A 54640-nucleotide genomic window follows, 5' to 3' on the forward strand; every position below is an offset into this window, starting at 1 on the left:
ACTTTACGGTTGGGTGCTGTTTATCAGTAAGAGCAACTTGAGCCCCAGGGTGAAGTTTTTTAGCAGCTAGCATTGATGCTAATCCATCAAAGTCTAAATTTACGTGTGAAACAATAACATCCATAGTTTTCCTCCTTTCTAAAGTATTTCTTATATTTTAACAAATTTGCTCATTATTTGATAAGTGATGAGAAGATGTAGATGTTATCCCTCTTCTTCAATGATTAAGCCTTTTAATTCAATTGGAGAACCTTCATAATAATCGAGATATAATGATTTTTTTGTCCTTGCTAATGATTGGTGTTCATTCATGATTAAAGTCTTAAAGCTTTTTACTTGTTGAAGGGTTGTTGTCTTTGATTTAGCTAAATGAATGAGAAATTGTGCTGGAACAAACGATAGGAATGGAGAAGAATGTTGCACTGTTATCCCAATCGTTTTTAAGTCGCTTTTATGCTTTAAAACTAAATCTTCTATTGAAGAGAGATAGGTTGTTCCAGACAGCTTATCAAAGGATTCAAGGGCCGTCATTGCTTGGTTATATTTTTGGACGAGTTTCTCTATATGTGTTAGGATTTCTTTACTTGTTTCGTCTAAATCAGTCGCTATGTTATATAGTTCCTTTTCATGCCTATAAAATTGTCTAAAGGCATCTCTTATATGTTGTTTCGTCTGAAAATATCGCTCATATGAAAGCAAATGGTTTTCAGTTGGATGGCTCGTGTGATTTTTTGTTAGTTCTGTTCGCTCGATTGGTTGAATAGGATCCACACTATGCACTTCAGTCATACGATTTACATATGCAGCTTGAACTCGTTCGGCTTTTGTACGAGAAGTTCGAGAGATTCGAGTCAACAGGATCACCATCCTTTCTTGAAAATATACTACTAGTTTTATTCCTTGTTTAGGTGGAAAGTACCTGTTTTTTAGTGAAAATAATGATTATTAATGAATAGAAAGGGTGCTTCATTTGCAAATAAGAAAGTTAGAAATTAAAGATGCGTCCCTCTTTAAACAGCTTAGATTGCAAGCGTTGACACAAGTACCAGAAGCCTTTGCTGCAAGCTATGAAGAAGAAGCAGGGGAAACCATTGGTTTTTTTGAATCGAAATTAACGAACGCGGAAGCATTTTATGGATTGTTCAAAAATGAGGACCAGCTTGTAGGCATCATAAGTCTTTCGCGTTCAAAGCTATTAAAAATGCAACACAAGGCTGCAATTGGAAGTGTTTTTATAGCTGAAGAGGCAAGAGGACAGGGATTAGGGAAAGAACTATTTACTTATGTGATGGAGGAGGCGCAAGCTCAAGGAATCGAGCAGTTACAACTTGTCGTTGCAGCACAAAATGAAAAAGCTAAACAACTTTATGAATCTTTAGGATTCCAAGTATATGGGTTTGAGAGAAGAGCTCTTAAGATTAACGAAGAGTACGTAGATGAAGAATATATGATGAAGATTTTATAATACCCAAAGAGGTTGAACCGGTGCGGTTCAACCTCTTACAATACTACCTTTTATTTTGAAAATACATGATTACCAATACGAATCGTTTCTGTTCTTGTAGCATTCCAATGATTTGTTGCAATCGTTGGATTGTAGAAAAATAGTGAGCCTGAACCTTGTCCACGGAACGCTAAAGCCTCGTTAACAGCACGAATAGATTCACTGTCAGCAGCGCGGTTAATACGACCGTTCTGTACAGGCGAGAACGCGTAGTAGCCATTTGAGACCTCATTAATGACTCCTGTTACTGTGTTTGGAAAATCCTTGTGAGCAACACGGTTCAACACAACGGTTGCTACCGCTACTTTCCCTGCAAAAGGTTCACCTTCTGCTTCTGCAAGGACTAAACGTGCTAAAAGGTCTTTTTCTGCTGCTGAGATAGATGCAGGAATTGTTAATTTTTCTCCAACCATAATCATAGAAGAAGATTTGTTATTTACTTTTTGAATATCAGTAGCTGAAACGCCATATTGCTGACCTAATTTATAAAGGGTATCTCCTGCAACAACCGAGTGTGTAACTGATTGTGCATGTGTGTCATTCCCTCCAATAAAGAAAATGGATGCTGCCGCGCAAATAGTAAAAATCATTTTTTTCATAAGTTAAAGCCCTCCTCGGTAAATCGTACTCTACTAAACTAGCATAAAATTTGGGTAGATGAAGTAGTTAACTTTTTCCAGTCACAAATACAGAGTACAACATGCCATGGAGCAGTAAGGAGCACCCTCTTATTTTACAGTTATGTAACGAAATGTGGGGAAATCTATACCTTTCTGGATAGGAATGAATGGTGATATGTACAAGAATGGATGAAAAGTCAGTACTAATAAGGGGTTTCGTTGTTATTTTAGATATATAGTAAATCAGATAATTTGGAAATTAAACCTGAGTAGGCAACCTTTTCCATTATCTTTTTGAAAAGGCTGTTTCCGTAAAGATTGTTGCTGTGAAGAAACGTTTTTCTCGTAGTGAAATGGAGCGGAAGTCACTCGACTCCTGCGGGATGCAGAGGTAGGGCGAGACCCCGCAGGCGCACAGCCGAGGAGGCTCGGCACCTCCCCGCGGAAAGCGAGTGGCTAGAGCGCAATGGAACGAACAGGTGGTGAACACGTTACAACAAAGTATGCGAAAACAGCCTTTGAAAAAGAATCACTGGTATCTGTAATATTGGTGTTAACGAGTTGTAATATGTTTAAGTTATACTAGTCTTTGTGATTATTACGGATTGGAGGGATGATGTGAAACTAACATCTATTAAGACAAGCATCCTTTGTATTGTTGTCATCCTAATTCAACTCATTCAAGGACCCCAAACAATAGAAGCTGCGAACGAGACATTGTCATTATATAGCGAAACAGCGATTCTTATGGACGCTGAAACGGGAGAAATATTGTTTAATCAAGAGATGAACCAAAAGATGTACCCAGCAAGTATTACAAAAATAGTAACGGCAATGGTTGCGATAGAAGAAGGGAACCTTGATGATATCGTTACGGTAAGTGAAGAAGCTGTAAATGTAATAGGAACACGCGTTTATTTACTAGAAGATGAACAAGTTTCTTTGCTAAAGCTTGTACAGGGGCTACTGATTAATTCTGGAAATGATGCGGGAACAGCCATCGCAGAGCATATGTCAGGAAGCGAAGAGCTTTTTTCTAGGAAGATGAATCGTTTTATTGAGGAGAAGGTTGGAGTGCAAGACACGAATTTCACAAATCCTCATGGCCTTTATGATGAGGAGCATAAAACAACAGCTTATGACATGGCTAAGATCACACAATATGCTATGCAAAATGAAACCTTTCGAGAGATTGTTGGTACAAAAGAGATGGAATGGATTGGAGAAGGGTGGGAAACAGTCATTTATAATCATAATCGTCTGTTATGGCATTATGATGGTGTCACGGGTGTGAAAAATGGTTTTGTGCGAAAGTCGGGTTATACTCTTGTTACAACCGCAAAGCGGAATGGAATGGAGTTAATTGCAGTTACATTAAATGCACCCTCTAGTGATCATGCTTATAGTGATATGATTACATTATTTGATTATGGATTTGGGCATTTTCAGACGAATGTTTTGTTTAGTAATAAGATCTTTACTTCCGAGTCAGGAGATCGTTTTGAACTTGAAGAAGATCTATATTTTCTTTCTAACCGAAATGAGGAGATCTCTGTAGACGTTAATCCCCTTGGTCGCTTGTGGGTAAGAGGCGAAGGGGATCGAATTATTAAAACAACATTGTTAAATCCAGAAGATAAGCCTGATGAGAAGGATGATAGAAAAAGATTAGAAGAAACAGAAACACAACCTTCATTTATCTATCAGGTATTATCCCAATTACGATCGATACTCTCGATTTAAAAGCATGTAGAGAGGGAGGATGCCTCCTTCTCTACATTTTTTTTAAATGAACTTCTTCAACACGATGGCCTGCCCCTTTTTTCAAAATGAGGTCGGCTCTATGGCGGGTTGGTCGAATATTCTTTTCAAGATTGATACCGTTGATCGTAGTCCAAATGCTTTTGGCGACATCGTAAGCTTCAGAATCACTTAAATGACGAAAACGGTGAAAGAAGGATTCAGATTGCTGGAAAGCAGTATTTCTAAGCAGTTTAAATCGCTCAATATACCATGAGCGAATGTCCTCTTCATCTGCATCTACATAAATAGAAAAATCAAAAAAATCAGAGACAAACACTTGAGGAATACGTCGGTCTTTTTTATTTACTTGTAAGACATTAATTCCTTCAACAATGACAACATCAGGTTCGATTATTTTTTGAACAGTATCTTCTAAAATATCGTATGTTAAATGCGAATACATAGGCGCTTCAATGTAAGCGTGACCAGATTTTAGTTCATATAGAAAACGAATTAATCGCCCAATGTCGTAGCTTTCAGGAAACCCTTTTCGTTTCATTAACCCACGCTCTTCAAGTACCGCATTGGGGTATAGAAAGCCATCTGTAGTTATTAGGTCAACTTTAGGGTTATTGGGCCAGCGTGAAGCTAATGCTTGTATTAACCGTGCAGTGGTACTCTTTCCTACCGAAACGCTACCCGCTACCCCGATAACAAATGGAACTTTCTTCGTTTTTTTCTGCAAAAAACTACTAACATTTTCATGTAAAGTAACAGAGTGAGTCATGTGCATATATAGTAATTGTGATAGTGGAAGATAGATATCAGTAACCTCATCTGCAGAAATTGTCTCATTGATACTTCCTAGCTTTTCACGTTCATGGGCAGACAAAATCTCAGTAGTTAATTTTGACAATTTTGCCCATTCAGCACGGCTAAATTGGGTATAGGCAGATAAAGGAACAGACTTATTTAAAGTAAGCATAATTTTCTCCTTTTATTTATGATAATTAAAAGGTGATGCAAGCTTCTTTATTTGCAAAAAAAGCTTAAGCAAAAAATGTTTAACAATTGTAAATAATTGATGAAAAGTATCTTTTTGTATAGTAACACTATTTTGGATGGAAAGGGGAATTTTTCACTCATTATTTCTATAATGAGTTATAATTGATCAAAAGTAGTGTGGCGAAAGGATAGAAAATGGGATGAAAGTTATTATCGCAGAGAAGCCAGATCAAGGAGCGAAGTTAGCTGCGCCATATCAATCAGTAAAAAAGGCAGGGTATATTGAAATTAAAAAAACGGCTCAATTCCCAAAAGGCGCCTACATCACGTGGGCTGTTGGGCATTTATGTGAGCTAGTTCCACCTGAGGTTTACGATCCAAAATGGAGGACATGGAAGTTAGAGACATTGCCAATTTTGCCTTCACGGTTTCAACATCAAATCTCAAAAGGAAAAGGGAAACAGTTTCAAGTGGTAAAAAAATTGGTACAACAGTCGAATGTGACTGAAATCATCATGGCAGGCGATGCTGGACGTGAAGGGGAATTGATCGTGCGTTTAATTATTGAACAATGTAACGTTCAAAAACCTTTAAAACGGCTGTGGCTTTCTTCTCTTACCAGAAAAGCAGTAGAGGAAGGGTTTCGCTCACTAAAAGCTGAGGAACAAACAAGACCTCTATACTATGAAGCATTAAGTAGATCATGTGCGGATTGGCTCGTTGGTATGAATGCATCAAGGGTATATACTCTTCTTTTACAAAAAAAAGGAATCTCAGATGTCTTTTCAACTGGTAGAGTTCAAACCCCAACGCTAGCCCTTATTGTGAAGAGGGAACAAGAGATTGAAGATTTTAAACCTGAACCGTTTTGGGAAGTAACGGCTACTTTTATTGTCGAAGGAAAAGAATTCAAAGGCGTTTGGCACAAAGATGGTGGTAAGCGTATAAAAACTGCAGAATTGGCAAATAAAATTGCGATCTTTTGTAAAGGGAAACAAGCAACGATTGTTGATGTGAAAAAGGAAGAAAAACGATTTAAGCCGCCTTTTTTGTATACTCTTTCTAGTCTACAAACAGTAGCAAATCAACGCTATCGTTATTCACCGAAAAAAACACTCGATATCGCACAAAAGCTCTATGTAAAAGGCTTTATCTCATATCCGAGAACGGACTCTCCTTTTGTTACAAAGGGAGAAGCATTCACGTTTCCAACCATTCTTGATACTTTATCAAGGAAACCGGAATATGCATCGTATTTTCCTCTCCCTGTTTCAACTTTAATTGGTAACCCACGTTTTGTGAATGATCAAAAAGTAACCGACCATTATGCCATTATTCCAACTGAACAAGTACCTGATCTAGAGAAGCTCATAACAGAAGAAAAAAACATTTATGATCTAGTTGTTCGTTCTCTCCTTGCTGCACATGAAGAAGATGCAATTGTTGACACGACCAAAATTGAAACACTCGTTGATGATCGAGCTACATTCCAATCAAAAGGGAAAGTAGTGAAGCAATTAGGATGGAGAAAAATCATTCAGACAAATAAACGAGACAAAGATCAAGAGCTCCCTACCCTTGAAGTTGGAGATAATGGGCAAGTTAAACAAATAGAGCCGAAAGAATCTGTTACACAGCCCCCTAAAAGGTATACAGAGGGCCAGCTTATCAATGTCATGAAAACAGCTGGGAAACAAGTAACGGACCTAGAACTTGAGAAAATATTGATGGAATCACAAGGACTTGGAACAGAAGCAACGAGAGCAGGGATTATAACGATTTTAAAAGACAGGGGATATATGACAGTAACGAAAAACATCGTTTATCCAACTGAAAAAGGTCGGATATTGATTGAGGCATTAGGTTCAAGTCTTCTGACTTCTGCAGAGATGACGGCTAAGTGGGAGCAGCGACTACGTGAGATTGGAAAAGGAGAGGCATCACCTGCACTTTTTATGGATCAAACGAAGAAGCTTGTTACTCATTTACTTGATGAAGCAAGTAGACAGGCTTTATCATGGGACTTTTCAAATTTTGACACGTCGTCGATGCAAAAGAAACCAAAACGGGGCAAAAAGCGCTCTACTTCAGTAGGGAAGTGTCCGGGCTGTGGTGGATCAATTCTAGATAAAGGTACATTCTATGGATGTAGCCAATTTCAATCACATCAATGTAAGTTCACGATTTCTAAAGTTATTCTTGAAAAAAAAATCAGGCAAAAAGATGTGAAAGCTTTACTAAAAGATGGGAAGACAGAAACGATCGAGGGATTTATAAAAGATGAAAAAACATTTAAAGCGGCTCTTGTTTGGAACAAAGAACAAAAAAAAATTACATTTCTAGTATAATGAAAAAGATAGCCAGGGTTATTATGAAAATCGCCCTAGCTATCTGTTTTTATACTTTCCTCATTTTCTAATGCTTATTTGAAAATGTGTAAGAGGGCACTGAAAAAGTCGATTTTTCTTTTTCAGTGCCCTCAGTACGTAAGAAGATGATTTTTTGTAGAAAAGGCAGAAGTTGGTTCATTTTAGACAAACTCTTCATATAGTGGAAATAAGGAGGGTGTCATCAAAATGGGGGTTGTAAGAACGGACAAGTGGTTATATCACTACAACAATAAGTGGAATAAAGCAAAGACAATTGAAGAAAAAGTGGAATGTCAGCGTGATTTAATCATTGAGCCACTATGTGAAATCTTTTCAACTAATGATGTAATAGGTCTTCACCAATATCTCATTCAGATGGGACTGTTTCTACCAGATCAATCAATTAATTTAGAATATGAAAAATGGAGCGAGACGCTACCATGGTTTATTATCCAAAAACAGCTTTTAAAATTACAACACAAATGGAATGGTCCAGATGTAAAGATATATATATTGCCAATGAATCATTGTGATCAATTTTTAAAAAAGGAACTGGGCGGTAAAACAGGACTTTCATTAGACCGTGGCATCGTTCTTTTTATCCATTCATCTACAACAAAAGAAGATTTATTAGCATTAATTACTCATGAATACCACCATATATGTCGCTTGCAAGCAATGAATCAAGCCGAGGAAACAGTGACATTTCTTGAATCGATGGTGATGGAAGGTTTAGCTGAATTTGCAGTGAAAGAAGAATGTGGGGTTCGGGCATGTGCTAGTTGGACAACGCGTTATGATCATGTTTGGACGAATCAGTGGTTTGAAAGATGGATTCGCCCCAATTTAAAGAAAAAAGGGAGAAAGCATTATCTTTCACTTCTTTACGGAAACAAAGAGTTAGGGATTCCATTATGGTTAGGATATTATACCGGCTATAAGATCATCGAATCAGCTACGAATGACTCAGACACGACGTTACGTTTATTACCTTTATCTGCTGACACGTTTCTTGATCGATCTTTGTTCAAAACATGAGGAGTGAGAAAAAATGGTAATCGTTTGTTGTGATAGCTCATGATTAGATTGTTTTTTGTGCTTATAGGTTTCACGTTTGCAGTAATAGGTGGAGTAACGATCTTAGCATACTTGAATTTGTTAATCACTGGTTATACTTCGTCAATGTATTTACAGTTTTTATTGCACAGGGTAGAGTTTTATTTCTTTATTATTGGGATCGTGATTATCATTGTATCAATGACGTATCCAATGAAAAGAAAGAAAAAACAAAAAAAATCATAGAACAATTGGAATGAATTGAGAGAGTGTGGAATAAACTGGTTCTCCCCTGCCTATACTGTTGATACAAAACGATTTCAGTAAGGGGGGTTTTTTATGGTCCATATCCGGGACGTATGGGTCAATTGGTTCGAAGGGGAGGAAAATGGATACAACGTATGTAATTTTCATGAATGGCGCAGTGATGACAGAATTGAAGTATTGGATCAAGCCATTTTGGTATATGTTACTCCGAACCTATTCCATTATATTGAAAATGACCTATCTGATTTACCAGAAGATTTGTTATCGGAAGTTCACCAACAGAGTTACCTCAGGAAAAATATGTCACGTATCCAATTAGATTATTGTTTTGTTGCAACTGATGGCGAAAGAATAATTGCAATTGATACAATGGGGTACAAAACTCCTATAAGAAAAAGCCGACTAACCCCAAGACAAGAACAAATGGTATATGAGCAATTAAAACAAAATGAATTGAAACTGTTTGAGTTAACTTTAGATGTCCAGAAAGATTATCATATCCTTTCGCCAAGCCCAGAAGATCTTTGGGGACTGACAAGAAAAGAGCGTCAATTAAAACAGCTTTTATATATGGCACTAGATCAACTCTATTCAACGGGTACTGATGCTGAAGTGCGGTATTGGTATACCGAATGGAGCCCAAATGATTATGTTCGAATTCAAATGCTTAATCGGGATGAAGCATGGGAACAGCTTTATTCAGAAATACGTCAAGGGTGGACCGAAAGACACCATCAATTATGTGAAGCTTTAGTGAGAGGACAAGCTTTCTTTGAGAAACTTTGGGAGCTTGAACATGGGACAAGCGTTAAATAATGAACGGTTTGTGAACAAGTATAGAGCGAAGTGTAAAAAGCATACTAATGTCTAAGAAATAGCCTAACCGGCTTTTTCTTAGGCATTTACAATGTATCTGAACTCTCCTATAATTAATAACGAAATGTTAAAAGGCATGAGGAGGGGAAAAATGGATAACTTCGCATATACAGTCATGCAAATCTTTACGGTTGTATTACTTGTTGGAACTCTTGGACTTTCATTTTTTGTTGGTAAAATCATGAAGAAAAATAGTGGTTATTAAATAACCAGGAGGACAGAATTTTCCTGTCCATTAGAAAAAGGGCGGGGGTGTCTCAAAAGGTCAAAAACAGACTTTTGAGACACCTCTTTTTTATTATTTCCTTTTCTTACGTCCTAACCCCATTGCTCGCTCGGCTTTTTCCATCATGCGTAAAGCAACATCATTCGCTTTATTTGCTCCGTGATCGAGAATGTCGTCAAGTTCTTCTGAGTCGATTAGTTCATAGTAGCGTTGTTGAATCGGGCGTAATGTTTCGACAACGACTTCAGCTAACTCAGACTTGAAATCACCATAACCTTTTCCTACATAACGTTCTTCAATGGTTTCAATGGATTCACCTGAACATAGGGAATAAATAGAAAGTAAATTTGATACTGCCGGTTTCTCATCGCGATCAAAACGGATGCTACCTTCCGTATCTGTAACGGCGCTTTTGATTTTTTTCGTAATGGTTTTCTCATCATCAAGCATTGAGATGTAACTTTTCGGATTCGGATTGGATTTACTCATTTTCTTGGATGGATCATTTAAAGACATAATTCGTGCACCTACCTTAGGAATCCGAACTTCTGGAATCGTAAAAATATCATTGTATTTTTTATTAAAACGTTCTGCTAAGTCACGGGTAAGTTCAAGATGCTGCTTCTGGTCTTCTCCAACAGGGACGATATCCGTTTTATATAGAAGAATATCTGCAGCCATTAATGGTGGGTATGTAAGCAAGGCCGATGAGACGGCTTCTTTGCCATCCGACTTATCTTTAAATTGCGTCATACGCTCAAGCTCACCTATGTAAGAAACACATTGCATCAACCATCCAAGCTGAGCATGAGCAGGAACTTCTGATTGAATAAAAAGTGTTGCCCTCTCGTGATCAATTCCAACAGCTAAGTATAGGGCAGCAAGGCTGCGTATATTTTCACGTAGTTTTAGTCGATCTTGTGGAACTGTGATCGCATGTTGATCAACAATACAAAAGTAACAATTATAATCATTTTGCATGTCAACAAAATGCTTCATTGCTCCTAAATAATTTCCCAGTGTAAGCGTACCACTTGGTTGAATTCCAGAAAATACGGTTTTCATATTTGTCATTCCTTCCATTAACAATTGTTATACATCAAATCATATCAGATTGCTTTCAAAAAACATAGGTACATACTTTATATGAAAAGACAACTTTTTTTCATATGCTGGATGTGAATGTTCTACAAGAAAAAGTAAACACTAACTTTATCGTATTAGTACCTGGTTCAAGGAAGTGAGGTTCGCTTATGAGTCAAATTACAATCTTTTCGGCATCTATCGGAAATGGTCATAACGAAGCTTCTAAAGCCTTGAAAGAACAATTGGAGCAACAAGGCGAAACAGTGACGATTATTGATACATTTCACTCCATTCATCCGTTATTACACAAAACTTTTTTAGAGTTATATTTACGGATGATCGAGAAGACCCCGAGGCTTTGGGAAAGGCTTTACCGATATAGTGAAGAATACTCATGGTTTTTAGTATTAGATCAATTAGGTACATTCTTCTGTGAAAAGTTAAATTCAATCATTACGAAACAAAGAACCAGTGTCATGATATCAACACACCCGTTTGTTACCGCTTTTTTAGCGAGATTAAAGAAAAAGAAAAATTTAAACATGCCGTTATATACAGTAATTACTGATTTATATTTACATCCTGCTTATGTAAGGCCTGAAATAGACGGGTATTTTACAGCTTCACCACATATTAATCATTTTGCCCAAGAGCATAATTTGCCTTTAGACCAATTATTTTGTACAGGAATTCCGATAAAGGAAATTCCGGATATCAACATACCTAGATGGAAGTTACGAAATGATTTAAAGCTGCAGCCAGATGAAAAAACGATTCTTATATCTGGTGGGGGCTTAGGTTTGGGCAAGTATGAAGAGATCATTCGAACCTTAGAAGAACTACAGCAGAACATTCAAATATTATGTATGACGGGAACAAATAAAGAGTTAGAAGAGAAGATCCGCCAGTGTAGAAGCAAACATCGGCTACACATAATTTCATATACTAATCAATTCACAAATTATTTACGGGCAAGTGATCTCGTTATTTCAAAAGCAGGTGGATTAACTGTATCAGAAGCTCTAGCTTGTGAGACCCCAATTTTGATTTATCAGCCAGTTCCAGGACATGAAGAAGATAACGCCCAATTTTTAGTTGAGTTTGGCACCGCTGTGAAAGCAGAACGAATTGAAGACATATCTAGTCACATAGAAGAAATGGTGTTTAATGAAGAGACGTATCATCAATTAGTTTCAAACGCAAGAAAGTTAAAGAAGCCAGATGCGGCAAGGCATATTGCTTATGTTATAAAACAGTTAGTTCGAACAAAGCAAGTCTTATAAAAGGATGACAAAACTGACCCATGTGGCCTTAGGGTCAGTTGTTAGTCATCCTTTTATTTTGTGTTAAGACATGGGTACTTGGCGTTGTATCTTGCCTTCAATTCGATTAAAGATATTTTCAAGAGAAGGACCTGTGATTGTAAGCCCGTGATTTTTTAATCCGATAATGGTCTCTGCTGGGTTATCAGACTCACGGATAAGAGAGGCAACGGTTTCTGCGAGTTCAAGCGTTCCACAAGGATAGTTAATTTCAGTAGCTTGAATTCCATCCATCCAAGCATGGATATGAACAATAGCACCAACATCAGGATGTTCTTTATAAATCATCCAGTGTTCAATTGCATCCACAGAAGCTCGCTTTGGACTAACGTTCGGTGGAATACTAACTTCTATGTGATTTTCCTTATCATTGTAACCTTTTATATATAATATATCTCGCCCGATTTCTTTCATGTTCGCTTTGTTAATCCCACTAGCACTCATCCAAAAATGGTCTTCATCACTTCTAGCACTTAAATTTCCATAACTTAATCCGCCAAGCCCATAAAGTTTATTTAAATGACGCATGTCTCTTTCGCTTAAATACTTGTCCAGAGGAAAAGGAGCTGGAAGTAAGTCCATCTCATCAAGTTTTTTGCCTGATTGACTTAATTCAGTCGTTACACGATCCCCTTTCCAAAGTTGTTTTGGAAGATCTTCAGAGAATTGATTATCAATGACCAGTCTTGAACAAGTAAGAGGTTGCAGACGCTCGTATATTTTTTCTAGAAACTGCTGTTTATCATCCCCTTCATGATATGAAATGGAATAACAACCCTGTTCAGGTGTTAAGAAATGAACATCTGTTTTACCTGAGCGATGGTTAATATACATAAAGTGGTTCGCTAATGAACGGATGAGAAAAGGATATACTTCTGTAAATAAATCATAAGGTTGACCTGAACTTTCTAGTACAGCAACGACAAATGTTGCTTGTGCTTTTCTCCTAAAAGGCTTGATATCAGCTTCTGTGACAAAATGAAAGACGAGTTGAAGAGGGGCGTTTGGGTTATCAGTATACGTAAAACCATTTCTTGAAAATGTTGAAACGAGCCCATCAGCTAGGCTTTGTAAAAATGGACTTGTAGGGTTTGAACTAAGCATAAAATTTTTCATGTCTAACCTCCAACAGTAGTTTGATCATGATTGAAGACAACTTTCAATGCATTTTCTCGCTTTCTTTTCGTGATGGTGTTGAAAGCTACCTTATAGTCGTGTAGAGGGTATTGATGTGTAATAAGAGGTGATAGATCTACTTTTCCTCTTTTCATTAGTTCAATTGCAATTTGAAGAGTATTCATCCTTTGTCCCTCAAACTCGTTTGTACTATAAGCAAAACACCCTTTAATCGTTAATTCATTGAGCCATACTGTCGTCCAATCAACTTGTTTCATAATACTAGCCAAACCAAGGAGGACGACTTTCCCTCCACTTTCAGTAAAACGAAGTGCATCTGTTACACTTTTCTTTTTGCCTACACATTCATAGACAATGTTTGCTCCTCCTTGGACAATTTCAGGTCCGAGTAACGGTTTTAGTGTTTCGGCACCAAGAGCACTAGCTGTATTTTCTACATATGAGCCATTTAAATAAATAACATCATCTGCCCCAAACGCTTTGGCCATCTCACCTTGAAAGGCATGTTTGACCAAGATTGTGACCTTGCATGAATAGTTAAGTGCTTTAATTGCTGCAACAACAGAAAGTCCTATTACACCTGCACCAATGACTAATACGTGATCACTTTCCTTTGGAGGATTCCTTAAGACGGCGTGAAGAGCACAACTAAATGGTTCTACTAATACCCCGTTTAAATCATCGACTTCATCAGGGAGTGGGAGGATTTGACTTTTATGTGCAACAAAATATGGACTCCAGCTCCCGCCTGTGTCTTTACAAGCGCCTATAAGCAATCCGGATTCGATAGAACCTTTCGTTTTTTGTTCACACAAACTTTCATCTCCACGCTCGCAAGCTGGACATGGATCTAAATCTCGACTTTCACAAGAGAGTACTGGGTTCACAACAACTCTTTGCCCTTTTGAAAAATGAGTAATGTTTTTCCCTAGCTCAGCTATTTGTCCAACCGCTTCATGTCCAATCGTAAATGGAAATGAAACGTAAGGAGAAGTTGAAGGACTATCATGGAGGAAGAGCAAGTTCATATCACTTCCACAAATCCCTCCATACTTTACTTTAATTTTCGCCCAATCATCATTGGGCAAAGTCGGCTCTTCAGTTTCTCCCCATCGCAGACATGAAAGACGAGAGTTCCAATGAATAGAAGGAAAAAAGCGTCCAACGGTTTTTGTGAATACATATTTTGGAATGGTAAAATTAAATTGCAATGCGTTCATTATCTATCACCTCCCTCAATATATATGGAAGAACATACCTATTTACTAGTAATGTGTGCAAAATAAAGTATTTTATTCATTTTTTTCCTTTATAATTGGAATTATTCACTTTGTATATAAAGAGTCATTATGGGAAAACTACGTCTAAAAAGGGGGAGCATGAAGCTTATGTATTACTTTCTAGTGAATCGAACATCAGGAAAAGGGCGTTCAGTAAAAGTGTGGGATGAAATAGAAACGATACTAATAGAGAAAAATGTAGAGTATCAAGTCATTATTACAGAGACGAAAGATGAGGGTCTTGCGTTTATAAATAATCTACTAACTTTGAATCAGGACATTTCTGGAATCATTGCACTAGGAGGAGATGGAACGATTCATGAGATTATGAATCGTTTGATTGGGACGAATGTCCCGTTCAGTGTGATACCAACTGGTTCTGGAAACGACTATGCCAGAGCTAGGGGAATTTCTAAAGATTACGTAAAAGAAATAGAAAAGTTGCTGCAGAACGACAAAAAGAAAATAGATCTATTAGAAATTGGTGATAGGCATTGTATGACCGTAGTAGGGATTGGGTTTGATGCAAAAGTGGCAGATGAAGCGAATAAAATGAAGTGGAAAAAGTGGTTCGGTGGGCTAGCCTATTTATTGACGATATTAAAGGTGCTAGTAACGTATAAGCCTTCGTCCATAACGTTGACATTAAATAAAGAGGAGAGGGTGTTTGAGAAAGTTTGGTTAATTGCAATAGCTAACCATGCTTATTATGGTGGAGGAATAAAGATCTGTCCAAATGCTCTAAGTGATGATGGGAAATTAGATATTTGTATTATTCACAGCCTCCCAAAATGGCGACTACTTTTCATATTAGCCAATGTGTTTAAAGGAAAACATATCATGATGAAAGGTGTCGATTACCTTCAAGTTGAGTCTATACAAGTAGACAGTGATGACCCCCTTTTTGTTACAGCTGACGGAGAAATGATGGGGCAGACACCTACATCCGTTTCTGTAAAAAAAGAAGCGTTCCATGTTATGTTATAAAAAATAGATTACCCCAAAGAGGGCACTGGAAGGTTGTACCTTTTCAGTGCCCTCTAAGCAATGTGAGGAGCAAATGCTCCTTTTAAATCATTGAATCGAATTAGAATCAGATACGGGTTTACGATCGATCGAATTTTTCTGCCCGGGATGTTCATTGTCTATATGTTCATATTCCAAAGTAAAGAGGAGATCTAAAAAATGGTAGCCAAACTCTTTCATGTTTGCTAACAATTGCTTCATACATATGCCTCCTTAAATAGATAAAGCTGTACAAATAATATGCACAAATATGTATGAAAAAATGTAAGAGATTGAACAAAAAGGTTGATTTTTACCTTTTTGTTCAATCTCGAAGTACTGAGCGAAGCCGCTGCCAAGGTTTTAAGCCTTAAGGAGCGATTTTCTCCTTAAGGCGCGCAGCGAGTGAAGCCAGTGCAAACATGTTTGCACGTTTAAGGAGAAAAAGGTTGATTTTTACCTTTTTGTTCAATCTCGAAGTACTGAGCGAAGCCGCTGCCAAGGTTTTAAGCCTTAAGGAGCGATTTTCTCCTTAAGGCGCGCAGCGAGTGAAGCCAGTGCAAACATCTTCGCAAGTTTAAGGAGAAAAAGGTTGGTTTTTACCTTTTTGTTCAATCTCGCCTACTCTGCTTGATCTTTTTTTCTGCGCTCAACTAATCGTAAAATCCATAAGATAACATTAACAATAACAATTAAATAGAAGATCCAAGTAATTGTCGAGTCGTTTTGATAGGACATGTACACAAACATAACTAAGACGACAACGGCAAATATTTGCATAAGTTGAATTTTGGACAAAGCATTACCCTCATTTCGCATGATTTCGTTGAATTGGACATACGCTACATTATAGCAATCTTGAAATAGAACGAAAAGAGGCGTGATTCATGAAAACAAAGCAAGCATTTTACAGAAGTGTTTTAATTGTCCTATTATGCGGTGTTGGTTTCATGTATAGTCAATCTGAAAGTGTCTACCAACAAGTTGAAGAGTCAGTTGCTGCAACGGTTCAAAAAGGGGTTCAAGTCGGACAAGAAGCTCTTCCATTTGAACTAACTACACTAAATGGTGAGCAAGTTGCTTTGGGTGATTACCTTGGGCAACCAGTAGTTATGAATTTCTTTGCAACGTGGTGTCATCCTTGCCAAGAAGAAATGCCAATCATTTTGGAAATGGAAAAAAGGTTAAAAGAGAATGGCGCCGCTTTTTTAGCGATTAACATGACAAGTCAAGAAAGAGGTAAAGAAGAGATAAGACCATTTCTTCAACACTACCGAGCTACTTTTGATCCACTGCTAGATGTAAAAGGAGAGGTAATGAAAAAATATCAAATTATTGGAATCCCAACAACTATTGTAATTGACGAACAAGGAATGATTGTTCAAAGAATCAATGGTGGGTTAACTTATGACTTAATGGAAGACCTTGTAATTCTGCGGTGATAAGATATAAAGCAATGAAAGAAAGGTTACACAAAATCTGTGTAACCTTTCTTTTATTGAATGAATATTAAATAAGATGAGATAAAGTAAAGAATCACTAGGATAACTGAAGGCATTGCATAACGTATAGTCGACTCTCGCGGTTTACGAACGAGAGCATATAAAATGACAACGGATAATATACCGACAGCTGCCGCAGTTATTTGATGAACATCTGATACAGCTGCAATAATGGAACCTTGGCGGTAAAAGACATCAGAAGCTCCTAGTATTAAAATATTAAATAAATTACTTCCTAAAATTGAACCAATGGCTAGGTTATAATTTCGTAGTTGTAGGGCAACTAAAACGGCAATCGCTTCTGGTAAAGAGGTTGTTGCTGCGATCAGAAAGCTCCCAACAAAACTAGCACCTAACCCAGTAATAACAGCAATCTGATCCCCAGTAACGGTTAAAAGAGTTCCTGCTCCCATTATGAAGAGAGCAGCAATGACAAAACCGATAATTGCTCTTTTAAGTGGAATTGCTGATAAATTATATTCTTCAGGTTCTGCTACTGGTTCTTCAGGGTACTTTTTAGATAAGTAAGAAATCAACCAAATACCTAAACCGTAAATGGACATAAGGACCCAAACGTCTACACCAATTCCAAGAATCGAATAATCAATTTTTAAAGAAATAGCGAGTAAGGCAACAGTGGCTAAGAGAAGGCCGATGCTTGCAGTGTAAATATGTGATTTTCCAGCATTTTTAAATATTTGTTGTCTACGAAAGTATAAATCAAAACTTGCAATGATTAATAAGTTAAACATGTTACTACCAAACACATTTCCTACAGCGATGTCGGGACTATCTAACACAATAGCAGATACACTTGTTGTAACTTCAGGAAGTGAAGTTGCTCCTGCGAGAAAAATCGTACCAACAACCATGCCTCCAAGAGATGTCTTCTCTCCAATCGTATCAGCATAAGTAGACAATTTAATAGCAGCAAAAACGGTTATAAAGGCTGCAAAAATGAATCCCAAAAAGACCATAATAATAATTCCCCCTAAAAATTTTGACACAAAAAAGACCCTTTTATGAGAGTCTGCCCGAAAATTCAGCCTCTCATAAAAAGGTCTTGCGTACTTTGAAAGCATAACAAAAGGATGCTTTCGAAGCTCAATGAACCGAGTGAATGTATCACTGTCATGACGACTCATTGACCATAATTGGTCGCTACTCCCCTTTTTAGGGTATATAATTGTGATGGATTTAATGTAGCATGAAGCTGTTGCTTCGTCAATCAATTTTTGTGTCGAATGTTTGTTAACTCCTAATGGAACTTGTATATATCTAAAAAATAATAAAGGAGGTCCATTTTAACAGCCTAAATTTGGGAGAGAAAAGTTGACTCAATTCCTTTACACGACCAAATCATGAACAGTCATTAGAAAGAGTCAACATTCCTTACATTGAACGTTCAATATAGTCTTTGTTTGAATGGGCTTCGACTTTCTTATCAAGAAGGCCTAACATACGCCTTGCGCGTCGATCAGATATCGTGCGGTAGTGATGCTCTCCGCCAGGTTCTTCATCTGCTTCATCTGCCAAGGAAACCACATGCTGAAGGGGGTTGAGTTCAAGATATCCATTTGGTAAATAAGAATCAGTATGGAGCAAAATGGCTAAAGCAATTTCTTTTGCGGTACGTGGGTGCTCGCCAAGTCGAATAAGAAGCTTGTGCGCGCGTTCAGAACCTTTTATAGCATGTATGTCATATTCTTTGTATAAATTATAATCCCATTGACCATCGCGATACCAAGTATAGTGTCCAATATCATGAAGGAATGCAGCCTTTGTTGCACGGTCGGGATCAACTTCGTGCTTTATTGCTAAATGAAAGGCATGATAAGCACAGGCTACCGCATGAGCCATCCCTGACCTTTTAACATATTTTTGTGTGATCGGATGATCGAACAATTGAACTAATGTGACATGTCTCACGTAACATTCCTCCTATTCTTAGTTGTGTTAACAATTCTGTCAATAAAAAAGTGTATTTCAACTATTATATAGAGTTCCAATAGAAAGTGCAACATGATTTCTTGAAAAAGGGTAGTATTGTCATTGGTAAAAGGTGTATAATGCAGGGTAAGGAAGTTTGAAAGGAGTTTGAAATGGCAACAACACACACATTTTCAAAAGGTGAAGAAATAGCAAACGCAATTACACATGGAATTGGAGCGTTACTTAGCGTAGCTGCGTTAGTATTACTCATTGTTTTCTCAAGCTTATACGGTTCTGTTATGCACATTGTAAGTTTTACCATTTACGGCGTAACGATGCTTTTACTATATTTTTCTTCAACTATGGTTCATGCCTTGCCGCAAGGAAGAGTAAAAGATCTGTTTGAAGTCTTTGACCATGCGTCTATATATTTATTCATTGCTGGGAGTTACACTCCAATATTGTTTATCGTTGTTCAAGGCACTCTTGGTTGGACATTGTTTGGAATTGTATGGGGGATTGCTACGGTTGGGGTCGTGTTTAAATTTTTCTTTGTGAAGAAGTTTTTATTTTTATCAACGGTTTTTTATATTGGAATGGGATGGCTTGCTATTTTTGCCATTAAGCCAATCGTTGAAACACTCCCACCTGCTGGTATAGTATTCCTTTTTATTGGCGGAATTTGTTATACAATAGGAACGATTTTTTATGTGTGGAGAGGGTTTAAATATCATCATGCAATTTGGCATATGTTTGTTCTAGCGGGAACAATCTTTCACTTTTTCTTAATTATTCTTTATGTATTACCTATTTAGCTTTAGTCAGTGGCATTGGCCCCTGGCTTTTTCTTTTGTGCTTAGGATGACAATTCTTTAAACCAGAAAGTATAATTGGGGGAGGAGGGATTAAATATGTATGTAACCATTTCAGAATTAGCAGCTTATTTGGATTTACCTGAGGAATATGTTGCTAAGCAGGTTAAGCTTGGTCATGTGAAGACTGTATTTGATGGAGAGAAGCATTTAATAAATCGTGAGCAGTTTCTTTGGCACAAAGAGCAGCTTGACATAAAAAGAAAGCAGCATGCACAAGAAGCAGAAGAACCACTTCCTGAAGATTGGGATGCTAAAGACGAGGATTAGTACATACACTATAATTGTGAACACAAAAACCAAAAGAGAAGGTTGTGAGACACAATGGGGAAACATTTGGTGTTTGTGCTCATGCTTTGTATTTTTGGCTTAGTTATGGGTACATTTTCTGTACAAGCAGAACAAGCGGAGTCAAGCAAAGCAAGAGACCATCAGCTAAAGTTAATGACAAAGACAAATTTAGATTTGCCTGAACAAATGGTCCGATTTGAATATGACTCAGGTTATTCGTTTGCTTATCCAAAAGACGGTGTACGAGGCATATATGTAACAGGTAATTCCGCCGGTGGACAGCGCTTTTTGTCACTCCTCGATTTAATGGATACGACTGAGTTAAATTCAATGGTCATCGATATTAAAGACGATCATGGCTACTTAACATATCGACCAGAGGAAGACTCGCCGTTTTATAACATTTCTCAAAATTTCATTGGAGATACTGACCAGTTAATGGAAACTCTTGAAGAGAAAGAAATATATCCAATTGCTCGGATCGTCGTGTTTAAAGATACCGTACTAGCGGAGAAAAAGCCCGAGCTATCGTTTTCAGAGAATGGAAAAGTGTGGAAAAATAGCCGAGGAGAGGCATTTGTGAATCCATTCTTACAAGAGGTGTGGGATTACAATATTGCCATTGCTGAAAAAGCAGCAAAAATCGGCTTTAAAGAAATTCAATTTGATTACGTTCGTTTTCCTGAAGGCTTTGAACGCCGTGATGAAATATTGGAGTATGGTTTAGGAGAATATGAAGATGGGGACGATAACGTTCAAAAAAGGGTGCAAGCTGTGACAGACTTTGTCGCTTATGCAAGAGAACGATTAGCCGGTTATAATGTCGACGTTTCTGTTGATATTTTTGGTTATGCAGCGACAATTTCAGAAGCACCTGGAATTGGCCAAAATTTTTCGAAAATATCGGAAAACGTTGATGTTATTTCATCGATGATCTATCCAAGTCACTGGACGCCTTATTTTGGAATTGATAAGCCTGATTTGTATCCGTACGAATTAACAAAAGAATATGCAAAAGTGGAGAACGAAGTATTAGCTGCTTTAGATGACCCGCCTGTATCGAGACCTTGGATTCAAGATTTCACTGCTTCTTGGTTAGGTGCAGGTAACTACAAAAGTTATGGAAAAGAAGAAGTGGAAGCTCAAATCCGTGCATTAAATGAGCAAGGAATCAATGAGTTTCTCTTATGGAATGCGACAAACCGATATACACAAGGAGTGAATTACAAGCCTTTGGACTAATGATGGAGCTGTTACGAAAAGTAACAGCTCTTGTTGCGTTAAAGCAGTAAAGAGGGGTCTGACCCCTCTTTAGCATAGTACAGTAATGCAGTGTGCTGAGACTTGATGGAACATGGTGCAATTGTATGAATACGTTATGTATCGTCACAACATTGGGGGTGGAGGTAAATCTTCCCAATATATGCTGAAATGAGGCAGTTTAAGCATGTGCGAAAGAGGAATATACTAAAGTTATCAAAGGTAATGGAGGTACGGCAATGAACTGGTATGAGAAGCTCAATCAATACTTTCCAATTGAGGAAATGAAATCAAAAGAGCATATTGAGTTACTTTTAAAAGAAAAAGCGGATATTTACCATAAGGATGAAGGGCCAAATCATGTTATGATGTATGTAGAAACGGACGACTTCGTCTTTGTCGACTACCTTTTTGTCTCAACGAACGCAAGAGGGCAAGGGTTAGGAAAAAAAATACTAAACAGGTTGAAGCAAAAGAACAAGCCGATTATTCTTGAAGTAGAGCCAGTGGATTATGATGAAACGGATACAAAGAAGCGCCAACGCTTCTATAGTCGAGAAGGATTTAAGCATGCACAGTCAGTTGGCTACAGGAGGCGTTCACTTGCAACAAATGAGGTGAATGAATTAGAAATTCTATACTGGTCCCCGACAGATGAATCAGAAAGAAGCATTTTCGAAAAAATGAAGCACACGTATGAAAATATTCATACTTATAAAGATAAGGAACTTTATGGTGCATCATACGAAGATGTTGATCAGGTTCTAACTTATGAGGAAGAAAAGGATCAGGCGACTATGTAGCAAAATTTCTTCATGAAAGATGAGGGTGATGAAAATGAAAAGGAAAGATGTAAGACGCCGTAACAACAAAAAGAAGAGAGAAATGTTAAAAGACTTTCTTAAGAAAAATATGAGAGGATGGAAGGCTGGTTCAAGACGTAGCCCAATGCCGACTCCATCAAGACGCACAACCGCATAGATTAAGAAGGTGTTTCAGGCAGCCCGTTGAAACACCTTCTTTTTTTATGTTGCTGAGTCAGCATAAAGTAGGTCCTATTAAACCTCAAGGTGAGGTGTTTTATTTTTCTTCCTTAAATTATCGGTAATCCGATAAATGACAGGAATTAAAACCAACGTAATAAATGTTGAAACAATCAACCCGAAAACAATAACTATTGCCATGGGCTGCTGTACCTCAGTCCCTTCACCAAACCCTAATGTAAGAGGAATTAATCCTAAAATTGTGGTTAAGGCAGTCATGAGAATGGGCCGCAGTCTTGTAGGTCCTGCTTTAACGATAGCATCGTACGTGTCATGGCCTTCTTCTTTTAATGTATTAATATAATCTATGAGAACAATCGCATTATTAACGACAATTCCAGTTAATATTAACATTCCAATTAACGAGCCTACGCCAACAGGTTGATTCGTAAGCAATAACCCAAAAATCACCCCTATAGCCGTAACAGGTACAGAAAACATGATAATGAACGGATAGAAAAACGATTCAAATCTCCCAGCCATTACCATATAAACTAATACAATGGCTAAAGCGATCGCTCCGCTCAGTTTGAAAAAGGCATCATTCATCTGTTCATTTTGTCCACCAAAAGTGATTCGATATCCACTTGGAAGGGTGGGGCGGACTTCTTCTTTCAAAGCGGTTTCAATGTCCGCTACGATACTTCCTAAATCTCTTCCAAGTATATCAGCTCGTACGGTGATTTCTCGGAGCCGGTCCGCTCTGCGAATGGAACTAGGTCCTTGTCCACGTTCTACTGTTGCCACGGCTGCTAGGGGAATCCGCTCTCCAGTTGGAGTATCAATAAGAAGCTGCTCTAAATGATCAATAGATTCTGTATAATGATCCTCTACTTGAAGGCGAACATCTAGTTCTTCGCCATTACGAGTTAGTTTTGTAGCAGCAAGTCCTTTTGTTGCATTTCTAATTTTACTAGCAATTTGTGCACTGCCAATCCCATAAGAGGCGGCTTCTGAACGATTGATTGAGATGATAACTTCTGAATTTCCTTCGGTAAAATTAGAAGAAGGTTCACGCACTCCTTCTACTTTGGAAATCGTATGAATCATTTCATCAGATATTCGTTTAAGCGTTTGTAAATCTGGCCCTCTTACTGTAATTGAGATAGGGTTTTCTGAGAAGCCTGTATCGCTAGCTGAAACAGCAATGTCAGCATTAGGTATCTCAGCAAGAAGCTGGCGAATATCTTCAGCAATGACCAAGTCTGATCGGGTGCGTTTAGTTACATCTGTTAGCAAAATGGTATATGATGCGCGGTTAACTTGAGAGCCGGCACCGACTGTGAAATTATCAGTTCCACCAATAGTAACGTAAGAAAGGTCAATCTCAGGTATAGAAAGTAACTGTTGGTCAATTTCCTCAGTAAGCTCAGTTGTTGCTTGTAAGTTGTTTCCTACGGGTAAACGTACATCAATGCTGATGAAGCTTTGGTCTTGTGCTGGTAAAAATTCCGTACCAAGGAAGGGTATACTAGCAAGGGATGAGCCGAGTATTACTAGAGTTGAAAAAATAACTGTTTTTGGTTTAGTTAATGCCCACTCTAAAATACGCTGATAAAGAGCCTTTGTACGCTCGAAGCCGTGCTGGAATGCCGAAGTATCTTCATTGATTTTCAAAAAAGTCGATGATAGCAATGGAACGATAATTAAAGCCGTAATTAACGAAGCAAGTAAAGAAAATGCAACGGTAATCGCCAATGGTTTAAACAATTGAGCAGCTAACCCTTCCACAAATACAATTGGAAGAAAAACAACAACAGTTGTTAATGTCGACGCGATAATGGCGCCGCCGATTTCGTTTGTTCCATTAATCGCAGACTCTTTCTTACCTTCTCCTAATTGACGCTTACGGTATATATTCTCCAAAATGACGATTGCATTATCGACCATCATTCCAACCCCGAGTGCTAAGCCACCAAGGGTTAAAATATTTAACGTCTCCCCGTAAAAATACAGGAAAAGAAACGTTGTCATAATTGAAATAGGAATTGAGAATCCAATAATGAGAGTACTCCGGATATTTCGTAAAAATAAGTAAAGGACAAATGCGGCTAACAAACCACCAATGATAATATTCCATCCAACAGCACGAATTGATTGTTCAATAAAACGGCTTTGATCAAAAATAGAGCGAATTTCAGTGCCCTGCGGTAGCAGTTCTTTTAATTGTTTGATTTCCTTATTGACATTTCTTGCAATTGCAACTGTGTTCGTGCCAGAACCTTTAAGGATGGAAATACCAACTGCAGGTTGACCATTTAAATAGCTTTTCTGTAGAACAGGGGCTGTTGTCTCTCGAATTGAGACTAGTTTCCCAAGAGGGATGACTCCTTCAGTAGTAGGAATAGGTAATATTTCTAGGTCATAAATCGATCTAAACGCTCCTGTAATACGAGTAGGCAAACTTTGATTGGCGTCGGTCACCTGCCCGCCAGGAATATTTAAATTTTCACTACTTATAAGCTGCTGTAAATCTGTTAAGCTCAGTCCAAAATTGGCTAAATGGTCAGGGTCAACCTCAAGAAGAATTTCTTGATCAGCACCACCTTCAATTTGAACGGCTGCAACTCCCTCGACGGAATCTAGTCTAGGTTGGATTTCATTTTCAATTAACTTTTTCACTTCAGCTATATTGGCGTTTGGCTCCGTAACCGCTAATTGAACGATTGGTAACATACTTGGATCAAATCTCATGACCTGAGGTGCCGTTACACCTAAAGGCAAACTATCACGAATTTGGTCAATTCGCTCGCGCATCGTAAGTGTGGCAAAGTCTAGATCTGTTCCCCAATCAAATGATACAAGAATAAGTGCACCACCTGTTCGGGAGGTCGATGATACAGATTCTACATTAGGGACACTTGACATCATTTCCTCAATAGGGCGAGTGATCAAGTTCTCAACTTCTTCGGGACCTGCACCTTCATAAGATGCAGTTACAGCAACGACCGGATAATTTAATTCAGGAAAAAGGTCAACAGGAAGATTTAGAAGTGATATCGTACCTAACAAGATTAAAAGAACAATACACATGGCCATTGCAACTGGTCGTAATACAGATAATTTTGCTATGTTCATTCCATTCACTCACTTCTAATTGTAATTTCCGCCCCATCTGTTAATCGTTCTTTACCTGTTGTCACTACTTGTTCTTCCTCTTCCACACCTGAGATCACTTCAAATAGATCTCCATCTCTTGAGCCTAGTTCAAGTGCTTGTCGTCTTACGATTTGATTGTCAACAACAAATGTGTAGGGCTCTCCATCTTGATACAAGATTGCATTAGCAGGTATAACAATAGCGTCATCAATGGTATCTAAATCGACGATGGCACTAGTTCTCATTCCACCTTTTAATGTTAAAGACTCATTGCTGACAGGTATTTGAACAGTAAACATATTTGTTTGCGGATTGACAACAGGAGAAACAATTGCAATCTTACTAAGCAGTGTTTCGTTAACACCAGAAACAAACAGTTCCACTTCTAAGCCGGGTTGAAGTTTCGCTACTTGAAAGTTATTGACTGAAAATGTTGCATTCATTTCTTTTAGATCAACAACTGTTAAAAGTGGCATATTCGGTAGTGCAGTTTGGCCCTTGGCAACATCTAATTGGGAGACAAGCCCTGTAATAGGAGCAGTTAATTTGGTTGCCTGCAGTGCTGACTCTGCTTGGTGTACAGCTTCTTCTGCTTGAGAGATCTGTAGTTCTAATTCCAATGTATTAACAGGTGTGTACGAACTAGCAGTACCGGCTACTTGGAGGAGTTCTGCTTGTCTGATGGAAACGTCTAAAGAAGATTGTAATAACTCAACGATTGAACCCTCAAAATTTGTCGGGTCTAACTCTTTCATAAGAGTTCGTGACCGATTGATCGATTGCTGTAACTCAGTTTCTAGTTCTTTCATGTTAGCAGCATTTGTTTCAATAGATCGATTAAGTTTTTTCACCTGATCCAAGCTTCGTTGTAACTCGTCCACTGCACTACGGGCTTGACTGACTTGACGTTTTGCTTCTTCATCATCTAGTGTTAGGAGAAGGTCACCTCGTTCAACGGATTGTCCAACATTTACATGAACTTCAGTTACTTCAAGCGGCATAGTCGTGAATAGGGGGACTTGGTTTTTCGGTAGCAGCTGTCCGGATAGCTCAAGGGTTTGTTGAATAGCACTCCGATCGAGGCTTTCCACTTCAACGATAAGCCGCTGTCGATCTGTTTGATCACTTGTTATATCATCTGTTCCACAGGCAGTTAAAAAGAAAAGAAGTAAAAAAACTCTTATACAAACTTTCAAAGAATGTTCAACTCCTACAACTTTATGTAAATATTTCAAATGAAGGAAAAAGGTGAAAAAATAGCAAAGTTTTGTTGTTCTTAAGGTGTGACAAACATGTGACAAGTATGAGTCCAAAAAATAAAAGTTACAAAACACTAAATAAACATATTTGTTTAGAAAAGATTTTTTTGTATAATAGGTTTATAATGTCATGATTGAGGGTAATTAAACTCTGTATGTTTATTTAGTTGTATGCAACGTTCAAAAATGTATATAAAAAAGCTTTGATTTGTATATACAAAAATTGAACAAGTTTGTATAATAGTTATGTAATCAACGAAATTGACATTAAAACATCTAAGTTCGTCATAGATCTCAAACTTGAAAGGAGAGGTCCGCCATATGGTTACATTATTAACATCACCTAGTTGTACATCATGCCGAAAAGCGAAAGCGTGGCTAGAGGAACATAATATCCCATTTGAGGAACGAAATATTTTTGCATCTCCACTAACTGTTGAAGAGGTTAAAGAGGTGGTTCGGATGACTGAGGATGGAACGGATGAAATTATTTCAACGCGTTCGAAGGTTTTCCAAGAACTAAATGTCGAGTTAGAATCACTACCTTTGCAAACATTGTTTCAAATCATTAGTGAAAACCCTGGCTTGCTTCGTCGTCCTATCATTTTCGATGAGAAGCGTTTACAAGTAGGTTATAATGACGCTGAAATCCGTCGTTTCTTACCTCGTAAAGTTAGAACTTTCCAGCTTCAAGAGGCACAACGACTAGTCAATTAATAAAAAACCCTTCTACTTATTCACTGTAGAAGGGTTTTGTTTTTGTGAATGCTTCACATTATGAAAAGCTCTTACTTGATTTAATACGATACGAACCAGCTAAGATGACTCCAATAATCACAACAATTTGGAAACATAAAGTGAAAACGGGATGGTGATAAAACAGTGGGGCTAACATTTCTTCATGGGTTATCATTCGACTTGCAGTAAAAGCTAAAATTCCCGCACCGATATACACAATTATAGGAAAACGGTCAAAAGCTTTTAATATTAATTTGCTTCCCCAAATGATAATTGGAACAGAAACAAGTAAGCCAATCAATACGAGTGTATGATCACCATGTGCTGCACCGGCTACAGCGATGACATTATCAAATCCCATCACTAAATCTGCAATAATAATGGCCTTAATAGCACTCCAAAGACTTGTTCCACCCTCTATTTCGCGATCATCTGCTTGTTCTGTTAATAAACTATAAGCAATATAAACTAACAGGGCACCACTAATCGCCAGCAAAAATGGAATTTCTAGAAGTTGTACGGCTACAACGGTAAGGGACATCCTTGTTACAAGTGCCAAACAAATGCCAAGAATAATGGCTCGGTTTCGAATTTCTTGTGGTAAATTTCGACAAGCAAGGGCAACAACAATGGCATTGTCTCCACCTAAAATAATATCGATGCCAATAATAGTTAAGAGAGATATTAGAAAATCAGTATCCATAGTTTGCATCATCCTTTGGCAAAAGCACTTTATTTGTTTCATAATGGTTAGAAATATGTCATACATTTAGCAGTGACGTAAGTGATATATATGTAGCTTGTCTAACCGTCTACTAAGAACATATATGGCTCATACAAAGAAAATATGATGAAAATTTCAGGAGGCATATCTGACTGAACAAATGTTATAATGGATATAGTACTGATTTTTTTGGAAATAGGAGAAAATGTAGTTTTTAAATTTCCATTTTCATTAGATTTATCATAAAATAGTAGTAAGCCTATATTGAGATGAGCGATATAGGCAGCCCACAAGATATCCTAGGTAGTAGGAAGGAATCAGAGCACATATCACGAATTACTTTTTAGTACGAATGTGAAGGCTTGCTACATGACTAAGAAATTGAAGGGGGTTTAAAGAGGATTACCTCATCAAGAACGAAGTCTAGTACCATTACTCGATTAGGAGGGAGAGCGAATATGGATATTGAACGCGTCAATGATACGACTATTAAGTTTTATATTACGTATACAGATATTGAGGATAGAGGCTTTGACCGAGATGAAATCTGGTACAATCGTGAGCGTGGAGAAGAGCTCTTCTTCGAAATGATGAATGAAGCCAATGATAGTGATGATGCATTAGAATTGGATGGACCTTTATGGATACAGGTTCATGCATTAGATAAAGGATTAGAAATAGTAGTGACAAGAGGTCAGGTTTCAGACGGTAGTGTGAAACTTGAAATTCCAGTTACTGATAAGGACTCAGATGAAACAAATCTTGTTGACTTGATGTCAGGGAGTGAAGATGAAGAGTTAGATTTAGCAAATGATCATCTTGAAATTGTCATCGGATTTAAAGATTTTGAAGATGTGATTTCTTTAAGTCATAACTTCTTTATCGATGACTTGTATAATGAGCTCTATCATTTTGAAGGTACGTATTATCTTCATGTAGTCTTTAATGACGACAGTTACAATGAAGATGAGCAAGATGATATGTTGAGCCAAATGCTTGAATATGGCTACGAATCAGATATCTCGATATATCGAATGAAAGAATATGGGAAAGAAATTGTAAGAGAAAATGCTCTGCCAATCATTCGATCCTCATTTTCTAAATAAAGCGGCATTGCAGTTGTTTGAGTAGATAAACCTATACAAAAACCTGTTATTTGCTACATGAAAGGCAAATATCTTCGGAGATATTTGTGAAAATAAGGGGGATCCTGAGGGTCCTCCTATTTTAGTTGAGTGCAACTATTTTTGTGGAGTGTCAAATGAGAAATCAATTTAATATATTCATTTTTTTAACCTCGCTATTAGCTGTTCTTTATATGACAAGGATGTATTGGCAAGGGTGGGTTGTTGGAGCATTAAGCGTTGCCTTTTCATTATCTGTCGTTTTTATAGCTGTTGTTATTTTTTTTGAGAATCGACACCCAACCAAAACGTTAACTTGGCTATTAGTACTAGCCGCGTTTCCGTTAGTTGGTTTCTTTTTTTATCTGTTATTTGGACAAAATCAGCGAAAGAGTCGATCTTTTTCAATAAAAGCCCTTCAAGATGAACAAGTCTTCGAGAAAATTGAGGGTCATAGACAATTGAATGAGGAGCAAATTCAAAAAATGGGTGGACATCAACAACTGCTCTTTAGGTTGGCTCATCGACTAGGAAAAAACCCTGTTTCGTTTTCGAGTGAAACGAAGGTTTTGACAGATGGGAAAGAAACGTTTGCTCATATTTTACAAGCGCTTAAATTAGCAGAGCATCACATTCACCTTGAGTATTATATCGTCCGAAGCGATGAACTTGGGAAAGAGATAAAAGATATTTTAATTAAAAAAGCCCAAGCAGGTGTACAAGTTCGATTTCTTTATGATGCTGTAGGAAGCTGGCGGCTTTCCAAAAGGTATATTCGTGAGTTAAAGGAGGCTGGTGTTGAAATAGTTGCATTTTCACCAGTGAAACTTCCATTTCTGAACCACAAAATTAATTATCGAAATCACCGAAAGATCATTGTCATTGATGGCATCGTAGGTTTTGTTGGTGGTTTAAATATTGGGGATGAATATTTAGGGAAACATTCATACTTTGGAAAGTGGAGAGACACACATTTATTTGTTAGAGGCGAAGCGGTTCGAACGTTGCAACTTATTTTTTTACAAGATTGGCATTATCAGACAGGGGAAATGATCTTGAACCCAACATATTTATCACCTGCTCTGACGTCAGTTCACGCTGATGGAAGCGTCCAAATGATTGCAAGTGGACCAGACCAGCGGTGGGAAGTGAATAAGAAGCTATTTTTCTCCATGATAACGTCTGCTAAAAAGTCAATATGGATTGCCAGCCCGTATTTTATTCCCGATGATGACATCTTAAGTGCGCTTAAGATCGCTGCGTTAAGTGGGATTGATGTGAGATTGCTCGTACCTAGTCGCCCCGATAAACGAATTGTATTTCATGCTTCACGTTCTTATTTTCCAGAGCTGTTAGAGGCGGGAGTGAAGATCTATGAATACAACCGTGGATTTATGCATAGTAAATTAATTATTGTTGACCATGAGATGGCTTCAATTGGTACATCAAATATGGATATGCGCAGTTTTCATTTGAATTTTGAAGTGAATGCTTATTTATATCAAACGAAGAGTGTAACGACCCTCGTCAGCGATTTTGTTTACGATTTAGAGCATTCAAATCAATTAAGCTATCAATTATTTAGAAATCGTTCTATTTTATATCGAATTATTGAATCTACTTCTAGATTATTATCACCTTTATTGTAAAGGGGTGTCTCAAAAGGTCTGTTTTTGACCTCTTAAGACACTCCTTTTAAAAAATCTATTAAAAAAGAAAAATAACCTTTTTGTATAGCTAGTATGATAATTATTTTCTTCTAAAGCAGGATTTGTAAAAATAAAGGACGAATTGAATTAGATAAATTGATGGAGGTGGATTAATGTTTAACGCTAAGTTAGCAGATGGAACGATTATATCGATGGCAGACCAATGGCACATTGACGAGTTAAAGGAGTTGCGCAAAAAACGAGACTTTTTCTGTCAAGCTTGTGAGTCTCAAGTGCAATTAAAACTAGGTTCGTCAAAGCTCTGGCATTTTGCTCATCAGGCAAATAGTATATGTCTATATTCATTAGAAAGAGAAACGATGTACCATCTTAAAGGCAAAAGAAAGTTATATGATTGGTTAAAAAATCAACAACTGAAAGTCGCAATGGAAGTATACTTGCCACTTATTAGACAAAGGCCTGATATTTTATTTCGCCAACAAAACACCCTTTATGCACTAGAATTTCAGTGTTCCCCCATTGAATCAACACTTCTAAAAAGTCGTTCTGAAGGTTACCAACAACTTGGAATCATTCCGATCTGGATTCTAGGTGGAAATCGTTTAAAACGACACGGACCTCATACATTTTCAATGAGATCATTTGAATGGCATTCAACTCGTTTCATTACAGATCAGCAACGTTTTCTTACTTATTTTTGCCCTGAACAATTAAGTTTTGTTTTCTTGCACCAACTGACTCCTTATAGTTCCACACGACTACTAGCTTCTTATCAAGAAACACCCCTTTCAGACTCTTCCCTTGATACATTCCTTTATCCTAAAAAAAGTCACACAAATTTATTAGATAATTGGCTTACTGTTAAGAAGCATTGGCGTTATCATCAACCCACCCCATACCCAAGTAAAACTGAAAAATTTCTGCAAAGCCTCATGTATCGACGCCGCATAGCCCCTAGTCTCTTTCCAATTGAAGCAGGATGGCCAACAAATCATTATGAACTTATTTCATCCACCCCTTGTTATTGGCAAACTTACCTCTTATTAGAGTGTCTTGAGCACCAGCCACTATATCAAACATTTTCTATTCACCTCGCCATTCATTGTATCCAACCTTACTTAAGCAAAAATATATTTATGTTACGTTCTATGAATGATGATAGGCATTGGTCCTTAGCGATTATTGGCTATTTTCAATTTCTCGTTGAAATTGGATATTTAGAGCAAACGCCAAAACGGTATTTTAAAAGAATTAAGGATATCGTGCATCCTAAAACGGTAGATGAAGCAATTACGTATGATAAAACATTATACTACGATACTTTAATTACTCTCATGAGGAAGAGAAATGAAGGGAAGAATAAAGGAATAAGTGACCTAAAGTCGAATATATAATATGGATAGAAAGTGGAGGTGCTAATCAATTGTCAAAAAAATTGCAAAAGCGAGATGAAGTTCCAGTAGAGAAAACATGGGACTTAGAAGCTATTTTCAAAACCGATGAAGAATGGGAAAAAGAATTTAAAGAGATTCAAATTATGCTTCCATATCTTGAGGCTTGTAAAGGGACATTAGCTGATTCGGCAGTGACGTTATTCGAAGCACTTGAGAAGCAAAATGAAATTTCAGAAAAGCTTGGGCGGTTATATGCTTATGCACATATGCGAAATGATCAAGATACGTCGAATTCTTATTATCAAGGATTAAATGATCGTGCATCAAGTCTTGCTGCACAGGTTGGTCAAGCTGCCTCATTTATTGTTCCGGAACTTCTTTCTATTGAAGAATCAAAAATCGAAAAGTTTATAAGCGAATATGACGGATTAAAGCTTTATAAACAAATGTTTTCCGAATTAAATCAGCAACGAGCGCACGTGTTATCTGAAGCGGAGGAAGCGATTTTAGCCCAAGCTGCAGAAGTGACGAATAGTCCTAGTAACACATTTGGAATGCTTAATAATGCTGACCTTAAATTTCCAACTATTAAAGACGAAAATGAAGAGGAAGTAGAAATAACACATGGACGTTATATTCGTTTCTTAGAAAGCAGCAATCGTCGTGTACGAGAAGATGCATTCAAAGCTGTGTATAACACTTATGATAAATACAAAAATACATTTGCTTCTACGCTTAGTGGACAAGTGAAAAGGGATTTATTTTATGCAAAAGTAAGAAAGTACAATTCTGCACGAGAAGCTGCTCTAAGTGCAAATCATATTCCAGAAGTGGTTTATGATCAACTTGTAGAAACAGTAAATAATCGGTTAGACTTACTTCATCGCTATGTTCGGTTACGGAAAAAAGTATTAGGTGTCGATGAATTGCATATGTATGATTTGTATACTCCACTTGTAAAAGATGTGAAGATGGAAATTCCTTATGAAAAAGCGAAAGAGCTTGTAATCAAAGGGGTATCACCATTAGGAGATGAATATGTCTCAACATTAAAAGAAGGGTTTACGAAGCGTTGGGTTGATGTGGAGGAGAATGTTGGTAAACGTAGTGGTGCTTATTCTTCTGGTGCATATGGAACAATGCCGTATATTTTAATGAACTGGCAAGATAACGTCAACAATCTTTTTACACTGGCTCACGAATTCGGGCATAGCCTACACAGTTATTATACTCGTCGGAATCAACCTTTCTTATATGGTGATTATACGATATTCGTAGCAGAAGTTGCTTCTACGTTAAATGAAGCATTACTTAATGACTATATGGTAAAGAATACGGATAACCCTAAGGAAAAATTATATTTGTTAAATCATTTCTTAGAAGGATTCAGAGGCACGGTATTCCGTCAAACGATGTTCGCTGAATTTGAGCAGCTCATCCATGAAAAGGCGGCAAATGGTGAAGCATTAACACCTGAATTATTAACAAAGACCTATTATGATTTGAATGTTAAATACTTTGGAGGAGATCTTGTTATTGATGAAGAGATTGGACTAGAATGGGCCCGCATTCCGCATTTTTATTACAATTTCTATGTTTACCAGTATGCAACCGGATATAGCGCGGCAGCAGCTCTGTCAAAACAAATTCTTGAAGAAGGGGAAGCGGCTGTTTCTCGCTATTTAGACTTCTTAAAAGCTGGCAGTTCAGATTATCCAATTGAAGTATTAAAACACGCTGGAGTCGATATGACATCGTCAGAGCCGATTGAGCAGGCGCTTGTCGTCTTTGAAAAGACATTATCAGAAATGGAAGAATTACTGGATCAATAAAAGAGGCTATCTCAAAAGGGCGGTTCTTTGACCTATTGAGATAGCCTCGACCTATTGAGATAAGCCTATTTATGGAATCCTTTAAAACGTTTTTGAGTGGCAAGAGGAGAGAGGGTGAAGACAAGACCTGCAAATAACGCCGGCGCTGCAATCCAAAGCGGAAAAACTCTCATTAATGATAAAAGGAAAAAGAAATAGCTAATGATGATAACAATAATTCCAACAATGATTTTTACCTGATTCAACACAAGCCCTCCTATCAACTGGTGCTAACATAGTTTATGATCAGTTGTTCAAGCTTAGAAGGTGTGTTTTTCCTTAATCAAATAAGAACAAAATACAAGTCTATAAACTAATTATATCTTCCTGCAGAATCCCTGGAGCTTAGGTCTTCAATCTAATCATCTATCCTAAGTATCGCCAAAACATTCCATATTTAACTGGGACCGCTTCAACTTTTTGTTGAAGTACGAGTGCTTTTAATTGCTTTTCAGCTTCTTCTACAGTGAGACTAAAAACGACGGAAACCTCAATCGTAGCCACAAACTCATAGCGTTTTAAGAAACCCTCCAATGTTACAGCTACAGCTGGGTCAGGTTTGAATCCGAGCATTTCTTCTAAGATTTGTACGTAGACTTTATATGGATAATTTCCAGTCACTTTAATTCCATCGTCTTCAACATTGGCATTAAAGAAGACAAAGGTTGGGACAATGTCAACGCCCATTTCATTCGTTGTTTTTATATCATGCTGAAGTGCTTTTGTTGCCGTTTTGGATGATAGGTCATTTTTAAATTCGTCTATGTCTAAAGAAGCCTTTTTTGCGCAGTCAATCAGTACATGATCTTTCGTTATATTTTGTTTATTAAGAAAGAGGGCTTCTCTCATTTTACGCAAAAAACGTGTACCAGCTTTGGGTCCTTGTAATTCGGCTGCCTTTATCGCTAACGAAGCAAGATACGGGGAGTGCCACTCATTTTCTAACCAAACATCTCCATCGCAGGACATTCCTGTTTTTGTTGCGATATCTTCCCAAATCGACGCAATTTCTCTTTTTTTAGAGATGAGTCCTTTTGTTGTATTTTTACACGCATTCCATGCTTGAAGCCTTCCCGCTACAAGAGTTCGTATCCGGAAATAACTTCCATATTCGACTTGTAGCCTTTTTAACATTGGTTCAAAAGCCCAACAGTCAGCACATAAGGGATCAATAAATGTATACAATTCAATCGGTTTAGGTCGTTTCTCAGAAAACGATTGTTCAGGATCTAGACCACAAATGCCAAGTTGATTATCGCAAGTTGAATGAGTATCTTTTTGGTTCAATGGTCATTCTCCTTTCTACAATGGTTGATTCACCATATGATGAGCTGTCATTGTTAAACGTTCTAGCATATATTCACGAATGACTCCTTCTATTCCTACATCATCCATTGCACTTTCCATACAGGTAAGCCATGCTTCAGCCTGTACCGGAGTGATAACAAAAGGCATATGGCGGGCCCGTAACATAGGATGACCGTGTTCTTCTGTATAAAGAGTGGGGCCTCCAAGAAACTGTGTTAGAAATTGTTTTTGCTTACGAGCTGTTTCCGTTAGGTCTTCAGGGAAAAGGGAGGAAAGGTCAGGATGTTTTGCCACTTTACTGTAAAAGGTATCAACTAATTTTGATAAAACTTTTTCCCCACCTAAAGCATCAAAAGGGGTTTGACTTGAATTGGACATATTTATAACTCCTCTGTTGTATAGCAGTAACTAACATTTTGTTCTCTATCTCATATTGTAGCAATATGAGATTAGTACGGCAAATTTGATGAATTACGATTATTACATATTGATCAAGATAAAAGTAGGAAGTGGTATATAGTTAGTAAAAAGAAAAAAACTGATATTGAGAAATTAAGTTAACTAAGTTTCACAAATCAGTTTTAGTATATGTGGGTATTAGGTGGAAAATCAAAAGGTGTTACTTAAGCATTCAAATACGTATTAAAAACACGTGGAACATAAGCTTGTGTCTCTTTGAATGGAGGAATTCCTCCATATCGATCAACATTCCCTGGACCAGCATTATATGCAGCCAACGCAAGCCTTGTATCTCCATTGTATCGGTCTAACATCTGGCGTAAATACTTCGCCCCACCATTGATGTTCTGTTCCGGATCTAAACTGTTTTCAACTTGAAGCATGCGAGCAGTTACAGGCATTAGTTGCATTAAACCTCTTGCACCTGCATGACTAATTGCATTAGGGTTAAAATTTGATTCATGTTTAATCACGGAATGAATTAATTTAGGATCTAGGTTGTATTTTTTGGCAGCAGCTTCGATAAGTGGCTGAAATTTTAATTCCTTATTGGAAAGAGAGCTTTTCCAATTTTCATCCACTACGGCAGTCACTTCACTTACTATTGGTTCTACACTAGTTAGTGGATGAAGAAACAGATCTCTTTGCTTAGTTTGAGGAGAGGCGATTTGCAGCCTATTCATTTGTTCATTTAAGAAATGTGAGAACATTGATTGCATAGTAGATTGTTGATGACTTGATTTTTTTATTTTTTGCAAAGCTTGAAGCTGATTAACATGTTGAAGGAAGGAAAGGTCCATTGCTACACCTCATTCTTTTATGACACTAGGAAAAATTTAAAATTCATACGTTAGAACACAATAATGATAGCAAATAAGCAGAATAACAACAATTGGTTGCCTCTGGCCTATCTTTTGTCTGAGTTTAACTTACGAGTAAAAAATCGACGTACTTTGTTTTCAGTCACTGCATATTGGATATTATAGTCGTCTAATACCTTCATTAGGGTCGAATTAGCATGTTCCTCAGAGGTTCCTTCAAACTCAATTTCAAAATCTATAAAACCTAAATAATTACTCTTATCCAAACACAAATTTCCTTCTTTATATGATATTTCAATTCTACTCGTACTAAGTGTCCCTACGTAGGAGAGTTGCTCAATCGGAATATTTAGTGAACTAAGCTGGTCTTTGACCTTGCCATCAGGTAGAATCCCTTGCTCTTTTGCTGTGATCCATTCATTTTCATTTAACGTTTGATGAGTCTCGAGTTTTCCAACAGTATGAGGTTGCTTCAAGGTTAATGTAAAGGTATTATTTTTTTCACGAATTCGTAGACCGGAATGAGCAGCTTTTAAAGAAAAGTTAGGAGTTTCAAAATAATGATTGTGCTGAGTGACTGCTTCTGATTTAGCTAATTTTAATCCTTTAACTAAAGTATAATACTCCTCTTCCGTAAGCATTGACTTTACTTCAATTTCTATTTCTTGTGACACATGAATCAATCCTTTATTATTAAAAATTCTTATTTTTTATTTCTTTTATTGAATGGTTTTTATTATAGCAGGTTATTTTCTCTAGTGGTATGTAACTGTTTTTTTATTACTAATTCTATGTGTAGAAGTCTAATCACTCATACCGTTTTAGTCATAACTTTAAAGGGCATTGGTACGTATTTACATAAGAACTATGTTAGAATAAGTGGTGTATTTGTTAGATCTGTTGAATAGTTGGAGGGACATGATGAAAAAACTAGAAGTAAGTAAAATAGTTGTTGAAAAAGACCAATATACTGCAATATTGCAGGAGGAAATAGATATTAGGCTTGCTGAGACATTGCAAGCAGGTGAACGTATGCTTGTTGATTCAGATGGGTTAGCATTTATATACATATTAGAAGATGAATCTGCTTTTTATTATGTGAATTTTTCACAGTCAACTTGGCCACAATTACGTGAAATATTATCCCAGTCAGCTACGCTTACATTACGTCTAAGCAAAGAGATAGAGATTGAGCTTTCTTCGATTGTTGAAGAGCTTTCTTTCCTAACTGATAATATTGAAGGCAACAGTAATTATGGTGAAGAGATGGAAAAGGCTGTACAGGAGATTTTTAATTAGTTATTACTGTGGAAATTTTCTGTGCATGGGACGGACGGTGATTTAATGAGCAACTGGAAGATTTTTTTAACACCATATAAACAAGCAGTTGATGAGTTAAAAATTAAGCTGAAAGGAATACGGGAACAATATCAACAATCATCCAAGCACACTCCGATTGAATTTGTTACGGGGAGGGTGAAGCCTGTTTCGAGTATTTTAGATAAAGCAAAACGAAAAAACGTTCCTCTTGATCAGTTAGAAGAAGGGATGCAAGACCTTGCAGGTGTTCGAATTGTAACACAGTTTGTTGAGGATATCGAAACTGTTGTTGAATTAATTAGAACGAGAAAAGACTTTGAAATAGTTGAGGAACGCGACTATATTTTTGAGAAAAAGCCAAGTGGTTACAGGTCTTATCATTTGGTCTTACGCTATCCTGTACAAACGATTGAGGGAGAGAAGAAGATTTTAGTCGAACTACAGGTACGAACATTGGCTATGAACTTTTGGGCAACGATTGAACATTCTTTAAATTATAAGTATAGCGGTGAAATTCCTCAGGATATAAAGATGCGATTACAACGAGCTGCCGAAGCCGCATTTAAATTAGATGAAGAAATGTCGATCATTCGTGATGAAGTAAGAGACGCACAAGAAATTATTTCAACCAAGCAAGAGCAAGGAAGAAAGCTGTAGAGATTAAGGAGGAAGTTTAATGAAGTTTATGGTCACATCTCGCGGGGATGACGTGTCTAATACTTTGCAGCAAAGAATAAAACGATATTTGCTTGATTTTGGCTTGTTATATAACGAACATGAACCGGAAATGGTTATCACTGTAGGTGGAGATGGAACCTTGCTACAAGCGTTTCATGATTATTCCGAACGTCTTGAAGATACGGCTTTTGTCGGAATACATACTGGTCATCTAGGATTTTACGCAGACTGGGTACCTGATGAAGTAGAGAAGTTAGTGATACATATTGCAAAAACCCCTTACCAAATTGTTGAATACCCACTACTTGAAGTGGTCATTCGGCAGGAAGGTACTACCAATTCAGAACGTCATCTTTCGCTAAACGAATGTACGATTAAAAGCATAGGAGGTTCTCTTGTTAGTACGATAGATATAAAAGGAGAGCCATTTGAAGTATTTCGGGGTGATGGTTTATGTGTCTCCACTCCTTCAGGTAGTACGGCTTATAATAAAGCATTAGGTGGAGCGATTTTACACCCTTCTTTAGCTTCTATTCAGATTGCAGAAATGGCGTCTATTAATAATCGAGTGTACCGTACAGTTGGTTCTCCTCTTGTTTTACCACAACATCATACTTGTTTGTTGAAACCGTTAAATGATGTTGATATTCAAGTGACTGTTGATCACTATACTCTTGAGCATCGTCGAATTAAATCATTACAATGTCGTGTTGCTGAAGAGAAAATTCGATTTGCGAGATTTCGTCCGTTTCCATTTTGGAAGAGAGTAAGGGAATCATTCATTCGTGAATAAATACGCCGCAACTCTTTCGTGGAGAGTAGATGAGGAGTGGAACCAAGAGCTTTTGCGGCTATTTCTACGTGAGCATTGTCATATCTCGAAGCGAGGGCTTGCAAATATTAAATTTAACGGTGGGGCAATTACTTTAAATGGGGAAGAAGTAACAGTCCGTAAGCTGTTAAAAACAGGTGATGAGGTGACGGTCTGCCTCCCGTCTGAGGAGGCAAGCTCTTCCTTATTAGCTGAAGATAAAGAGCTCGACATTGTATTTGAAGATGACCATTTATTAGTGATTAATAAAGAGGCAGGTATGTCAACAATCCCATCAAGAGAACATCCAGTCCATTCGTTAGCTAATTTCGTCTTAGGGTATTATCGCAAAAAAGGACTTCAAGCTACGTTTCATGCAGTTAATCGTTTAGATAGAGACACATCAGGTTTATTGATCATTGCAAAACATCGTCTTGCCCATGACCGACTTTCTAAATTGCAACAGGAAGGGCGTGTCAATCGTTATTACAAGGCGTTAGTCACAGGTGAGCCATTACAGGAAAAAGGGACGATCGATGCCCCGATTGATCGAGATCCAAATAGTATTATTACTCGCCAAGTTAGAGAAAATGGCAAAAGAGCTGTTACCCATTTCTCTGTAATGAGAGTAACGAATCAAGGGAGTTTAGTTGATATAAAATTAGAAACCGGCAGAACTCACCAAATTCGAGTTCATTTTTCGTACATAGGACACCCTCTATTAGGGGATGAGCTGTATGGTGGAAGGCGGGATGTGATCGACCGTCATGCGCTTCATTGTTATAAGATAAAATTTCAACATCCATTCACGAACGAATGGATACGTGTCACAACTTATTTGCCTAAGGATATGAGTAGCCTAATAAACTAAACGAGAGGCTATTTTAAAAGCAGGAAGAGGTTCTCTAAAAAAGTCGATAACAAAGATGGCAATGGCTCCGTTCGCTACTCCCTTGAGAAGAGGATTTAGTTCTTCTCAAAGTGAGTAGCGACTGCGCACATTGCTTATTCTTGTGTCACATGTTCAATGGTATGCTCAGCTAGTGCTTCTCCCTGTGCATTATAAATTTTTACAATGACCCCTTCTCGTAAATCCTCATCTGTAACGCCTGTCTCAAGGGAAAATACTTCAGCAAAAAAGAAGCTTGAGCCGCCACTTACTTGAAACTGCTCTGGGTTTCCATCGGTATCTGTAAACACGATTTCATCTTGGCCACCTAAAGCCGATTGTACGTTTGAGTCGACAATGAGAAAACGAGCAGATAAATCATTTGCAGGTAATTGTCCATTATTTTCTATCCTAACATAAATAGATGCCATCTCAATTTCATTATCGTGTATGATTCGAGTTTGGTCTTGATCGATCTCAAGAGTAACCTCTGGACCACAGGCGGTTGCAACAAATAATAGGAATAATAAGATTATGTATTTCTTCATGAAACTCCTCCATAACTAAATAATTAATTATCAAATGACCTAAATTTCTCTTCGACTAAAGGTTGTTCGGACGGAACTTGGACGATTTGCATCTCAGGAAATTGTAAAGCAGTTAAGGCCCCTCCAAATACACAACCAGTATCAATATTCACTGTCCGATGAATAAACCTGGGATTCCTTACAGGAGTATGTCCGTAAACAATCCACTCATCTCCTTGATGCTTCTGGGCCCAGTCTCGTCGTACAGGTGTTCCATCTTTGTTCGTTTCACCAGTTATATCCCCATAAAGGACAAATGTCTTGACGCGTTTACTTGTTTGGCCAATTAAATCGCTGCGAATTCCTGCATGTGCAATAACAAGCTTTTTGTTATCTAGAACTTGGTATAATGGGGACTCTTCAACTAAGGACATAAATTGATGTCTGACTTTTTGGTAATCCGCCTTAGACAAATTGTTTAATTCTTCAACTGTTGTTTCAAGTCCATGAGTAATTTGTACTTTTCTACCTAAAAAATAACGATAAAGCTTATCACAATGGTTTCCAGGACAGTAATAAGCTTGTTTATTCTTCACGAGTTCTGCAACTTCTTTTATTACAGAAATAGAGTCAGGTCCGCGATCTGTTAAATCTCCAACAAACGCTAATTTCCTTCCTTTAGGATGAACGTATGAATTATCTTGCTTTTCATAACCTAATTTAGTAATAAGCAAGATGAGTTCCTCATAACATCCATGTATATCCCCGATGATATCAATTTCCATTTCATAACCCTCCTGTTTCCTTTTCCGAACGGAAAGACTCGTTTCAAATAATAGCTTATCCAGTAAAGAGAATGCAATGAATAGGCTGAAAAATACATACTACTATCAAAATTTATTGAATTTTATTTGGAAAGGGTTACATAAGTATTTAACGTTGACATGTTTACTATCTGTTCTTTAATATTGATAGGACTTATTAGTACAGAAGTTTTAGGTAAGGGAGTGAATAATCAATGTTGCCACAACCTGTAACGAACCCTGTTCTTATCTTTGCTATTGCTATGGTCGTTTTTCTAGTGGCCCCATTGATTATGGCAAGGTTAAGAATTCCGGGTATTATTGGGTTCATCTTTGCGGGAGTGATTATTGGCCCGAATGGACTTGGCCTCTTAGATCGGGATCCTACCATTGTGTTACTTGGGACAGTCGGTTTGTTATATATTATTTTTATTGCTGGACTGGAAATTGATTTAGACGGATTTAAAAAGTATCGGAACAGAAGCTTAACGTTCGGAACCATGTCTTTTACGATTCCTTTTGTATTAGGTACACTAGGAGCGTATTTATTAGGATATAGTGTTGCAGGGGCAATTCTGCTTGGATCTTTACTAGGATCTCATACGTTGCTTGCATATCCGATCGCCAGTCGATTGGGGATTGCAAAAAACAAGGCCGTGACTACATCTGTTGGTGGAACAATCATGACTGACACGCTTGCTTTACTTGTGTTAGCGGTCGTAGCGGGCTCTACTCAAGGTGAGCTGACACCGGATTTTTGGTTTGTCCTTGTTGTTTCTTTAGTCATCTATGTTGCTGGGGTTTTTATCATTGTCCCAATAGCTGCAAAGTTCTTTTTCCGGACATTGAGCAGTGAAGGAACACTAGAATTTATTTTTGTATTGACCGTGTTATTTGTTACAGCATATTTTGCGACGGTAGCGGGATTAGAGCCGATTATTGGTGCCTTTTTAGCAGGCTTAGCACTAAATCGATTCATTTTTGAACAGAGTCCTCTAATGAATCGAATAAAGTTTACTGGAAATGCATTATTTATTCCGTTCTTTTTGTTATCCGTTGGAATGCTGATGGATCTAAGGATACTCCTCTCCGATCCGTCTGCATGGACGAAGGCGGTTCTAGTTGTATCCCTTGTTATCATTGGAAAGTTTTTAGCGGCGTGGATCGCAGGTAAAATTTACCGATATTCAGGAGAAGAAATCAAACTGATTTTTGGCCTGACGATTCCGCAAGCAGCAGCTACGTTAGCTGCAACACTTGTTGGATTTGATTTAGGTTTGTTTGATCAAGCGACTGTAAATGCCATCATTGTGATGATCTTAGCAACATGTATGATTGGACCATATACTGTTGAGAAATTTGCAAGAATCATTGCGATGAAAGAAGACCAGAAACCATACGAACCATCTTCAGCTCCTGAGAGGGTAATGGTCCCACTTGCGAACCCAAAAACAATGGAATCATTGATGGATTTGTCATTTATTATTAGAGGGCAATCTCCTGAACCGCTATATACACTTTCAGTTGCGCAAGGAGGAAGAGAAGACTCTTCCTCAAGAATTGTAGAAGCAGAAAAGTTACTCGGGCACGCTGTAACGTATGCAGCTGGGGCAGAAGTGCCAATTCAAATGCTCACAAGGGTAGATACAAATATTACATCTGGAATGATCCGAGCAATGGAAGAGTCACGTATTACTACGACTGTTATAGGCTGGAATGGGAAGCTATCTACACCCCAGAAAATATTTGGCGGGGTATTAGACCAATTACTTGAACGTACGACACAAATGGTTCTCGTATCGATGCTTGGTCATCCATTAAACACAACTAAGCGAATTGTTATCCTTATTCCATCTGGTTTTGATCATAAATCTGGTTACTATCAATCCGTGCAAGTAGCCAAAAAAATGGCGAATCAATTGGGAGCGACCATTGCTTGTTTCGTTGTGAAAGATAATATTAAAAGTTATGAAAAGAGTTTTAACGAAGTGAAGCCTGATGTCAAGGTATCGGTTACGAGCCTTGAATCATGGAATGAATGGCATAATACGTATAAGCCACTTCTTCGTGCAGATGATGTTGTGGTTGTCTTTAGTGCTAGAAGAGGAACCGTTGCGTGGCATCCGCAGCTTGAGCGCTTACCACGTGTATTAGCTCATTCAGGGCCGGAGAGTTTCATTATCTTCTATCCTCATGAATTGGAAGATGTCGATACAAGAGGAACGAGAGGAACGGCATTACCGAAGACATTCTTATCAAATAGTTCATACGAGGAGTAATGTGCAAGGGTGAATCAAATGTACTTTTTGATTCACCCTCTTTTTTATGTGATGGAAGTTTGCCTTACTCAGTATTGGGTGACACTGAGGATAAAAACAGGAGTGATTAATAGTGTTAGCTGATGTTATGGTTGTCTGTCCAAAATGCAAAGATCAAAGACCGATCACGAATTTGTTAACAGCTCAATCCAATCAAAATGTCATTTATAAGTGCTTAGAATGTGAGTATGAGCAGAAGAATATTAAAACAAAAAAGGGTTAGCATGATTAAATGTTGAAACTATCTATCATAAGAACCGTATGATATACTAATTAGTACTTGGTATTAATAACTACTCATAATGGAGGAGAAAAAATGATTCAATTAAATTTAGAGGAACGTACATATGTTGTCATGGGTGTTGCCAATAAGAGAAGTATAGCTTGGGGGATTGCACAGTCCTTAGCAAATGCAGGAGCAAGATTAATATTTACATACGCAGGAGAAAGACTTGAAAAAAATGTGCGTTCTCTGATGGAAACATTAGATCGAAAAGATCATCTTATTCTTCCTTGTGATATTACAAGTGATGAAGAAATCAAAAAGACGTTCACACAAATTAAGGAGGAAGTAGGAACAATTCATGGAATTGCTCACTGTATTGCTTTTGCTAATAAAGATGAATTAGAGGGAGAATATTTAAATACAACTCGTGATGGGTTTCTTCTTGCTCAAAACATTAGCGCATACTCATTAACCGCTGTTGTAAAAGAAGCTCGTCCACTTATGACTGAAGGTGGAAGTATTGTCACGCTTACGTACTTAGGTGGGGAAAGAGTGGTTCGTAATTACAATGTAATGGGTGTAGCAAAAGCATCCCTTGATGCAAGTGTAAAATACTTAGCGAATGATTTAGGTAAAGATAACATTCGAGTGAATGCTATTTCAGCAGGTCCGATCCGTACATTAGCGGCTAAAGGAATTGGCGGCTTTAACGATGTATTAAAAGAGATTGAAGAGCGTTCACCACTTCGTCGTACAACGACCCAAGAAGAAGTAGGAGACACGGCATTATTCTTAATGAGCGACTTGTCACGTGGAATGACTGGTGAAATGTTGCATGTAGACAGTGGTTACAATATTTTATCATTATCATAAAGGAAAAAGGCTGACGTGTGAGGGCACTGAAAAAGGTAAAAATCTACCTGTTTCAGTGCCCTCCGTGTGCGTCAGTCTTTTTTGGACTTATTTAATATCTTTAATATCTTTGTTGACCGAAAATGCCTGTTTGACCGATGATCCAAGGTATGAAGCCACCAGGGTGGCCTGGGCCTGGGTACCAAGGTGAGTATGGTGGTCTTGGTGGTCTTGGTCTAGGCGGTCTACCTGGTCTTGGTGGAATAGGGCCGTAGTAAGGTGCAATGCCTACTAAGTCACTATGATGTACTTGAATAAATTGTGGTTGATATCTAGGTGCTCTGTACATGAACATCGACACCATTCCAGTTCTACGATTATAGTCTGTTATATATGCAATTACTTCACCGTAGTTTGGGATGGATGTTGTTACCCATTGATTGACGTACTGAGATACAACTACCGGTGGTAAAAATTGCACGGTTGGTTGTTGTGGTCCGTACATGAAATCAACTCCTTTATCTTGTTTTGATTCTCTTTATTGTATGGAGATAGGTTGAGTAGGTGAATGTCCTATTGGATTTTCGCATGATATGGGCTAAGGCCGAAAACAGTATACAAAAGGGTTGACCCGTTAGAGTCAACCCTTTTGTACTTGTTTTACGCAATTATAAACGATTTTAGCTTGTAGATAAGAGAAAGTATCTTCTATTAAGAAGAACAGCTTTTTGGATTTGTTAAACTTTATAATAGATGTATGAGAGCCAAGGCTGAGTTGTAACAGGTTTAGATTGGTAAGTAATGGTAGACTGGAAAGGGCTCCTTTTGTAAAAAAGGGTTACATCATGACCAGACGGAATGCTCGAACTAATCTCATCAGAATTTGAAGTAATATCCTCAAATTGAGTTGCAGGGTCAAGCAGTTTTTTTTTCTCACTAACGCGTATTTTTAAAGGCCTAATCTTTTTCATAGTATGGTCTTCTTGTGATTGCTCTTGAGCAACAAGTAACATTTCTTCAAATTGATTAATAGCTTCTTCTAACTTTTGAAAAGCATCTCTTAATTTTTGATCTGTTTGTTCCACGATTTCACCTCATTTATATAAGTATTTTAATTAGTTACCTTTTTTTGTTTGTCCTCCTATACATATGTGGCTTTTCCAATTTTAATCATGTTTTTAAATAAAAAGATGTATCATACTTTGTTCCACTCAAATGTATAGTTAAATAAATGATAATAAAAAGAGGTGAGCAACAAGATGGGAAAACATAAGATACCTTTACTCTACATTTATCAACGAAAAGAGAATGAGATTGATATAAGTGAACAGGATTTTGTTTATCAGAAAGCAACTAGAAGAAAAGTTAACCAGGTTGAGTCCTCGTTAATAGAACCTCTGGCTGAGTATAGGTTAGATCCAAATGTTGAAAAGATTATAATGGAGAAAAGAAGTGGAAGGCACGAACATGAACGTTTTGAAAAAATGTCTATAGAAGATAAATTAAACTATAGCCAAACGATGAAAGACACAAGGATTACCGTGACAATAAAAAAGGAAAGGTATGAAGGGAATTTAGTTGAAATGAAGGGAGGAAAGGTTGTTTTTCTACCTAGAATGAAATCTGATCCTATTGAATTGATTATTGATGATATTACCTCTGTTACAATGAACTAAAAAAGGGAGGGTGGTGCCCCAAGGCAATGCCCTCCTGGATTATTCTTATTCGTGCCCCCACTCGTCAAGAAATTGCTCCAAAAATCCTTCTAAAAATTGATGACGTTCTAGAGCGCGCACCTTTCCTTCCTTCGTGTTCATTAAGTCTTTTAATTTAAGTAACTTTTCATAAAAATGCCCAATCGCACTAGAACGACCATTTCGGTATTCATCGAGTGTTAATGTTTCTCGAACGGAAAGCGTAGGGTCGTACATAGGATCCCCTTTGCTTCCCGCGTATACAAAGGTCCTAGCAACGCCGATAGCGCCAATTGCATCAAGTCGATCAGCATCCTGAACAACTTGAGCCTCTAATGTCGTAACAGGCTTATTCGTACCGCCTTTAAAAGACATCGTTGTAATAATGGTCAGAATATGCTGACGTTGTTCTTCTGTTGTACCAATTCTGATAAGCCAATCATCAACATTTTTTAACCCTTTTTCTTCACTTTCTACGACTTTATCGTCAATTAAATCATGAGTCAGAGCAGCAAGTGTGACGATTAATTCATCTGCTCCTTCAATCTTGGCGATTTCCTGAGCTTGTTTTGTGACACGTCTAATGTGGTACCAATCATGACCTGTTTTTTCATTTGAAAGTTGCTTCTTGACCCACTTTCGCGTTTCTTCAACCATTTGTGTGTGATTCATTGTTGATGATCTCCTTTTTATGATTTAAGTGGCTGTTTCGGGGCGAGTCGTTGCACCTCTCTAACAAATCGGGAGCGAAATGCTTTTTTACCTCTTCGCGTAATGGGTACCGATAATTTTAAGCTTTCTTCCGCTCTTGTCATGGCAACATACATGAGGCGGCGTTCTTCCTCGAGTGGCTTGTCGTCACCTTCCCTCCAAGCTTCTAGGGCGTAATCATGAGGCATGCTTCCCTCAACACAACTAAGAATATAAACATGCTTGTACTCTAACCCTTTTGCTCTGTGAATTGTCATCAATTGGGTAGCATTTGTCATGTTTTTTTGAGAACGGACTTCGTCGTATTTAATCGTCATATGATCGACGTAATCTAATAATTCCTCAATGGTTGAATGGTTCCTTGCCATTACTTTGAGGTCGCGGACATCATCCGATCCTCGTTCCATCTTATTGCCTTCGTTTCCCTGTTTTTTGACGTAGTCATTGAAGCCCATCTCCTGTTCGATAAATTCAATAGCATGAGCAGGAGTTTTCTTTTGGAGATGTTTAAACTTTTTTGGGAGTTCTGCAAGTTTCTTCATTTGAAATGGTTGCAGTCCTTGAAGGTGCGGCAGTGCCTCAATATATGTGCAGTCATTTGCTATACTAGCTGCTTTTATATCACGAACTGCCTGCTGCTTTAAAAACAAAGCACTAACTAACTCTTGCAAGGCTTGAGAGTCATCAGGATTTCGTGCTAGCTGGAGGTATGATAATACCTTTCTCACCGATTTACGTCTGTAAAATGATTCCCCATCAGCTTCTAACTGAAAAGGAATGCTGGATGAGATAAAGCGTTCAATAAGAGCTCTAGCTGAGCTATTTGTTCGAAATAAAATAGCAAAGTCAGCTGGGTTGGCTCCGTTTTCTATTTGCTTTTTAATATCATTCATTATCATTGTCGCTTCTTCTTCTTCGTCAAACGGATAAAAAAGAAGAGGAGGCTTTTCTGAAGAGTCTTGAGCAAATAACTGCTTTGTATATCTTGTACGGTTGGTTGCTATAACGTTATTAGCAGAGGAAACAATTTCATGATTTGATCGATAATTCTCGGTTAAAATAACTATTTTCGTTTCCGGATAACGTTCTTTAAAGTTGAGAATGTAAGACGGATCACTTCCGCGGAATGCATAGATTGACTGATCATCATCTCCTACCACACAAAGATTTTTTGTTCGGTCACAGAGCATTGTAATTAATTCAACTTGCACCTTATTAATATCTTGAAATTCATCAACTGAAACATAAGCAAAACGTTGTTGGTACCGCTTGAGAAGATTGGTATTTCTAGTTAAAAGCTCATGTAAACCGATAAGCATGTCATCGAAATCAAACAAGTTCTTTGCAAGTCGCATTTGCTCATAGCGTTTATATAAGTAGGAAACTCGTTCTTCCCAAACATCTTTTGGCTTCACCTGATCAGGAGTAGTGAGATGGTTTTTCCACCAGCTTATTTGTGTTAATGCTTGATCAAAAGCAAATTCCTTCTCGTCAATGTCTATTTCACGACCAGCTTCTTTAATCATAGCCTGACGTTGCCATTCTTGACTTAATAGGTTATTTGGTGACCATTGTTCCGGTTCGTGGTGCATCAGCATCTTATAGAAGATACTGTGGAAGGTTCCGATCACAAGTTGATTAAGAGTAGACGTGGAAATTCCGGGATATAAGCGCATCCGCTCTTTCATTTCTTTTGCCGCTTTAGCAGTAAAGGTAACTAAGATCATTTCTTTTGGGGAGTGATTTAGTTCAGTTAGCATATAGGCAGTTCTCGTTGTTAACACTCGGGTCTTTCCGCTACCTGCACCAGCAAGAATAAGGAGGGGGCCTTCTGTCGTTTGCACAGCTTTCCATTGGTTATCATCGAGGTAGATCCCACTTTGTGTTAGTGTGTGCCGGTAGCCGGTTTGTACTTGAGACGAGTTTGGTTGTTTAGGTTTGAAAGTGGGAATAGCTTTGACTAACTCAGGTTCTTTCCAAAGGTCGCTCTTTGCTTCTTGACTATTTGTTGTAATTGCACGTCGCTTTGGCAATTTTATTCCTGAAGTCGTCTGAGGACTTTCAGGAGGTAGCTCTTTTTGTTTTGAATTTGAAAGTTTTTTTTCCATCAGTGTCACTGTATCTATACATTCGTCAGTAATATGAGAGTGTATGAACGATGGAGGAGTGAGGATGCTCATATCCATTTTTAATGGCGAATGACAATGCATACAAGTGACCTCTTGTCGAATACTAGCCATATACAATTGTTGCCATTTTTCACGCTCACAGCTAGGAAGATGGATCAGCTTGTCTTGGTGATAAGCCACTTGCATAATAGGTCTCCTCTCTCATTTAGATCTTGTCTTATCGTAGCAAATTTTATCGTATGTGTGGTCATTTTTATTTAAAAAGAGGAAATAACTTTGAAGTTAGAAGAAGGAGGAGGGAGTAATATGATATCTTTTTTTATATTGGGTTGTATTGTTACGATTACGGCAGTTGCCTTTTTTCTTAGTGGTTGGTTTTTACAGGGGCAATTTTTGTTTGGACCATTTATTGCTGCGTTAATTGGGTTGAACTTTCTTTTCATCAGTTTTGTGCAATTAAAGCGTGAACGAGAAGAAAGAGAGGGACGAAGAACTTCTTGAACTACATTCAGATAAAAAAATAGATGCTTGGATTAGTTTGGGGAGGATTTGTAATGAAAAAACGGGTTGGTCGTTGTCAATTGTGTGAACGTGATGAAGTGGAAATAACCGTTCATCATTTAACACCTAAGGAGGAAGGTGGGACACACCTTCCAACTGTTGATCTGTGTATACCTTGTCATAAGCAAATCCATGCGATTTACACTAATAAAGAAATTGCGCTTCGCTTAATGACTTTGGAAAGATTGAAGGATGATGAACAGTTAAAGAAGTTTATTAAATGGATTCAAAAACAACCTCCTAAAGCATTAGTAAAAATACGAAAATCCAAATCAAGAAGATGACTTTCGTTGTATTCTTACATACGTGGGACGTTCCTTAATGGCTCTTCGAACATCCTCGAGTTCGGATGTACAACTTGGACATCGAGTTGCTTTATAAGCAATTGATTGGCAACAATGCGGGCATACTTTTGTTTTCATGTTCACAAGTGGATCTTCTTCAGGGCGTCTAATTCGATTGATTTGTCGAACAAATAGAAATAGAACAAAGGCAATGAGAATAAAGTGAACGGCATGATTTAAAAAGGTTCCATAATTAATCATAGGAACACCAGCTTCTTGAGCTTCAGCAAACGTATCAAAGTGGTGATTCGTTAAGTTAATGTACTTATTAGAAAAGTCCACTTGCCCAAAGATGAGTCCAAAAGGAGGCATAATAATATCATCGACTAATGATTCGACGATCTTTGCAAAAGTGGTTCCAATAATAACTCCAATACTCATATCAATGACATTGCCTCTTACAGCAAATTCTTTAAACTCATTTAATATTTTCATGTTATCACCTTCTTTAGAAGTGGTACTAAAAAAGAGGTTCCCCTTTTGTGACAGTACCTTACAGGGTTGTCTATGTAACAATCTATGCAATGAGAAGGGAAGTTTATGATAGAAAAAAGGAAGGAACAAAGTGTAGCTTCGTTTTGTTCCTTCCTTTTTATACTGGGCTAGCTGGATTCGAACCAACGCATGACGGAGTCAAAGTCCGTTGCCTTACCACTTGGCTATAGCCCATTACCATTTTTTAGTATGACCAGGAAATTGATTGTTATGCAGAAGAGTTCTTTTAAAAGCCGCTTCTTACTGGTCATTGTTGCTACGCTTTTATCTTATGTTATTTCAATTTTTTTATGTAGAAAAAAGGAATATATCTTAATTTGTCGAAATTAAATTATTAATTAAAGAAAAGGAGGCTGATATTATTGTATGAAATTGAATATTACAGTAAGCATTTGCTAGATGAGGCTATTTCACGTAAGGTGACGGATCTTCATTTCATACCTGAAGAGGATCATTATGTAATTACGTACCGCTTTAATGGCATTATGGAACCTAGGGGAAAGCTTCCGTTAAAAATGGCAGAGAGGTTAATTAGTCATTTTAAATATCGATCAGGTATGGATATTGGCGAACGGCGAAAACCACAAAGTGCATCAATGATATACAAAGAACAATCCTCTTTATCTTACTCTCTAAGATTATCTACTCTTCCTGCAAGAGAAAAGGAAAGCTTAGCGATACGCATACTTCCAAATTTCTCCCTACAATCTTTTTCTTCATTATCCATCCTTCGAAACCAAGCTAAAAAACTTGAAAATATTACTTCATTGACTCATGGACTGTGCTTAGTGTCAGGTCCTACCGGCTCAGGAAAGACAACGACTTTATACACAATTGTAGAAAGCATAATTAAAAAAGGAGGGAAAAGAGTTATTACAATTGAGGATCCTGTTGAACGCTATATTGATAAGGCCATTCAAGTAGAAGTCAATTCGAAGACAGGGGTAACGTTTGATTACGCCTTAAAAGCTACGTTACGACATGATCCAGATATTATATTAGTTGGTGAGATTCGAGATGAAGTGACAGCGAAGCTTGCCATTAGAGCTGCACTAACAGGGCATCTTGTATTAGCAACGGTTCATGCAAATGATTGTTATTCGGCATTGGTACGAATGAGAGACCTTGGTGCTTCACAGCTTGACCTGATTCAATGCTGCAGAAACGTTTTGTCTCAGCGGATTGTAACGACCAAGTGTCCATATTGTATTGAAGAATGCCTTCCAGTATGTGCGAGGGAGCGAAAGATGTCACGGGCTGCAGTATTTGAATTGTTAGAGGGTAATCGTCTGAAAAAATCGTTAATGAACGAGTCGAAGTTTGAAAATTCTTCTTCATTAGTTAATCAGGCACGGAAGGCATGGGCATTAGGATACCTTCATGATAAGGAGGTACTGAGGTTTGTTGCTAATACTTTCTAAGAGGCAGAGTAAAAAGAAGTATTTGCGTGATGTGGCTGATTCTTTTATTCGGATTGGACGTTTACTTGAACAAGGCTACCCTCTCGAAGTTGCTCTAACATTTATACAACTGCACGTCATGAAGATGACGAGGGAACAATTCGAGATTGTAATATTAAATTTACAAGAAGGTCACTCTGTTCATGAATCGTTTCGCTTCTTCGATATGCCCGAAAGTATTAAGTCGTTTCTTTACTTTTATGAAAATCAAGGAAATTTAGCTGAAGGCTTTACTCATGCGGGAAAATTGCTACATTATAAAGAGAAGACTATTTATGAAATAAGCAAATTAATACGTTATCCAGTTGCTCTCTTGTTTTTCTGTATAATTGTGTTGGCTTTAATGTTTCGGTTTGTTCTTCCTCATTTTCGTTCTTATTTTGCGATGTTAACAGAATCGCCTCCATTCTTAACTAGAATCTTCCTTTCCTTTCTTTTTAATTTGCCTTACCTATTCGGCGCCTTAGTTTTGTTCCTCCTTATTATTTCTTTTTATTTGTATCCTAAAGTGAAACAATACACTCCATATGAAAGAACAATGAAGTTACTTTCGCTTCCTGTTGGCAAGCAACATGTTAAAACGGTGATTACGTACTTCTTTGCATTACAGCTTGGTCGTTTAATTCGTACAGGTATGTCTTTGCAACAAGGGCTCAAGCAATTCGAAAATCAGGATTATCTTCCGTTCTTACAACAAGAATGTGTTCAAATATCTCATGAGCTTAATCAAGGTCATAGTTTCCAGGAAATAGTTAAGATGAAAGACTATCTTAGGAATGAATTGTCGTTTGTAATTGATAATGGTGAGAGGACAGGGTTTTTAGGAAGTGATTTAGAGCAATACAGTGATATTCTTTATATGGAACTAGAGGATTCTATACAAAGAGTACTAAATCTTGTCCAACCAGTTCTTTTTCTCGTCGTTGGCGGATTTGTATTTATCTTATTTTTTATAACGATGCTTCCACTTTTTCAAATGCTTGGTGGTTTATAGATTAAAATGCAGAAGGGGTGTCTATTATGAGGCCTCTGAAAAAGGTACGGTTTTCACCTTTGTCAGTGGCCTTTAAGCAATGAGCGGAACCGTTGCTTTGTTTTAAAGCCTGCTATGAGTGGTTTTCTCATAACAGGCGCGCAACGGGTGGAGCCATTGCTGCTTCCTCGAATCTGCTAAAAAGGACTTTTTAAGTACCCTAGTCTATTATAGAAGAGGGACTTAATAAGACTACTTTGCCTATTTAGTCCCTTAATAAATAGAGATTTCCTTTATAAAAATATGAAAGAACTAAGGAGAAAGGTGACTTTCATAAACTTTTTTTAAAAAAGGCTTGCATCATTTTGTTTATACGTGTTATATTATTAAACGTCGCTGATGACGCGGCTAACAACTTTAAAAAAATATTTGACTTTGTTATTTGTTTTGTGTTATGATATAAAAGTTGCTGTTGTGAAAGGTTCTTTGAAAACTGAACAAAAGCCAAGCGAATTAAAGAGATATACTATATCTCGTCAAATAAATTTATTGCATTGCTAGCGTGATGCAAATTGAGCTAATCAGCTTACCATTTTTATGGAGAGTTTGATCCTGGCTCAGGACGAACGCTGGCGGCGTGCCTAATACATGCAAGTCGAGCGGACTGATTAAGAGCTTGCTCTTATGACGTTAGCGGCGGACGGGTGAGTAACACGTGGGCAACCTGCCCTGTAGATCGGGATAACACCGAGAAATCGGTGCTAATACCGGGTAATAGATTGAACGCGCATGCGTTTACTCTCAAAGATGGCTCCGGCTATCACTACAGGATGGGCCCGCGGCGCATTAGCTAGTTGGTAAGGTAATGGCTTACCAAGGCGACGATGCGTAGCCGACCTGAGAGGGTGATCGGCCACACTGGGACTGAGACACGGCCCAGACTCCTACGGGAGGCAGCAGTAGGGAATCTTCCGCAATGGACGAAA

57 protein-coding genes, 1 tRNA gene and 1 rRNA gene (1 of these 59 cut by a window edge) are annotated in these 54640 nt (G+C 37.8%); 32 read left to right on the top strand and 27 right to left on the bottom strand.

What is annotated here, in order from left to right:
• Together AC1FXP_RS09985 and AC1FXP_RS09990 are read right to left on the bottom strand one after the other, a co-directional pair.
• On the bottom strand, nt 1-124 hold the 5' end (the start) of the coding sequence (locus AC1FXP_RS09985; protein ID WP_480060857.1) for a CBS domain-containing protein. The gene continues 2378 nt to the left of window position 1, outside the view; 124 of the gene's 2502 nt are visible here — the first part of the coding sequence; its start codon is at nt 122-124; the stop codon falls past the left edge of the window.
• A gap of 80 nt (nt 125-204) precedes the next feature.
• Nucleotides 205-855 (bottom strand): hypothetical protein, encoded by a 651-nt coding sequence (locus tag AC1FXP_RS09990; RefSeq protein ID WP_480060859.1) that lies wholly within the window; start codon nt 853-855, stop codon nt 205-207.
• A 115-nt stretch (nt 856-970) separates the two neighbouring features.
• On the opposite strand from AC1FXP_RS09990, the gene AC1FXP_RS09995 reads away from it, so the two are divergent.
• Complete coding sequence (locus AC1FXP_RS09995) at nt 971-1465, top strand: N-acetyltransferase family protein (protein WP_480060861.1); 495 nt, start codon at nt 971-973, stop codon at nt 1463-1465.
• Between the two features lie 50 nt (nt 1466-1515).
• Here AC1FXP_RS09995 and AC1FXP_RS10000 read toward each other — a convergent pair whose 3' ends face one another.
• Entirely contained in the window at nt 1516-2103 is a 588-nt protein-coding gene (locus AC1FXP_RS10000) for a cell wall hydrolase (RefSeq protein ID WP_480060863.1), read from the bottom strand.
• 639 nt (nt 2104-2742) lie between these two features.
• Between AC1FXP_RS10000 and AC1FXP_RS10005 the strand changes: the two genes are divergently transcribed.
• Complete coding sequence (locus tag AC1FXP_RS10005) at nt 2743-3867, top strand: D-alanyl-D-alanine carboxypeptidase family protein (protein WP_480060866.1); 1125 nt, start codon at nt 2743-2745, stop codon at nt 3865-3867.
• A gap of 31 nt (nt 3868-3898) precedes the next feature.
• Here the strand turns inward: AC1FXP_RS10005 and coaA are convergent, their stop codons facing one another.
• Nucleotides 3899-4852: a type I pantothenate kinase gene (coaA, locus tag AC1FXP_RS10010; RefSeq protein ID WP_480060868.1), complete on the bottom strand. Its 954-nt coding sequence runs from the start codon at nt 4850-4852 to the stop codon at nt 3899-3901.
• A 220-nt stretch (nt 4853-5072) separates the two neighbouring features.
• Here coaA and AC1FXP_RS10015 point away from each other — a divergent pair, with 220 nt between their 5' ends.
• From AC1FXP_RS10015 to AC1FXP_RS10030, 4 genes are all read left to right on the top strand, one after another.
• Entirely contained in the window at nt 5073-7220 is a 2148-nt protein-coding gene (locus AC1FXP_RS10015; protein WP_480060870.1) for a DNA topoisomerase III, read from the top strand.
• Nucleotides 7221-7448: 228 nt separating this feature from the next.
• The gene (locus tag AC1FXP_RS10020) at nt 7449-8279 is read left to right on the top strand and encodes a DUF2268 domain-containing putative Zn-dependent protease (protein WP_480060872.1); all 831 of its coding nucleotides are present in this window, start codon (nt 7449-7451) and stop codon (nt 8277-8279) included.
• Between the two features lie 39 nt (nt 8280-8318).
• On the top strand, nt 8319-8543 hold the full coding sequence (locus tag AC1FXP_RS10025; RefSeq protein WP_480060874.1) for a YuzI family membrane protein: 225 nt from the start codon (nt 8319-8321) through the stop codon (nt 8541-8543).
• A gap of 93 nt (nt 8544-8636) precedes the next feature.
• Entirely contained in the window at nt 8637-9380 is a 744-nt protein-coding gene (locus AC1FXP_RS10030; RefSeq protein WP_480060876.1) for a DUF3603 family protein, read from the top strand.
• Between the two features lie 358 nt (nt 9381-9738).
• Here the strand turns inward: AC1FXP_RS10030 and trpS are convergent, their stop codons facing one another.
• Nucleotides 9739-10731 (bottom strand): tryptophan--tRNA ligase, encoded by a 993-nt coding sequence (trpS, locus tag AC1FXP_RS10035; protein WP_480060878.1) that lies wholly within the window; start codon nt 10729-10731, stop codon nt 9739-9741.
• 188 nt (nt 10732-10919) lie between these two features.
• Between trpS and AC1FXP_RS10040 the strand changes: the two genes are divergently transcribed.
• Nucleotides 10920-12035, top strand: coding sequence for an MGDG synthase family glycosyltransferase (locus AC1FXP_RS10040; RefSeq protein ID WP_480060880.1), 1116 nt, complete (start codon nt 10920-10922; stop codon nt 12033-12035).
• 63 nt (nt 12036-12098) lie between these two features.
• Here AC1FXP_RS10040 and AC1FXP_RS10045 read toward each other — a convergent pair whose 3' ends face one another.
• Nucleotides 12099-13190 carry a class II aldolase/adducin family protein gene (locus AC1FXP_RS10045; RefSeq protein WP_480060882.1) on the bottom strand — a complete coding sequence of 364 codons (1092 nt, stop codon included), beginning with the start codon at nt 13188-13190 and terminating at the stop codon, nt 12099-12101.
• A 2-nt stretch (nt 13191-13192) separates the two neighbouring features.
• The gene (locus tag AC1FXP_RS10050; protein WP_480060884.1) at nt 13193-14431 is read right to left on the bottom strand and encodes a zinc-dependent alcohol dehydrogenase; all 1239 of its coding nucleotides are present in this window, start codon (nt 14429-14431) and stop codon (nt 13193-13195) included.
• Nucleotides 14432-14590: 159 nt separating this feature from the next.
• Between AC1FXP_RS10050 and AC1FXP_RS10055 the strand changes: the two genes are divergently transcribed.
• Nucleotides 14591-15478, top strand: coding sequence for a diacylglycerol/lipid kinase family protein (locus AC1FXP_RS10055; protein WP_480060886.1), 888 nt, complete (start codon nt 14591-14593; stop codon nt 15476-15478).
• Nucleotides 15479-15565: 87 nt separating this feature from the next.
• On the opposite strand, the gene AC1FXP_RS10060 is transcribed toward AC1FXP_RS10055, so the two are convergent.
• Together AC1FXP_RS10060 and AC1FXP_RS10065 are read right to left on the bottom strand one after the other, a co-directional pair.
• Entirely contained in the window at nt 15566-15718 is a 153-nt protein-coding gene (locus AC1FXP_RS10060) for a hypothetical protein (RefSeq protein ID WP_480060888.1), read from the bottom strand.
• A 399-nt stretch (nt 15719-16117) separates the two neighbouring features.
• Nucleotides 16118-16294: a hypothetical protein gene (locus AC1FXP_RS10065; RefSeq protein ID WP_480060890.1), complete on the bottom strand. Its 177-nt coding sequence runs from the start codon at nt 16292-16294 to the stop codon at nt 16118-16120.
• A gap of 89 nt (nt 16295-16383) precedes the next feature.
• Between AC1FXP_RS10065 and AC1FXP_RS10070 the strand changes: the two genes are divergently transcribed.
• A complete protein-coding gene (locus AC1FXP_RS10070; protein ID WP_480060892.1) occupies nt 16384-16938 on the top strand; it encodes a TlpA disulfide reductase family protein in 555 nt (184 codons plus the stop codon).
• Nucleotides 16939-16991: 53 nt separating this feature from the next.
• On the opposite strand, the gene AC1FXP_RS10075 is transcribed toward AC1FXP_RS10070, so the two are convergent.
• Together AC1FXP_RS10075 and AC1FXP_RS10080 are read right to left on the bottom strand one after the other, a co-directional pair.
• Nucleotides 16992-17975 carry a sodium:calcium antiporter gene (locus AC1FXP_RS10075; RefSeq protein ID WP_480060986.1) on the bottom strand — a complete coding sequence of 328 codons (984 nt, stop codon included), beginning with the start codon at nt 17973-17975 and terminating at the stop codon, nt 16992-16994.
• A gap of 415 nt (nt 17976-18390) precedes the next feature.
• Nucleotides 18391-18927 (bottom strand): HD domain-containing protein, encoded by a 537-nt coding sequence (locus AC1FXP_RS10080; RefSeq protein WP_480060894.1) that lies wholly within the window; start codon nt 18925-18927, stop codon nt 18391-18393.
• Between the two features lie 173 nt (nt 18928-19100).
• Between AC1FXP_RS10080 and trhA the strand changes: the two genes are divergently transcribed.
• The 5 genes from trhA (at nt 19101) to AC1FXP_RS10105 (ending at nt 22334) form a co-directional block, all read left to right on the top strand.
• Nucleotides 19101-19745 carry a PAQR family membrane homeostasis protein TrhA gene (trhA, locus tag AC1FXP_RS10085; RefSeq protein WP_480060896.1) on the top strand — a complete coding sequence of 215 codons (645 nt, stop codon included), beginning with the start codon at nt 19101-19103 and terminating at the stop codon, nt 19743-19745.
• Nucleotides 19746-19841: 96 nt separating this feature from the next.
• A complete protein-coding gene (locus tag AC1FXP_RS10090) occupies nt 19842-20072 on the top strand; it encodes a MerR family transcriptional regulator (RefSeq protein WP_480060898.1) in 231 nt (76 codons plus the stop codon).
• 54 nt (nt 20073-20126) lie between these two features.
• On the top strand, nt 20127-21335 hold the full coding sequence (locus AC1FXP_RS10095; RefSeq protein WP_480060900.1) for a putative glycoside hydrolase: 1209 nt from the start codon (nt 20127-20129) through the stop codon (nt 21333-21335).
• A 257-nt stretch (nt 21336-21592) separates the two neighbouring features.
• A complete protein-coding gene (locus AC1FXP_RS10100; protein WP_480060902.1) occupies nt 21593-22156 on the top strand; it encodes a GNAT family N-acetyltransferase in 564 nt (187 codons plus the stop codon).
• A gap of 34 nt (nt 22157-22190) precedes the next feature.
• On the top strand, nt 22191-22334 hold the full coding sequence (locus AC1FXP_RS10105; protein ID WP_250098016.1) for a hypothetical protein: 144 nt from the start codon (nt 22191-22193) through the stop codon (nt 22332-22334).
• Nucleotides 22335-22411: 77 nt separating this feature from the next.
• Here AC1FXP_RS10105 and AC1FXP_RS10110 read toward each other — a convergent pair whose 3' ends face one another.
• Together AC1FXP_RS10110 and AC1FXP_RS10115 are read right to left on the bottom strand one after the other, a co-directional pair.
• Complete coding sequence (locus AC1FXP_RS10110) at nt 22412-25474, bottom strand: efflux RND transporter permease subunit (RefSeq protein ID WP_480060904.1); 3063 nt, start codon at nt 25472-25474, stop codon at nt 22412-22414.
• Nucleotides 25475-25479: 5 nt separating this feature from the next.
• Entirely contained in the window at nt 25480-26691 is a 1212-nt protein-coding gene (locus AC1FXP_RS10115; RefSeq protein WP_480060906.1) for an efflux RND transporter periplasmic adaptor subunit, read from the bottom strand.
• A 384-nt stretch (nt 26692-27075) separates the two neighbouring features.
• Here AC1FXP_RS10115 and spxA point away from each other — a divergent pair, with 384 nt between their 5' ends.
• Nucleotides 27076-27471, top strand: coding sequence for a transcriptional regulator SpxA (gene spxA / locus AC1FXP_RS10120; protein WP_034631830.1), 396 nt, complete (start codon nt 27076-27078; stop codon nt 27469-27471).
• A 58-nt stretch (nt 27472-27529) separates the two neighbouring features.
• Here spxA and AC1FXP_RS10125 read toward each other — a convergent pair whose 3' ends face one another.
• Nucleotides 27530-28195 (bottom strand): TerC family protein, encoded by a 666-nt coding sequence (locus tag AC1FXP_RS10125; protein ID WP_480060908.1) that lies wholly within the window; start codon nt 28193-28195, stop codon nt 27530-27532.
• A 479-nt stretch (nt 28196-28674) separates the two neighbouring features.
• On the opposite strand from AC1FXP_RS10125, the gene mecA reads away from it, so the two are divergent.
• From mecA to pepF, 4 genes are all read left to right on the top strand, one after another.
• Nucleotides 28675-29322, top strand: a complete 648-nt coding sequence (gene mecA / locus AC1FXP_RS10130) for an adaptor protein MecA (protein ID WP_480060910.1) — start codon at nt 28675-28677, stop codon at nt 29320-29322.
• A 155-nt stretch (nt 29323-29477) separates the two neighbouring features.
• Nucleotides 29478-30989 (top strand): cardiolipin synthase, encoded by a 1512-nt coding sequence (gene cls / locus AC1FXP_RS10135; protein ID WP_480060912.1) that lies wholly within the window; start codon nt 29478-29480, stop codon nt 30987-30989.
• A 173-nt stretch (nt 30990-31162) separates the two neighbouring features.
• Nucleotides 31163-32404: a competence protein CoiA gene (locus AC1FXP_RS10140; RefSeq protein WP_480060913.1), complete on the top strand. Its 1242-nt coding sequence runs from the start codon at nt 31163-31165 to the stop codon at nt 32402-32404.
• 29 nt (nt 32405-32433) lie between these two features.
• Nucleotides 32434-34236, top strand: coding sequence for an oligoendopeptidase F (gene pepF, locus AC1FXP_RS10145; RefSeq protein WP_480060915.1), 1803 nt, complete (start codon nt 32434-32436; stop codon nt 34234-34236).
• A 65-nt stretch (nt 34237-34301) separates the two neighbouring features.
• Here the strand turns inward: pepF and AC1FXP_RS10150 are convergent, their stop codons facing one another.
• The 5 genes from AC1FXP_RS10150 to AC1FXP_RS10170 form a co-directional block, all read right to left on the bottom strand.
• Nucleotides 34302-34481, bottom strand: a complete 180-nt coding sequence (locus tag AC1FXP_RS10150) for a hypothetical protein (RefSeq protein ID WP_480060917.1) — start codon at nt 34479-34481, stop codon at nt 34302-34304.
• 160 nt (nt 34482-34641) lie between these two features.
• Nucleotides 34642-35562: a ClpXP adapter SpxH family protein gene (locus AC1FXP_RS10155; protein WP_480060919.1), complete on the bottom strand. Its 921-nt coding sequence runs from the start codon at nt 35560-35562 to the stop codon at nt 34642-34644.
• 15 nt (nt 35563-35577) lie between these two features.
• On the bottom strand, nt 35578-35961 hold the full coding sequence (locus AC1FXP_RS10160; protein ID WP_480060921.1) for a globin domain-containing protein: 384 nt from the start codon (nt 35959-35961) through the stop codon (nt 35578-35580).
• Nucleotides 35962-36206: 245 nt separating this feature from the next.
• On the bottom strand, nt 36207-36842 hold the full coding sequence (locus AC1FXP_RS10165; protein WP_480060923.1) for a lytic transglycosylase domain-containing protein: 636 nt from the start codon (nt 36840-36842) through the stop codon (nt 36207-36209).
• A gap of 107 nt (nt 36843-36949) precedes the next feature.
• Nucleotides 36950-37537 carry a CYTH domain-containing protein gene (locus tag AC1FXP_RS10170; RefSeq protein ID WP_480060925.1) on the bottom strand — a complete coding sequence of 196 codons (588 nt, stop codon included), beginning with the start codon at nt 37535-37537 and terminating at the stop codon, nt 36950-36952.
• Nucleotides 37538-37781: 244 nt separating this feature from the next.
• Between AC1FXP_RS10170 and AC1FXP_RS10175 the strand changes: the two genes are divergently transcribed.
• Genes AC1FXP_RS10175 through AC1FXP_RS10190 form a run of 4 tightly spaced genes read left to right on the top strand, consistent with a single transcriptional unit; the run spans nt 37782 to nt 40543 of the window.
• Nucleotides 37782-38162, top strand: coding sequence for a UPF0738 family protein (locus AC1FXP_RS10175; RefSeq protein ID WP_480060927.1), 381 nt, complete (start codon nt 37782-37784; stop codon nt 38160-38162).
• Between the two features lie 45 nt (nt 38163-38207).
• The gene (gene yjbM, locus AC1FXP_RS10180; RefSeq protein ID WP_480060929.1) at nt 38208-38840 is read left to right on the top strand and encodes a GTP diphosphokinase; all 633 of its coding nucleotides are present in this window, start codon (nt 38208-38210) and stop codon (nt 38838-38840) included.
• 19 nt (nt 38841-38859) lie between these two features.
• Nucleotides 38860-39654, top strand: coding sequence for an NAD kinase (locus AC1FXP_RS10185; protein ID WP_480060931.1), 795 nt, complete (start codon nt 38860-38862; stop codon nt 39652-39654).
• On the top strand, nt 39647-40543 hold the full coding sequence (locus AC1FXP_RS10190; RefSeq protein WP_480060933.1) for an RluA family pseudouridine synthase: 897 nt from the start codon (nt 39647-39649) through the stop codon (nt 40541-40543). The genes AC1FXP_RS10185 and AC1FXP_RS10190 overlap by 8 nt, the downstream gene beginning before the upstream one ends.
• Before the next feature lie 134 nt (nt 40544-40677).
• On the opposite strand, the gene AC1FXP_RS10195 is transcribed toward AC1FXP_RS10190, so the two are convergent.
• Nucleotides 40678-41109 (bottom strand): putative periplasmic lipoprotein, encoded by a 432-nt coding sequence (locus AC1FXP_RS10195; RefSeq protein ID WP_480060935.1) that lies wholly within the window; start codon nt 41107-41109, stop codon nt 40678-40680.
• 23 nt (nt 41110-41132) lie between these two features.
• A complete protein-coding gene (gene prpE, locus AC1FXP_RS10200) occupies nt 41133-41873 on the bottom strand; it encodes a bis(5'-nucleosyl)-tetraphosphatase PrpE (protein ID WP_480060937.1) in 741 nt (246 codons plus the stop codon).
• 233 nt (nt 41874-42106) lie between these two features.
• Between prpE and AC1FXP_RS10205 the strand changes: the two genes are divergently transcribed.
• The 3 genes from AC1FXP_RS10205 (at nt 42107) to fabI (ending at nt 45308) form a co-directional block, all read left to right on the top strand.
• Complete coding sequence (locus AC1FXP_RS10205) at nt 42107-44170, top strand: cation:proton antiporter (RefSeq protein WP_480060939.1); 2064 nt, start codon at nt 42107-42109, stop codon at nt 44168-44170.
• 112 nt (nt 44171-44282) lie between these two features.
• Nucleotides 44283-44432 carry a hypothetical protein gene (locus AC1FXP_RS10210; protein WP_480060990.1) on the top strand — a complete coding sequence of 50 codons (150 nt, stop codon included), beginning with the start codon at nt 44283-44285 and terminating at the stop codon, nt 44430-44432.
• A gap of 93 nt (nt 44433-44525) precedes the next feature.
• A complete protein-coding gene (gene fabI, locus AC1FXP_RS10215) occupies nt 44526-45308 on the top strand; it encodes an enoyl-ACP reductase FabI (RefSeq protein WP_480060941.1) in 783 nt (260 codons plus the stop codon).
• A 100-nt stretch (nt 45309-45408) separates the two neighbouring features.
• On the opposite strand, the gene AC1FXP_RS10220 is transcribed toward fabI, so the two are convergent.
• Together AC1FXP_RS10220 and AC1FXP_RS10225 are read right to left on the bottom strand one after the other, a co-directional pair.
• Nucleotides 45409-45792 carry a hypothetical protein gene (locus AC1FXP_RS10220; protein ID WP_480060943.1) on the bottom strand — a complete coding sequence of 128 codons (384 nt, stop codon included), beginning with the start codon at nt 45790-45792 and terminating at the stop codon, nt 45409-45411.
• A gap of 232 nt (nt 45793-46024) precedes the next feature.
• Nucleotides 46025-46372 (bottom strand): hypothetical protein, encoded by a 348-nt coding sequence (locus AC1FXP_RS10225; RefSeq protein ID WP_480060945.1) that lies wholly within the window; start codon nt 46370-46372, stop codon nt 46025-46027.
• Nucleotides 46373-46546: 174 nt separating this feature from the next.
• On the opposite strand from AC1FXP_RS10225, the gene AC1FXP_RS10230 reads away from it, so the two are divergent.
• A complete protein-coding gene (locus tag AC1FXP_RS10230; protein ID WP_480060947.1) occupies nt 46547-46963 on the top strand; it encodes a hypothetical protein in 417 nt (138 codons plus the stop codon).
• A 45-nt stretch (nt 46964-47008) separates the two neighbouring features.
• Here AC1FXP_RS10230 and AC1FXP_RS10235 read toward each other — a convergent pair whose 3' ends face one another.
• Together AC1FXP_RS10235 and AC1FXP_RS10240 are read right to left on the bottom strand one after the other, a co-directional pair.
• Nucleotides 47009-47653, bottom strand: coding sequence for an HD domain-containing protein (locus tag AC1FXP_RS10235; protein ID WP_480060949.1), 645 nt, complete (start codon nt 47651-47653; stop codon nt 47009-47011).
• A gap of 17 nt (nt 47654-47670) precedes the next feature.
• Entirely contained in the window at nt 47671-50007 is a 2337-nt protein-coding gene (locus AC1FXP_RS10240) for an ATP-dependent helicase (protein ID WP_480060951.1), read from the bottom strand.
• A gap of 120 nt (nt 50008-50127) precedes the next feature.
• Between AC1FXP_RS10240 and AC1FXP_RS10245 the strand changes: the two genes are divergently transcribed.
• On the top strand, nt 50128-50322 hold the full coding sequence (locus tag AC1FXP_RS10245) for a hypothetical protein (protein ID WP_480060953.1): 195 nt from the start codon (nt 50128-50130) through the stop codon (nt 50320-50322).
• Nucleotides 50323-50375: 53 nt separating this feature from the next.
• Nucleotides 50376-50666 carry an HNH endonuclease gene (locus AC1FXP_RS10250; protein ID WP_480060955.1) on the top strand — a complete coding sequence of 97 codons (291 nt, stop codon included), beginning with the start codon at nt 50376-50378 and terminating at the stop codon, nt 50664-50666.
• Here AC1FXP_RS10250 and mscL read toward each other — a convergent pair.
• Nucleotides 50655-51155 (bottom strand): large conductance mechanosensitive channel protein MscL, encoded by a 501-nt coding sequence (mscL, locus tag AC1FXP_RS10255; protein WP_480060988.1) that lies wholly within the window; start codon nt 51153-51155, stop codon nt 50655-50657. The genes AC1FXP_RS10250 and mscL overlap by 12 nt on opposite strands.
• 168 nt (nt 51156-51323) lie before the next feature.
• Nucleotides 51324-51395, bottom strand: a tRNA-Gln gene (locus AC1FXP_RS10260).
• A gap of 188 nt (nt 51396-51583) precedes the next feature.
• Here AC1FXP_RS10260 and comGA point away from each other — a divergent pair.
• The 3 genes from comGA to AC1FXP_RS10275 form a co-directional block, all read left to right on the top strand.
• Nucleotides 51584-52642, top strand: coding sequence for a competence type IV pilus ATPase ComGA (gene comGA / locus AC1FXP_RS10265; protein ID WP_480060956.1), 1059 nt, complete (start codon nt 51584-51586; stop codon nt 52640-52642).
• Nucleotides 52623-53675, top strand: coding sequence for a competence type IV pilus assembly protein ComGB (gene comGB, locus AC1FXP_RS10270; protein ID WP_480060958.1), 1053 nt, complete (start codon nt 52623-52625; stop codon nt 53673-53675). The genes comGA and comGB overlap by 20 nt, the downstream gene beginning before the upstream one ends.
• Nucleotides 53676-54248: 573 nt before the next feature.
• Nucleotides 54249-54640 (top strand): 16S ribosomal RNA (locus AC1FXP_RS10275); the annotation flags it as partial.

The organism is Halalkalibacter sp. HAAS-P013 (assembly GCF_056619925.1).

Excerpts from the sequence above, each read along its gene's own strand:
- coaA (WP_480060868.1), bottom strand. The coding sequence starts at position 4,852 with ATGCTTACTTTAAATAAGTCTGTTCCTTTATCTGCCTATACCCAATTT.
- prpE (WP_480060937.1), bottom strand. The coding sequence starts at position 41,873 with ATGGAAATTGATATCATCGGGGATATACATGGATGTTATGAGGAACTC.
- AC1FXP_RS10175 (WP_480060927.1), top strand. The coding sequence starts at position 37,782 with ATGATGAAAAAACTAGAAGTAAGTAAAATAGTTGTTGAAAAAGACCAA.
- AC1FXP_RS10050 (WP_480060884.1), bottom strand. The coding sequence starts at position 14,431 with ATGAACGCATTGCAATTTAATTTTACCATTCCAAAATATGTATTCACA.
- AC1FXP_RS10125 (WP_480060908.1), bottom strand. The coding sequence starts at position 28,195 with ATGGATACTGATTTTCTAATATCTCTCTTAACTATTATTGGCATCGAT.
- cls (WP_480060912.1), top strand. The coding sequence starts at position 29,478 with ATGAGAAATCAATTTAATATATTCATTTTTTTAACCTCGCTATTAGCT.
- AC1FXP_RS10060 (WP_480060888.1), bottom strand. The coding sequence starts at position 15,718 with ATGAAGCAATTGTTAGCAAACATGAAAGAGTTTGGCTACCATTTTTTA.
- AC1FXP_RS10095 (WP_480060900.1), top strand. The coding sequence starts at position 20,127 with ATGGGGAAACATTTGGTGTTTGTGCTCATGCTTTGTATTTTTGGCTTA.
- AC1FXP_RS10195 (WP_480060935.1), bottom strand. The coding sequence starts at position 41,109 with ATGAAGAAATACATAATCTTATTATTCCTATTATTTGTTGCAACCGCC.
- AC1FXP_RS10045 (WP_480060882.1), bottom strand. The coding sequence starts at position 13,190 with ATGAAAAATTTTATGCTTAGTTCAAACCCTACAAGTCCATTTTTACAA.
- AC1FXP_RS10205 (WP_480060939.1), top strand. The coding sequence starts at position 42,107 with ATGTTGCCACAACCTGTAACGAACCCTGTTCTTATCTTTGCTATTGCT.
- AC1FXP_RS10090 (WP_480060898.1), top strand. The coding sequence starts at position 19,842 with ATGTATGTAACCATTTCAGAATTAGCAGCTTATTTGGATTTACCTGAG.
- AC1FXP_RS10020 (WP_480060872.1), top strand. The coding sequence starts at position 7,449 with ATGGGGGTTGTAAGAACGGACAAGTGGTTATATCACTACAACAATAAG.
- AC1FXP_RS10230 (WP_480060947.1), top strand. The coding sequence starts at position 46,547 with ATGGGAAAACATAAGATACCTTTACTCTACATTTATCAACGAAAAGAG.
- trpS (WP_480060878.1), bottom strand. The coding sequence starts at position 10,731 with ATGAAAACCGTATTTTCTGGAATTCAACCAAGTGGTACGCTTACACTG.
- AC1FXP_RS10030 (WP_480060876.1), top strand. The coding sequence starts at position 8,637 with ATGGTCCATATCCGGGACGTATGGGTCAATTGGTTCGAAGGGGAGGAA.
- AC1FXP_RS10040 (WP_480060880.1), top strand. The coding sequence starts at position 10,920 with ATGAGTCAAATTACAATCTTTTCGGCATCTATCGGAAATGGTCATAAC.
- AC1FXP_RS10245 (WP_480060953.1), top strand. The coding sequence starts at position 50,128 with ATGATATCTTTTTTTATATTGGGTTGTATTGTTACGATTACGGCAGTT.
- AC1FXP_RS10015 (WP_480060870.1), top strand. The coding sequence starts at position 5,073 with ATGAAAGTTATTATCGCAGAGAAGCCAGATCAAGGAGCGAAGTTAGCT.
- AC1FXP_RS10235 (WP_480060949.1), bottom strand. The coding sequence starts at position 47,653 with ATGAATCACACACAAATGGTTGAAGAAACGCGAAAGTGGGTCAAGAAG.
- AC1FXP_RS10000 (WP_480060863.1), bottom strand. The coding sequence starts at position 2,103 with ATGAAAAAAATGATTTTTACTATTTGCGCGGCAGCATCCATTTTCTTT.
- fabI (WP_480060941.1), top strand. The coding sequence starts at position 44,526 with ATGATTCAATTAAATTTAGAGGAACGTACATATGTTGTCATGGGTGTT.
- spxA (WP_034631830.1), top strand. The coding sequence starts at position 27,076 with ATGGTTACATTATTAACATCACCTAGTTGTACATCATGCCGAAAAGCG.
- AC1FXP_RS10110 (WP_480060904.1), bottom strand. The coding sequence starts at position 25,474 with ATGAACATAGCAAAATTATCTGTATTACGACCAGTTGCAATGGCCATG.
- AC1FXP_RS10220 (WP_480060943.1), bottom strand. The coding sequence starts at position 45,792 with ATGTACGGACCACAACAACCAACCGTGCAATTTTTACCACCGGTAGTT.
- AC1FXP_RS10185 (WP_480060931.1), top strand. The coding sequence starts at position 38,860 with ATGAAGTTTATGGTCACATCTCGCGGGGATGACGTGTCTAATACTTTG.
- AC1FXP_RS10055 (WP_480060886.1), top strand. The coding sequence starts at position 14,591 with ATGAAGCTTATGTATTACTTTCTAGTGAATCGAACATCAGGAAAAGGG.
- AC1FXP_RS10100 (WP_480060902.1), top strand. The coding sequence starts at position 21,593 with ATGAACTGGTATGAGAAGCTCAATCAATACTTTCCAATTGAGGAAATG.
- mecA (WP_480060910.1), top strand. The coding sequence starts at position 28,675 with ATGGATATTGAACGCGTCAATGATACGACTATTAAGTTTTATATTACG.
- yjbM (WP_480060929.1), top strand. The coding sequence starts at position 38,208 with ATGAGCAACTGGAAGATTTTTTTAACACCATATAAACAAGCAGTTGAT.
- AC1FXP_RS10075 (WP_480060986.1), bottom strand. The coding sequence starts at position 17,975 with ATGGTCTTTTTGGGATTCATTTTTGCAGCCTTTATAACCGTTTTTGCT.
- AC1FXP_RS10070 (WP_480060892.1), top strand. The coding sequence starts at position 16,384 with ATGAAAACAAAGCAAGCATTTTACAGAAGTGTTTTAATTGTCCTATTA.
- AC1FXP_RS10240 (WP_480060951.1), bottom strand. The coding sequence starts at position 50,007 with ATGCAAGTGGCTTATCACCAAGACAAGCTGATCCATCTTCCTAGCTGT.
- AC1FXP_RS10250 (WP_480060955.1), top strand. The coding sequence starts at position 50,376 with ATGAAAAAACGGGTTGGTCGTTGTCAATTGTGTGAACGTGATGAAGTG.
- AC1FXP_RS10165 (WP_480060923.1), bottom strand. The coding sequence starts at position 36,842 with ATGGACCTTTCCTTCCTTCAACATGTTAATCAGCTTCAAGCTTTGCAA.
- AC1FXP_RS10025 (WP_480060874.1), top strand. The coding sequence starts at position 8,319 with ATGATTAGATTGTTTTTTGTGCTTATAGGTTTCACGTTTGCAGTAATA.
- AC1FXP_RS10105 (WP_250098016.1), top strand. The coding sequence starts at position 22,191 with ATGAAAAGGAAAGATGTAAGACGCCGTAACAACAAAAAGAAGAGAGAA.
- AC1FXP_RS10160 (WP_480060921.1), bottom strand. The coding sequence starts at position 35,961 with ATGTCCAATTCAAGTCAAACCCCTTTTGATGCTTTAGGTGGGGAAAAA.
- AC1FXP_RS10140 (WP_480060913.1), top strand. The coding sequence starts at position 31,163 with ATGTTTAACGCTAAGTTAGCAGATGGAACGATTATATCGATGGCAGAC.
- trhA (WP_480060896.1), top strand. The coding sequence starts at position 19,101 with ATGGCAACAACACACACATTTTCAAAAGGTGAAGAAATAGCAAACGCA.